Below are 57671 nucleotides of genomic sequence, written 5' to 3'. Positions count from 1 at the left end.
GCGATCATGGTGTTCGCTAACAAGCCAAAACCGGTATTAACTCCATAAACAGTCTGGTTTTTTTTAGTGATGCTTTTAATAAATTGCTCGGCTGCTGATACCCGCTCCCAACAAGAGGGATCCAGTGAGATTGATAAGGAACTTTCTAATAGTTGGCGGATTTGAGTTGAGACAAGCTTTCCGGACACAAAACTCAGAGCGTTCATATACTAATCCCTAGATAAAAAAGCGCGCCACGATAGATAAAGAAGTCATTATAATAATGAAAATTAAAATATAAATAAATTAATCAAGGTAACTGTTCCAAAATTCTATACCGATAATGAACCAATCACCCTGTTGCATCACTGAATAGGCAACCAAGAAAACTTAAAAAGTTACTTGAATTGAATAGCTAAAAAATTATATCATCCTCAGGCCTGTTAGGTAGCAAACTCACACCTTTTATATCTGATAGGAACAGCGAGCAGGGAACGCACTTGAAGTGAATTTTCGTAAGGAGACCGGATTGAAAAGAAAATATGCTCAGTTGCAAATAGCGTCGGAAGAATTAACATCCTCAAAACCAGACGCTTCAACATCCTCAAAACCAGACGCTTCAACATCCTCAAAACCAGAGAATTCAACATCCTCAAAACCAGAGAATTCAACATCCTCAAAATTGGCAGAATTAAAGCGACGATTCATAGAAGTGCATAAACTGAAAACAATCAATCTCCCCTGTGTAGAAAAGCATTTAGCTTTAGCTATAACTGAAGAAGCATTGGCAGAATACGGCACTCATTTTTTAGCCCGAATCGAAATAACAACCAAGAAAGAAAATAAGAGGCATAAGGCAACGATTATCGGTGTTGCAGAGTTTGGGGAAGAAAAAGAGTTATTTTTTATTCTTGATCATACATTGCAAATAAATTACTGCTCCCAGATACGCTCAAAAAAAACCTTTAAGTCAGTGGCAGAACGACCAAACCCTTTGGCGGTGGACGACTATGTTCATCCAGTATTAGAAGATTATGCAAGAAAACTAGACAGCCAGCAACAGGAAAAAGCAAACAAAGACCCATCAAAAATTAAAGCCTGGTTGAATCATTTTCTCCATAAACCATCCCGGTCAATGGCACAGGAAGAAAATAAGGATCTGATAACCTATAAGCAGCAGATGAATTAGGTTCAGGCATTACCCGAACGCCTGTCGGATCTCTAGGCTCTGTGCACTTATCGCTAGCTTGAGTCAAAAAGCCTTGATTGGCGAGCACCGAAGCGGAGCATACATAGAAGTATATGAGCATCGGAGTGTAGAAAATCAAGGCTTTTTGGCCAAGATAGTAGATAAGGGCACAGAACCCTACGCCTGACGAGCTATACCCAAGATACTTGTATCAGCCTATTCTTTAAGCTCTCGAGCATGCATAAAGCGCTGGTAAGTATATCTGACTGAAGGTCTTAACTGATGTAAAGTTCTGTAAGGGGACTGTATTGAAAGAGAAATACACCCCCCTGTCTGAGTCATTGGCCAAATTAAAAAGGCAGTCATACCCTGATACAGTTTTTATCTGATAAAGCGTTTCAACTCTTAACCCATGTAAACACTACCCTTTTTCACAATACAACATCGACTCCTTATGCCTTGATTCATCCCATATCTCATCTTCAGACAAATTTGTTTCTATAAACTCAATAACCGCCCCATGCTCTTCAATCATAGCGACCCTAAAATTTTTTAAGGGAAAATAAGGTTCTAAAATAACCTGTTTCCCTTTTATAGCCTCCTCAATACTATCCACTTTATAGGCGATATGTGGTTGAGTCTGGATCAATTGATGCAGCGGGCAGTTGGGACCAAACCGATGATATTGAATTCGTCCAGGCAATTCTCCTCCTGAAGTATACATATCCATAACAGCACTATACCGCTCACCCGAGCGGGGCTCCGTTACCGGTATTCCTACATGATGGTATTGAAACTTCATAATAATCCTGTCTGATGCGTTAGTTTTTTCAATTATAGAAAACAATTGTCAAAATATTAATCGATAGTAATTCATCATTAATGAACCATTAGTTTATAATTAGCAATAAATTTGACAAAAAAAAGTTAGCTATGCTTAATTTTTCAAAAATAATGTATTTTGTCACCGTTGCCGAACATTTAAGTTACAATCGTGCTGCAGAAGAACTTTGCATTACCGCAACCGCTGTGAGTAAACAAATCAAAAATCTGGAGCATCATTTTGGTGAAGAACTGTTTATTCGCGACACCCGCAAAGTTCAGCTCACCGCTTTTGGTTCCATCCTGCTGGAAAAATGTCAGAAATTACTTCACGAGGCTAATCTGATAGAACAATTTATTGAATCCAGGCAAACAAACCCTCAGGGTCAAATCACTGTTTTGGTTTCAACGATACTGGCTAAGGAATTAATTTTAAACAGGCTTCCTGAATTTATTGCAAAATACCCGTTAATTGAATGTGAATTTTTATTTTCCGAGCAGGATAATGACCTGACACGAAAGGATATCGATATAATGGTCGGCTTTCCTGAAATCCCACCTACCACAGATCAATTCAAATACAGAAGGATGAAGCCTGTTAATAATATCCTCTGTGCCGCACCAAACTTAATTGAAAAATATGGCATTCCCCTTCATGCTTCTGATTTGATGGGGTTCCCTTTTATTTCTCATAGCCTTAGGAAACCAGCTACGGAATTACCGCTAATGGATGGAACCTGTTTACCATGCCCAAAACCCATATTATTCATGAATAACTTTAATGCGCTTAATCAGGCTTGCCTGAATGGACTAGGCCTGTTTTTAACAGCAGACCGACTGGTTGAAAATGAGCTTAATAATAAGAAATTAATACAAATCCTTCCTGACATAAAATTCAGACAATATGAAATTTATACTTTCTATAAACCCTATACCGCTGAACTACCCAAAATAAAGGTTTTCCTCGATTTTTATGCACCGAATTAAACGCATCCAGAATAATATTGTTTCTTAAGATGTTCTTTTAACGTTTTTCCAGAAGAAACAGCAAAAAAATGAGGCTAAATGAAAACCCATTAACTGGACAAAATAAATACTTCTTGAATAAATTAAAATTTAAACGTACAATTCTCGAGCTTATTGATGCCTAATAAGCGATTTAGCTGAAATACTTAACTTGATGTTTAATTTTGTAAGGAGAGCATTTTGAAAACCCAATATAAGCAGTTATCAGTAAAATCAGAGAAGCCAACATTGATTGAAAAAGTAAAGCAAGCCATCGTAGACAAACTTCACCCGCAAGAAATCAAAGTCAAATTCAACGGGCATAATTTAACCCTGGATATAAGTGATGAAGCATTCAAACAATTTGATACTTATTTTCTACAAAGGGTCATATTAAAAGCCAAAAATGAAAAAGAAGAACGTAGTGCAACGGTTATAGGTGTGGGACAGATAAGAGGTAAAAATCGGTTATTTTTCATATTTGATCATTTACCTGAACCCACTTTTCATCGCGAAACAAACTCAGGAGAAGACTTTAGAAAAATGCAGTGGCATAGCTTCACTCCAAAAAATGATTTCGTTCATCCGATGTTGGCAGAACTAGCAGCGGAGGATAAACACCTTGACGACAGGATAAACGAGGCGTTGTCCCGACAACAGCCCGGCAGCCTCCCTTTAGACAGGTCGGAATCTGAAAGAAATAAGAAGTCAGTCAAGGTTTTCCTATCCCGGACGTTTGACTGTCTTTTTTCTACGCCAGAAGAGAGAGAGCCTCTTTTAGAGGAAACAGCATCACCGGCGCAACAACGGACAGTGATAAGTTATCAATAGCCCCTGATAAACAATAGCGTCGAGATAGTGGTCAGCATGAATAACAGACCACTATCATTGGCTAACAACAGTCATACTCTACAACCGCTTTCTCCGAAAAACAGAACGTGTGCCTATTACTTTTGAGGCAGGACCGCAGATGATTAATTAATAGCAATTAGCCGCCTTTGCAGCCAAAAAACTTGATTGAGGATACACCCTGATGTATTAATAGGTGTGGTAAGTCCAACAGGTTAACGCATTACCTTCTGGCGGCACTCAACTCTGGATACTCAAACCGATTGTGAAAACAAGCGGTGCTAGTTTAAAAATCATTCTACATCTGGACTTCAAGGAGACCAAGAGTGACAAAAGGAATTTTTGTTCATATTAAACATGATTTACAAGCTTCACTGGTTGTATTTCTGGTTGCTCTACCTTTATGCCTTGGCATCGCCCTGGCTTCGGAAGCTCCCATGTTTTCCGGAATTATTGCCGGTGTGGTCGGAGGGATTGTTGTTGGTATAGCAAGTGGGTCAGCATTAGGGGTTAGCGGGCCTGCAGCCGGTTTAGTGGCAATCGTCCTGGGAGCGAGAGAGTCGTTGGGCTCCTGGGAAGCATTTTTACTGGCGGGATTGATAGCCGGAATTTTGCAAGTCATTGCCGGCTTTCTGCGTGGCGGAATTATTGCCTATTATTTCCCATCTGCGGTAATCAAAGGTATGTTAAGCGGCATTGGCATCATTATCATTTTAAAACAAATCCCGCATTTGCTAGGTTATGACGTATCCCCGTTATTAACGGAATTGACGAATGGACGGCTGGATTTTTTCCATATTGAGGAAGCTTTTGACCATATCAACCCTGGGGTGGTAATAATCAGTGTAGTATCATTGACCATCATGATTTTTTGGGAGAGCATCATTGCCAAAAGACATCAAATCTTCGCAATCCTGCAAGCCCCTTTGGTTGTAGTACTGTTTGGACTTTTGCTTGCCTGGCTCTATGAGCGTCATTGGTTTCCTTTCTACCTCGAGCCGTCTGAGCTGGTACAAATACCGGAGTTCCACAGAATTGCTGATCTGGCAGGCGCCCTCACCCTGCCTGATTTCAGCATGCTTGGCAAGCTGGAAGTATATCGGGTAGCCATCGTTATTGCCCTGGTTGCAAGCCTGGAAACCTTGTTGTGTGTTGAAGCGACAGACAAACTCGACCCCCATAAAAGGGTTACCCCCACCAACCGTGAGTTAAAAGCTCAAGGCCTGGGAAATATCATGTCCTCCTTAATCGGTGGACTGCCAATCACTCAGGTAATTGTACGAAGCTCAGCGAATATTGCTTTTGGCGCCAAAAGCAAACTATCAACGATTTTACACGGCGTATTTCTCCTCATTTGCGTACTAACTATCCCAGGGCTGTTAAATAGAATACCCTTGTCCTCACTTGCCGCTATCCTTGTCATTATTGGTTATAAACTGGCTAATCCAGCTGTTTTTAAACAGATGTATAAAATGGGTTGGGAACAATTTATACCATTTGTTATCACTATTACAGGGATTGTAGTCAATGATTTACTCTTTGGTATCAGCATCGGCTTTGCTGTGGCAGTCTTTATTATCTTGCGTCACAGCTATTTAAATTCGCATGAAACCAAAGTCTTTGCCGAGGAAGGGATGATTTATCATATCGAACTCGCCGAAGAAGTATCTTTTTTGAATAAAGGCAGCATTATCCATGATCTTAAGAAAATCCCGCCTAAGGCTATCCTGATTATTGACGGCAGCCGCTCCAAATTTATTGATAATGATGTGCGGGAAGTTATTGACAATTTTCTTCATAGTGCTAAAACCAAAGAAATCTCCGTTGAATTAAGAGGAATACCACCATGTACACCCTGACAAAAGAACAACAACAACGCATTAGCCCCAAACAGGCGATTGAACTGCTGAAAGCCGGCAACCGCCGTTTTGTCAGCAATCTGAAGATTAATCGAAACTTATTGCAGCAGGTCAACGAAACCTCCCAGGGCCAGCATCCTTTTGCCGCTGTTTTAAGTTGCATGGATTCCCGCACCCCCGCAGAGCTGATTTTTGACCAAGGGCTAGGGGATATTTTTAGCCTGCGAATTGCCGGTAATATCCTGAATGATGACATTGTTGGCAGCCTGGAATTTGCTTGTGATGTTGTCGGCGCCAAACTTATCGCCGTGGTAGGACATAGTGGCTGTGGTGCAATCCAGGGAGCCTGTAACGGCGTAGAACTAGGTTACTTAAGCCAGCTACTGCATAAAATCGGTCCGGTAATTGAAAAAACCAAGACCTCTTGCCCTCATCTTCAACCGGATACCCCGGAATTTATGCAGCAGGTTACCAGGCTAAATATTAAACATACCGCAGAAGAAATAAGCAGCCGCAGCAATATCCTCAATAAACTATTGAGCCAACAGAAAATAGCCATCATTGGCGGCTTGTACAATATTGATAACGGGGAAGTTGAGTTTTTTGATAACCTGAGCTAATGCTTGCAACAGATAATGCAATTAGTGTGTAGCCTGGGTACAGGTTCAAAGAACCGTAACCCAGGATTCAGATGAACAGACATTTCACGATGAAAACCTGGGTTACAGCGCTTTGCGCTTTCACCAGGCTACGCAGGATAATTTAAAATAAAATAATTGCACCAATAAAGAGCGGCTAAACGCCATTATCAAATACATCGAACAACTGCAAAAATCAATTCCCGCCGAATCATATATTGCAAATGCTATGGCAAAACCGCATATGAAAGTATTGGTAGATAAAATCATCAGCAATATTCGGGCATTAGATCAGCATTTTGCAGAAACTTCCACCCAGTTTAAAGAATTTGTCCAACATACTATCGATCAGGTCGGGCTGCTCAAGGAAGAACAAAAAACCAACACTCCGAATAAAAAAAGCATTTTCCATTTCAGTGTAGAACAATGGCCGAAAGATAAAATAATGACCTTCTTTTTGGGAGATGAGGTAGGTTGCTGCCTGGCAACCACAAATCCTCAATTTCAAGCCATGGTGCAACGCCGTATGGACGATGCCTTGTTATTTCATGTCGCTGTTGATAAAGCGACCAATCGACCGGCGGCACTTATTTGGCTTTATCTGGCAGAAACCGAGGAGGGGAAAATAGTCTTGGTCGCCAATTTCTTTGAAGTGAACACCAAATATGCAGTCAATGAGACCGTACGATTGGCATTGCTTAACGGTTTACTTCAATTTACCTATCAATACCTCAAGAGTAATCCCAATATCAATGCATTTTACATGAACAGGCTTAGTTATGGCTGGAATACTCGCGATCTCGATTCTTATCCGATTACGGATGTTTCTCTTGTGGATAAACTGGGAGGTCCTTATATTCCTGGTTATAGCGAAGAAGACATTGATCTCGACAAGGAGAAGCGCTTAGCGATTACCGATCAGCAATATTACCTTGTCTCTTTAAACCAACGGCAATTCCATCAGTTTGATGCAAAAATACTGGAAAAAGACCGTTCTCCGACCCTGACAGAAAAAGATGCCATTCTCCAAAAAGCTATCCTTGCATCAGAAAAAGACAGGAAGAAAGAGAATATTATCGAGGTCATCGCTGCTCAGCATGCATTGGAACTGGCACCGTTTTATTCATCCCCAATGGAAGAAGACCCCCATTTCTGCAAAGATATAGATGCTGCCTTGGAGAAAGCCCTTTTAGGGGAAAACAAGACCAGCGACCTCAGTACACAGCCACAATCAAGTCTCCGGAGAAGCTCCCGACCATTTTTTAACAAATCCTCCAACGCCGTTCAGCAGCATGGTGACGAAGATATACATAGCAATCCACCCCCCCCATGATTTGATGCTTTCCCCTGCCTTGGTAATAATCAGGAGGATTTTGGAGGCACAGCAAGCATATCCATTGAACTAAGATGAAGAATTCGTTTGGCAACACTGCCCATAAGCAAGTAATGTAGTCCTGATTTTCCCTGGGTACCAAATGCCAACAAATCAGCATTCCATTTATTTGCCTGTTTAATGATAGCATCGGCAAAATAACCACCAATAATTTTTTTCTCAAATTTTCTTTTATCTACGTCACATTGACTGAGAAAATCATCGAGATTTTCAAAAATATCTTTTGTTTTAGCGTTTTTAGTGCCGTCAAGTTCTTCATCCAAATCAGTTAAGTTGAGGAACTGTCGATAATAAATATCAACAATATGAAGTAACTGAAACGTTGCCCCAGGAAAACAATTAAAAGTATATTCCACTGCCTCTTTACTTACTTTAGAAAGATCGGTGGCTATCAATATCCTGTCGTAATCAAAAACAGGTTCTTTTTTTATCAACATCACCGGCACATGACTTTGCCTGATAATGGAACTGGAGGTCGTACCTAACACATAATCATTGATATAATAGCTGCCATGGGCCCCAACGATAATCAGTTCGCAATCGCTCTCATCAGCATACCTTACAATCTCATCAGCCGCGCGGCCCAGTACTACAGAAACACTGGCAGATAATTGATGAATATTATCTTTTAACTTCTTTAACAGCTTCCCTTCAATTTTCTTTTTTTCAGACAAGTAACCTTGCTGTAATTCAGTCGCCGAAAACTGTGCGACACTACTTAGTAATGGTTGCACCAATACATGGAGAAAATGGAGGCGAGCCTGATTTAGCTTCGCTATACTGCTCGCCCGCTGAAAAGCCCAGTCAGCATGTTTTGAGAAATCGCTGGCAATCAATAAATTATTTAATGTCATAATGTTATCCCACAAAAAAGAATCATCCTTCCTTAAGCCTAACATACAATTAACAACATAGGATCGCCTGTTATTATCTGAGACTCTTGAACTCATTGCAGGGCTTCGCCATTAGAACATCATCATGGCGAACGATGTGCCTTCACTTCGCTAACGCTCGCAACGACCTTTTTTGACTTGTCGAAACGTATCAAGAATGCCAAAGTACTAACCATTTAGTTTTAATCGCACCCGCAATTGAGACAATACTTGATTATTGCCTTTAATTAATCTAAAGTGGCAATCTTTTAATCACCAATATAACTGATGACTACACCACCTTAACGCTAACCCTTCCTTTTCCCCATTCCTGAAACCAGACTGATCAATCAGCCTTTGAGGTATTTTTGCAAATTCAGTTCCTGACGGGCTGGGCGTTGGTATTCTATTCATAAGTAAACAGGATGAATTAAGTGTTATTTTCTTCGACACGCCAAGACTGGCTTGGCAATCTTCGAGGCGATTTGTTAGCAGGCATTGTCGTTGCTTTAGCTCTTATTCCTGAAGCCATTGCCTTCTCCATCATTGCCGGCGTTGATCCCAAAATCGGATTGTATGCCTCCTTCGCAATAGCTACCGTCAGCGCCCTTACAGGTGGAAGGACAGGAATGATTTCAGCAGCAACAGGAGCTATGGCGCTGCTGATGATAACGCTGGTGAAATCTCATGGCTTGCAATACTTGCTTGCAGCAACGGTACTCACAGGTATTCTGCAGATAATTTCCGGCTACCTGAAACTTGGCAGCCTGATGCGTTTTGTTTCCCGCTCGGTCGTGACAGGCTTTGTCAACGCATTAGCCATCCTTATCTTTTTAGCCCAGCTTCCTGAACTAATTCATGTAACCTGGCATGTATATGCAATGACTGCTGGTGGTCTCGCTATTATCTATTTGTTTCCCTACCTTAATAAAACCATCCCATCGCCATTGGTATCTATTATTGTATTGACCGCTATTTCGATAACCTTCAGCCTGCCTGTACGCACTGTAGGAGACATGGGGGCTCTGCCCGACACCTTGCCAATTTTTCTCTGGCCGGATGTCCCCTTGAATTTTGAAACCTTGCAAATTATCTTTCCTTACTCCTTAGCATTAGCTATTGTAGGATTATTAGAATCGATGATGACTGCTACCATAGTTGATGATTTAACCGATACTGCCAGCGATAAAAACAGAGAATGTAAAGGGCAAGGGATTTCTAATGTAATTGCAGGATTTCTTGGGGGCATGGCCGGCTGTGCTATGATTGGCCAATCTGTCATTAACATCAAGTCCGGAGGCCGTGGCCGTTTATCGACATTAACCGCTGGTGTTGCACTGCTGATTATGGTGGTCTTTTTAAGTGATTGGGTTTCACGTATCCCAATGGCAGCATTAGTGGCGGTGATGATTATGGTATCGATTGGTACCTTTTCCTGGGATTCCGTTCGTAATTTAAAAAAGCATCCTCTGTCATCCAATATAGTGATGCTTGCAACAGTAGTGGTTGTGGTGGCGACCCATAACCTGGCCTATGGCGTATTGGCTGGCGTGTTGTTTGCCTCACTATTTTTCGCCAATAAAGTGGGACGCTTCAGCACTGTTTTATCAGTGATGGATCAAGAAAAAAATTGCCGCACCTATACAGTACGCGGACAAATTTTCTTCGTGTCATCCGAGCAGTTTGTGCATGCCTTTAACTTTGAGGAAGCACTTGATAAAGTGGTAATCGATATCAGTGGCGCTCACTTCTGGGACATTACATCCGTCTCCTCCTTAGATAAAGTTGTTATCAAATTTAGACGTCAAGGCATTACCGTTGACATTAAAGGCACGAATGAAGCAACAGCTACCATTATTGATTTGTTCGGCGTTCATAACAAACCTGATGAAGCCCAAAAGTTATTAGATGGAGCCCACTAGAGAGTTATCTGGTGAAAATTTGTCCTTCAATCAGGTATAACCACCTCACTCGTTGACCCATTGGCGGTGGAGGACTGAGGTAGCAGGGATGTTTCCGACCAAACTGATATAGTTGTGTTGTTTTTAAAGGCTGTCATTTCCAGCCCCCTCATTTATCAGACATTGACAGCGACCAGAAAAGGGAAAGTCAATCGACTGGGTGCAACGAATTCAACTTTTCACAACTATCAATGATTATATCTAGTACCTGGAGTTGTTATATCTTCCACCGTTATTTTTTCAGCCTTATTTTGGGCAAGAGCGTTAATTTTTGTTTCATATACCAGAGCGCCTGTTCCTTTTTCCTTTGCAATCTGGCAATGGGAAGCAATTTTTTCCAGATCACTTTTGGTTAAAAAAACAGCCCCATTTTGAGGGGTTTTCATTTTATCCGCTCCGAAAGTATGGCTGTGAATCCCATGCTCCCTATATAGTTTTTCACAAAACGCCTGCGCTTCTGCCTGCGAATTGAATTTTACTTTCAGCGCATGAGCATCGTGTCCCTGAGTCCCTGCGCGGCTATTTTCAACAGCCTGGATAGCTACTTGGGAGTCAAGATTATTCATCACGCTCTTGACAGAATAGACCGCGATAATATCAGCAGCATCATTTCTATATTGCTCTTTTTCACTACGGATATAGCGCTCAACAACAGAACTTTTTTCAGATATCAGCGGAACAGTTCCTTTTTTAAGCTGACTTTCTATCTCTTGCCTCGACAACAGGCTTGTTGCTATTTCACCTGGCTCATATATGATAAAACCAGATTTTGATTGTTGCCTGTCTTTCTCCTGGAGCTGCTCCCATTTATGAGAAGTATTGGGTAAATCAGGTTGGAAAATTTTCTGCGGGATTACCCAATGCAAACTATCCGGCTCTAACCTCTGGGCTAATGTATTATGCGCTAAATCAACTGTATTTAATCGCTTATAAGCTTCTTTCGGGTCAGGGATAGCCGGAGTCCCTCCCTGCTTTTCAAGTAATTTATTCCCTTCCTCCAGCAGAATGAGGCCAAGCATGTTCTCTCCTTTACCCTCCGGACCAGAAGCCCAGTTATTATCATACTGGCTAACTTCTACAGGGATTATCCCTGATTTTGCACATTCGATTGCTTTTTCGCGTAACTCAGCATGCTGCTCCAACTTAAGCTGAATTACTTTTCTCATAAAAGTGAGCGTTTCTCGTTTCCCTGTAGGATTTTTGACTGCATGATAATCAGCATCACAAAGTGCATCAAAAGTTTTTTTATCTTCAACATTAAGCCCCTGACTGCGTAGAACAGGAAGATACCTGGCAACAAGGGGATCATAATCTTTTCTTGGCGAGAATTCTTTATTGGTTGATGCAATATTGGTTAACATTTCAGTTAATGTCTTTTGTGCTGGATGGCTTGGCTCCAGTTTGCCTTTCAAGTGAAGAATTTTTTGCGCATGGTAGGCATGCTCTGAGGAAGGCCAGTTAATCGCAACCTGCTTTCCGTCCATGTCAACTTTTTGCCTGATTGGGTATTTTCCTGGGGAAGTCGTATTGGCAAAGACACCATAGGGTTCAATATCCGGTCTTTTAAAGGGCGCAATTTTTATTCCGCCTTTCAGTATATAGGGTAAAGACATTACAATCCTCAGTTGAACTTTATTCTAATAATAGCAAAACCAATCGATATTCAGCGTAATTAGCATCATTAATATAATTGCTTACTATTATTATATTTCATGTTACCTTAACCTAACATTATGTTGCAGGGAGATTAACAATGAAATGTTATGCTTTAGCAGCCCGTTTCGGTGAACATCCATTTCAATGGGTAACTACCGATAACCTCTTACCTACCCATAATTTTTTTGCCCGCCAGGCAATAAACAGCTATAAGCAAGAAATTATTTCCTTTTGTGAGAAACTTATACCGGGTGAAATCCAGGGCACAAAAAAAAATGGCTATTTTTTTTATGCTGCACGCTTGGGTTCGGATTACTGTATTGCCGTTCTTGACACCCAACTAACTGAAACTCAGATGAATTTCTTAAGCTATTATCTCCTGAGATTAAAACTGGATCTGCAAACAGTTGCCAATGACCTTGAAAAATATACAAAGGATAATAAGCTGGAGGAAATCAACCTTCAATTAGCAGAAACCCGTGAATTGATGCTTGAAAACCTTGAGCAAATCCTCAAGCGTGGAGAAAGTATAGAAAGATTATTAGAGCGTAGTGAAGAACTGAAGAACTCATCCCTTAGCTTTAAACATGAAAGCAGAAAACTAACCACCTGCTGGCCGTGTAATTTGATTTGAGTCTATTATGGAGAAATTGTATTACCAATCATTACAACCGGTGGAATAGCCACCCGCAAGCAACAACGGGTTTGGTTATGCCCCCACTTTCTTTATAGACCCCTTGCACAGATGTTCTCTTAACTTTCATATTTATCGTTTGAGGTTCATTAATCATCGCTGAGATACATCGCCAATTACTGGATAATAGATTCCATCATCATAAAACTGACATGCCATCATTTTTACGATAAAAAAGAAAAAATATTTTTTTATACTATAATTCAAAAACCAATTAAAAATACAATTTATTTATCCATTAAATTGATGTTTTATTGGAGAATCACTCTTTTATTAGAGTCGTTTTCTGGAGTAGATATGATTACCATATTTAATATTTTCGTCATTAAAAAAATTCCGGTTGATTCAGTTAAGTCATGGTGGCTTTCACTATGGCAGTAAAATTTATCTAGTAAAACCTCCTCAAATGGTTTTGATTTTTCTTAATAAATTTACTAAGCCCTCGCTCGGAGTTTTAAGCAAGACTATTTAGTGGAGTATTTTTAAGGAATAAATATGAATGATTTGGCTACGGAATTACTTTTAGAAAAAATTTTCAAACATTCCGAATCAAATTCAGAAAAAATAGCGTTGAAGTTTTTAGAAGGTAATTATAAAAATAGCCAACAATTAACTTATAAAGAATTAAAGCAAAAAATACTTTACCTCCGCAATAAAATTCAGCAATTCAATATTGATAAATACGGTAAAATTAACCAGCAGAAACCGATTTTACTTCTTTTTGAATCCAGTCTTGAATATATTGTTGCATTCTTATCTGTCTTATACACAGGAAATATTGCCGTAACAGCCTATCCCCCTCGTCAGACCAGGCATTTACAACGCCTACTGAAAATCATTGAAGATTCTAAAGTAGAGATAATCTTAAGTACCAGCAAAGTCCGCTCTTATTGTGAAACCAATGATTTTCAATTTCCTGTGCAAGCAAATCTGGTTTGTATTGATGAACTGGATTCAGAGGATGATAGCGCCCTCATTCCCCACAACAACCAACCAGAAGACATTGCTTTTCTACAGTATACCTCCGGTTCAACAGGTGCACCGAAGGGGGTGATTGTTACTCATCAAAATATCGTTACCAACCTCAACTTATTAATCGAATACATGGGCATTGACTCGGTATCCACTTGCGTTTCCTGGTTACCTATTTTTCATGATATGGGTTTGATAGGCAATACATTATTGCCTTTGTATTCAGGAGGCACATGTGTCTTCATGGCCCCTCTTACCTTCCTTAAGAATCCTTTTTTTTGGCTTCAGAAATTAAGCGAAGAAAAAGGGACCTATACGATGGCACCTAATTTTTCCTACGATTTAGCAGCCCAGGCTTTGGAAAAGAAAGACCTTTCTTCATTCAATTTGGATTTTTCTACGGTTCATCATCTCATTAATGGTGCAGAACCAGTCAAACCTAAAACGATTAGGAGAATAGAAAATCTTTTGTCATCTTATGGCCTGAAGCAGGGAGCAATGAAAGCAGGTTATGGAATGGCTGAAACCACTTTAGTAATTTCCATCCATACTGACTCCTCTCGTTTCTTACCAGTCAGCAAGGACAAACTAAGCAGCGGATTTGGGTTATCTCATCATGATTTAACTGATATGACCGAAGTCGTGCGTTGTGGCCAGGTTTCTGAGCAATATCGTTTAAGAATTGTTGATCCTGACAGTAGACGATTGCTACCCAAACATGCAATCGGCGAGATCTGGCTTCATGGCAATTCAGTCACCGCTGGTTATTATCGTAATACTGAGAAAACGAATGAAATATTCAATGCCTTTACTATTGATACAGAAGAAGGCCCATTTCTCAGGACAGGTGATTTGGGATTTATTGACCCACAGGGCTATTTGGTGGTTTGTGGACGTGTTAAGGATCTGATTATTATCAATGGTCGAAACCTGTTTCCTCAGGATATCGAAGCGGCCTGCTATAACACTCACCCGGAACTGATAAAGGATGGAGCAGCCGCATTTTCAATAGTAGGGGAAGGTTCCGAAGAATGTGTCATTGTGGCGGAAGTGAATCATCGTCTAAAGAAAGATGATTACCAAGACGTGCTATCCAAGATAAAGAAATCCGTTTTTGATGCAAGTGACATTATCCCCTATGACATTCTTCTTATTCCGCCCAAAAAACTGCTCAAGACCAGTAGCGGGAAGGTTCAACGAAGTGCTTGTAAACAGACTTACCTGCATGGAGAATTCGATTATCTTGCAAGATTAAGAGAGCCGGAAAATTTTAATCCAGTCATTCAACACACTGAAGTTTCTCAACATGACGACCAGATTGCCAGCTGGCTAAAATGCTGGATAGCCGAGAATAGCGACGTTTCGTACGACAGTATCGATGAGCATCGAGCCTTCTCCGAGTATGGCTTCAACTCCGTTAAACTGGTTTCCATGATAAGCGGGCTGGAGCAGTTTACAAAACAACCTCTTGAACCTTGGCTTGCCTGGGAATTTCCCAGCATTTATGCCTTAAGCCAAAAACTGGCAAGTCATTTATCAACCCAGGCAACACAAACAATAAGAAACTATGAGCCTATTGCTGTTATTGGTATGGACTGTCGAATCCCAGGAGCCAAGCAAAAAAATCTTGTTGGTATTGAGGAGTTCTGGAATTTTTTACAGCAAGAAGAAGATAGTATTCAACCAATACCCCCCGATCGCTGGGATAATCGCCCCTATTTTGATCCAAATCCTGAAAAAAAAGGCACCATGTATTCTTCATCGGGTAGTTTTTTGACCGATATCAAGCGTTTTGATGCCAAATTTTTTAATATCTCGCCCCGAGAAGCAGAATATCTTGACCCTCAACAGCGTTTAGCTCTCATGGTCACCTGGAATGCCTTAGAGGATGCCGGCATTCCCCTGCAGGAAATTAAAGACAGCAAGACCGGCATCTATCTTGGCATTAGTACCCATGACTATGACACCTTAATTCAAAAGCAAGTACCAATTGAAGAATTAACAACCTATCAGGCAACAGGTACCAGCTTTTCAACTGCCGCAGGCAGAATCGCCTATTTTCTAGGTACCCAGGGTCCTTGCATGGCCATTGATACAGCATGCTCTTCCTCTTTAGTGAGCATTCATCAAGCCAGTCGTGCATTACAAGATGGTGAGTGCAGTTTAGCCATTGCAGGAGGAGTCAATCTCATCCTCTCCCCTGAAGGTAATATTATTTTTTGCAAGAGCGGCATGTTATCACCTAAAAATCGTTGCAGCACCTTTGACATTGAAGCGGATGGCTATGTCAGAGGTGAAGGATGTGGCATCGTAATTCTAAAAAAACTTACTGATGCACTGCGTGACGGAAATAAAGTTTATGCGGTGATTCATGGTAGTGTTGTGAATCAAGATGGTGCCAGTAATGGCTTAACTGCACCTAATTTATCCGCTCAAGCTGATGTAATGAAATCTGCCATTCATCTAGCAGAATTAAAACCTGAGCAAATCACGCATGTAGAAGCACATGGTACAGGTACCGCACTAGGCGATCCCATTGAATGGGAGAGTATCCGCCGTGCCTATGCACTTGAAAGAACAACCCCCCTTTATATTACCTCCTTGAAAACCCGCATCGGCCACCTGGAGGCTGCTGCAGGTGTTGCCAGTTTCATAAAAACCGTATTGGCCATCAAGCAAGGTCAGATTCCCAGCCACTTGCACCTAAAACAATTTAATCCCAACATCAAAAAACAGGACAACATGGTAGTCCCAAACCAACCAGTACAATGGTCTGATAAAGCACGTTATGCCGGGGTTAGTTCCTTTGGGTTTAGTGGTACCAATGCACATCTTATTGTAGGCCAAAGCCCCAGAAAAGAATCGAAAACACATGAAAAAATGACGCGCAGTCACCATCTTTGGGTGATTAGTGCCCGAGATCCTGAAACACTTAACAACTATTTGAAAATTTATCGGCAATTTAGCTATAAGCAATCAGATAGTAACTTTGCAGCAATTTGCCATCAAGCGCTTACAAAGCGAACACACTTCCCATATCGTAGTTTTATCGTAGCAAAAGACGGTAATGAATGGGCAACCGCATTAGACCAGCAAGATTGGCAACAAGGGAAAATCGAAGATCAAAATAAATTAGCCTGGTTATTTACTGGTCAAGGTTGTTTACAGCCTAATTTAGCAGCCGAACTTTATAATACCCTACCGGAATTTGCCTTCATTGTGGAGCAATGCTGCAAAATCACAGAAGGATTACTGGATTATGATTTACGTGAAGTTTTGCTTAACACACCGAAAGAAATCAACATCAATCATACCCTATATGCTCAGCCTGCCCTCTTTGTATATGAATATGCCTTGGCTCGCTGGTTTCTCTCCTTAGGATTGCGCCCCACATTACTGTTAGGGCATAGCCTGGGTGAATATGTGGCCGCCTGCATAGCTGAAATCATGACGTTGGAGGAATGTTTGCGATTAGTTTGTATTCGCGCCAAGCTAATTGCTTCTTTACCTGAAAACGGTGCCATGTTAGCGATCACTTTAGAATCAGAAAAGGTCACTGAACTAATCCGCCCGTTCGACAGTTTAGTGATTGCAGCAAACAATGGCCCACAACAAACCGTCGTTTCAGGCTCCTATGACGCCATCGATGCTTGTCAGAGTTATTGCCAAGAACATGGTTTACATTGTAAGAAACTTGCCACCTCTCATGCCTTTCACTCGCCGTTGATGACCCCCATGATTGATGCCTTTTATCAAGAAGCAATGAAAATCAGCTACAGCGCCCCCAAGATGGCAGTCATATCCAACATTACTGGTGAAGAACTGGGGGCAAAGCAAGTCAATGCCAAATACTGGTGTGAACACCTCATGCATACAGTAGAGTTTCATCAAGGTCTGAAAAAACTGGCTGAGCAAGGCATTGTCATCTGTCAGGAAATTGGTCCAAAACCCGTCTTAATCCCTCAAGCGCAAGCAACACACGATTTTGTCACAATCCCTTCGATTCATAATCCAAATGAACCTTGGCCAACCCTGCTGGAAGCTCTAGGTAATTTTTATTTAAGGGGCTTTTTTATCAAGTGGGAAATTTTTTCAACGCATCAAACAGACACGGAGATATCCCTCCCTAAATATCCTTTTAAGGGCAAAGAATATTGGCTTCCTACAATTGCTGATAATCAACAATCCCCTGATAATACCTGGAAAAAATATTTGTATCGCATCGGCTGGAAGCAGTTAGATTGGCTACCCGTTCAATCCGCTCATCGGAAGGAAATTACAGTTATCACTCATAACCAAAGCAAGTCATTCAACCGCTTACTTGCTTTATTAAAACTTCATTATGACAAGGTCGATGTTCTTCCAATCAATTATGAGAATACCAACAAAATCCCAAGCCAGCTAACAACCGCCAGAAAATGGGTTTATTTATGTGAGGCAAATGAGGATGAATTTCTTCAAGAGGCCAATTTTCTTTATTCCCTCACACAATTTTTGATCAAAAATGCAGTAGAAAAACCCTTTGTATTCCTTAATCATCAAAACCCTAGCGGCAGCGCATTGTTAGCCATGATGAAGTCTATCAAAAAGGAATACCCCCAATGGCCCATACGCTACATTGAGGGTGATTTGTTTGCTGAGGCTTCCCCTGCCTGGGTACATGCACTTGAGGATGCGAAGCTAATTAATTGGGCTTTTCATTATGAATCCAGCCAATTGTTCAGCCAGTATATTCTGCCGCTTGAACCGGATTTGCTGAGCGGTTACCACAAAATTTATCCAGAGAATACTTATCTTGTGACTGGAGCATGTGGTGATATCGGGCAACAGTTAATCGAAGTACTGTTGGACTCTGGTGTAAAACATGTTGTCGCCGTGGGTCGTCAAGCAAAAAATAAGGATTGGTCTTCAACCATACAAGCCTATTTAAACAAGGGAGCCCAAATAGATTATCACCGTTGTGATATCAGCAAGATGGACGAACTTCAGCAGCTGATTCTTACAATTAACCAACATTTTCCCCCTTTGGGGTCTGTCATTCATGCAGCAGGCATTACAATAGACAAACCCTGGATAGAAACCAAACCATCAGAATTCAATGAGGTGATTGCTGCAAAAGCATTAGGTGCCCTAAATTTACATCGCGCAACTGCCAATATTCCACTGAAGGAATTCATTTGCATTTCCTCTATTGCCGGCGTTCTTGGCAATCAAGGACAAGCTGCCTATGCTACAGCCAATGCATTTTTAGATGCATTGAGTGACCTGCGCAAACAAGAAAACAAACCCACTTTGAATCTGATATTAGGCCCTGTCAGAAATATGGGGTTATTCAAGAAAAATGAACAACAGCTTACTGAATACTTAGAATCAATTGGCATTGCACCTATAACCATTAAAGAGGTTAAAAACCTTTTTAAAATGCAAGCAGAGGAAAATAAAATCCTCCTATCCAATTTCCTTGTAGCACCCGTTGGCCCTGTGGAGAATAGAGACATCACGACTATTTCAAATTCAATAAATGATGAAGATAAGTTATCAGACGAGAAAACCTGCTCAGCCGATGATATTTTGACTCTGGTGCAAAAAATATTAAGAATCTCCGCCGAGGAATTATCAATCCATGACAACTGGTTTGAAGTAGGTATGGACTCAATCATGGCCACCCAGCTTGCCCATAAAATTAACCTGCGCTGTAAAGCGAAAGTAGTGAGCTCTAAAGATATATTTAACTATGCTTCAGCAGAAGAGCTCGCAAGAAAAATTCATCATGAGTCGGAGTCGAATAACCACAACTCAACAAACGAAACCATCCCTCAACTTGCAACGAATATTCCCCTCTCCCTGCAACAACAAGAGATTTGGAATTTTATTAAAAAATCGACGAGCGAAACGGCTTATCTAATCCCAATGGTCATTAAAATACAAGGGCCATTGGTCATTGACAAATTTCAACAAGCGATCATTCAAGTAAGTGAGCGTCATGATATCTTTGCTTATAGCTTTCATGAAATTTTAAACCAGGTTAACCAACATATTCATCCTGGATGCAAGGTAGAGCCGGAGTTTAGTGAGTCTATTGACGAGCGAGAAGAGGCACAATTCTTAACAGCTCCCTTTGATCTGGCACATCCCCCGCTTATGCGAAGCAAACTGGTCAAGCTAAACCAAGAAGAATACAAATGGCTGCTCGTTTTTCACCATCTGATTTGCGATGGCCACACAGTCAGTGCGTTTATTCGTGACATTTTCACTATTTATGAAGGGAAGGAATTAGAAAACCAACCGAAACAGTATCGAGAATACGTTGCCTGGCAGTGGGAACATATTCTTTATCGGCTGAGTAGTAGCTTGCAGGACTATTGGATTAACCGATTACAACATGTTCCATTAGATGTCCCCCTGGAAAGCCTAACCCATAAAACGATGGAGGCAGGAGTCATCTCTACAACGCTTCCGTTGACAACGCTTAGACAAACCCTCTCTATTCTTGAGAAAAATAAACTATCGCTCAGTAATTATTTGTTAGCCAATTTATTTCAAACGTTATTTAACGCTTTTAATCGCCAACAGCAGGGTGTTGTAGTCTTCTTTTCTGGACGTGAAGAGGGTGATTTTTCTGCCGTTTATGGCGATACCTCCAATGATGTAATTGTCATTTCAAATAAGGAAGACAATTGGCTGCAACATACCAAAAATCTACAGGAGCAAATTCTCTCCCTTAGTGATAAACAATATTTACGCATGCCTATGTTTAAAGAAAATGGGCTTGACATGCCAACGATTTCTTTTGATTTTCAAAGAAGCTTTGAGCTCAATACGGTGGATACGCCGTTAAAATTAACGACGATGAAAAGCGGTAATGTACAAAATAGCTTATGGGGAGATGAGCCTCGCCTGCTTTCTTTTAAAGTATTATTAACTGCTGATGAGCTTATAATATCCCTAAAATATCGCAGGGATAAAATTAGCGACATTTTAGCCCAAAATCTACTAGACCATTGGCTAGTGCATATGACGTATCAAAACTCAGAAGAAAAGAGGGTGGTGTCAGAAGGCACTGATGATTTGAACAGCCAGGATGCCTCCATCTTACAGCAAAACCTATGGAAATTATTCAAGAATCACCCTACTGGCATGCCCTATTATATCCCCATCCTGAAAACCGTCCCAGCTAATCTCAATGTAGAACAATTAAATAAAGCCATCAATGTCTGCATCAGGAAAATTCCTGCACTACGCACTTGTTTTATTGAACAGGGTAAGACACTTAAGCTCGTTCTTGGAAAACCAGCAACATTCTCCTTGCAAAGGATTAATACTTCCAATTTATACAACACAATAGGGGAATTATTTTTAGAATCGATCAGTATCCAGGAGGCTCCCTTATTGAAAGGGTATTTAATATATCAAGAAGAAGAAAATCCTATTCTCTTTATAAAAATTCATCATTTGATCTGCGATGGCATTTCTGCAGAATTACTTTTCCACGAGATTGAAAGTCATTATTTAAACAATAAGCTAACCCCATACGAGCAAAAGCAGGATGACGATTATTTAAGGATTTATTCTCTAAGCCATGCCAACTATCAAACACAGATGGAAAATTACCAAAACTACTTATCAGGATTACATTTCACTCATTCAGAAAATCATTTGATTAAACAGCAAGAACAGTATTTCGGTGGATTGATTTATAAAAAACTGACTGCTGAGCATTCGAAAAAAATTACCACTTTCTGTCAACAGCAAAAAATTTCACCCTATGCACTTTATCTACATTTATTTTGTAAGATCTTATCCGATGTTCTTAACAAGGATAAAATTTATATCAGCGTGGTAAAATCAAACCGAGCCCAGCTCAATTACCCGGACATGATCGGTTATTATGCTGACAATATTCCCTTACTTGTTTCTATTAATCCTGAAATTGACTTCATCAGACAGTTACAAGCAATCCAAACCCAGATTCTTGACGTAATACAACGCTTTCAAAATCCTCTCTTTGATGAGGATCTTAAAAAAATTAATTACCTGCAACCAGAATTCATTTTTAACCAATATTCACTTGGCAAAGAAAGTAAACTGTTTCGCTCCGCAGACTACATTTTAGAAAATCTTCTAAAGAAAGAAAATCAAGTAGCACTGTGGAATTATTCTTGTCCAGAGCGAATTAACTTTATTGTGCGAAGCAGTCCGCAGGGGGATGCACTGGGCCTAATTTATAATCAGGGGCTAATCAGTCCCAATGAAATAAACTCTATTTTACAACAAATTATTAAGGAGCTTTGTCAAAGTCTAAGCATTTAAGTGGAGCGTTCAGGTTGATTAATCATAAGATTAGGCATGCCCTAAGTTAATCTTTTATAATAAGAATAAGTCGCATAATTTAAAAGTTCTGTATCGCCTCCACTGTCCCCATAAGCATACACAACGTCAGGTGCTCCAATCAACTCCTGAACACGCCTTAATTTTTCTTTACCATTGCAACTTTTCCCATCCAATCGACCAGTAGCCCGCCCTTGCTGATTAAATTCAATTTTCGTGGATACAAACCCATCAAATCCATTTTGCTCTGCCCAGTAATCCACATAGAGATTATAAGCAGAAGTTGCCAAAATACAGGTATGGCCTTGTTTTTTGTGCCACTCCACACGTAATTTCGCTTCATCTTTTATTAAGTCAGGGAGTATTTGATTTGCAAAATCCTGACCGTTTTCATAAAGAAAATCACGTGGTAAATCTTTAAAAAAAGTACTGGCAATCGCCGCATTTAGTTGATCAATCGTTACTAATTGCAAGTGATAAGCAATGACTATTGGTATTTTTCTTATTAACTTAAAGCCCAAATAACGACCCGATATAAACTTCAAAAAAGGAAGCGTGGTGCTTTTAGAGGTAATTGTGCCATCAAAATCAAACACAGCCACTATTTCAGGTTTTTCTTTCTGTCTATCCATTATAGTTACCAAAGTTTAGGGGCGACTAAAACGGCGGTTTTTCCTTGAAAGTGGCAGCCTGGATGGAACGCCAGCAAAATCCGGGCTACCATTGATAACCGCCAACCGTAATTTTAATTACACCCCTAGGTTCTGTGCACTTATCGCTAGCTTGAGTCAAAAAGCCTTGATTGGCGAGCACCGAAGCGGAGCATACATATAAGTATGTAAGCATCGGAGCGCAGAAAATCAAGGCTTTTTGGCCAAGATAGTAGATAAGTGCGCAGAACCTAAAGTTTACAGGATTTGCGATTACTATTAATCTTAGCTAATTTTAATCGTTTTAGAATCTCAACCTATTCCTTGTCTCCTCAAGGATACCGTCATTTGATTTGGGTACATTATGAAAGAAATTGTATTAGCTACTGCCAATGCAGGGAAAATTGCCGAGTTAACAGCAATCCTTTCCCCTTCACGCTGCATACCACAGGCAACCTTTAACATAGATTCTCCTGAAGAAACAGGCTTGAGCTTTATTGAAAATGCCATCATTAAAGCCAGGCACGCCAGCCAGATAAGCAATAAAGCCTCCCTGGCTGATGATTCGGGGTTGGTGGTAGAGGCACTTCAGGGTGAACCTGGTATTTATTCTGCACGTTATGCCGGACCGCAAGCAACCGACGAAGAAAATATTAAATTATTACTGGGAAAACTTGTCAACGTACCAGAAGAGCAACGCCAGGCTTATTTTTACTGCGCCATTGCCTTAGTGCAGTATACTAACGATCCAACGCCAATCATTGCAACCGGTAAATTTAGCGGTAGAATAGCCACCAGCAAGCATGGCGATAACGGGTTTGGTTATGATCCTATTTTCTTTATAGACTCCTTGCAATGCACAGCAGCCCAATTACCTGCTAAGATTAAAAATAAGATTAGTCACCGGGCACAAGCATTGAACCAATTACGCAGGCAATTGCAATTCTCCAGTGATTAAGCCTTAACGCTATAACCAAAGCGATGTATAAGAAAATTCTTGTTTTTAACGTTAACCTTGATGAAATTCCATGATTAACATAACAATTCAACCATTTAACCAGCTAGACAATACCACCTTATACGCCCTTCTGGCCTTGCGTAGTGAAGTTTTCATTGTCGAACAACAATGTGTTTTTCAGGATTTGGATTATAAGGACCAGCAAGCAGAGCATCTGCTTGTTCATGAGGATAATAAGCTAGTCGCTTATGCCCGTATTTTGCCTTATGATACTCAAGCCATGAGCTTTGGCCGGCTGGCTACAGCACCATCCCACCGTAACCGTGGGCTGGGAAAGCAAATCATGGCCCATTTATTAAGTCATCTGCAAACCCATTATCCTCAACAGGTTATTTGCATTACTGCTCAAACTTATTTGCAAGATTTTTATCGCAGTTATGGTTTTACAATAAAAGGGGAACCCTTTGAGCTGGATGGTATTCCCCATATCTTGATGACAAAGACGCCATGAACCCAAAGTCAGATTTATTTACCAAAGCCTATTCGCTACAGCAACAAAATCAACTCCCACAAGCCATCAAGCTCTATGAGACATTATTAGCTCAGGAGCCCAACCATAGCCAGGCATTACATTTTCTTGGTCTTGCGCAGGCGCAACAGGGCAACCTGGATAAAGCGATTTGTCTATTGCAGAAAGCATTAAACCTAAAACCCAATGATGAAAGTTTACATAATAATCTTGCCAATGCTTTTAAGAAAAATCACCAGATTGATAAAGCGATCGAACATTATCAACGAGCGATAGAGCTTTCTCCAGAGTACGCACAAGCTCACCATAATTTAGCAGTCGTTTATGCTTTTCAAGATGATTATAATAAAGCCTTAGGCCATTATCGGGCAGCGGTTCATGCAGCACCCGATTTCGCAGCCGCCCATTTTAATCTGGGATTGTTATTATTAAAACACCAAAACCTGGCTGCTGCCAAAACGCAATTTAAAAACGTGGTGACCCTGTGCCCTAATCATCTGGATGCTAACTTCTATATTGGCGTCTTAAGTCTGGAGGAGAATGCACTGGAAGAGGCAAAGCAGGCTTTTGAACAAGTATTGCAAGAAAACAGTGAACATGTGGAAGCATTGACCAACCTGGGTGTTATCGCCTTAAAGCGTCAACAAGGACAAATTGCCATTGATTATTTTACCCGGGCATTAGCTTTTGATAATAATCATCTGGAGGCTCGCAACAATCTGGCCGCGACCTTTATGCATCATGACCGCTTTGAAAATGCCTTAATGCATTATGATGTTCTCTTAAAACAAGATCCGCATAACATTGAATACCTCTATAATTCAGGTGTTGCACAAATGGCGTTAGGCCATTTAAGTGAAGCAATTATTCATTTTGAAGACATATTAAAACAAAACAGTAAACATTTTGCGGCCTTGAATAATTTAGCAGCAATTTATATCCGCCTTGAGGATAAAGAGCAGGCTCGGCAACTACTTGAACGTTCAGTTGCAGCAAATCCGAAAGATAAAGCCAGCCAGCATATGTTGCACGCATTAAGTAAGGATGAATTAAATCCCAAAGCTTGTCCGGAATATGCCAGCAATCTATTTAATAATTATGCATTATATTATGACCGACATATGACTGAGCTGTTAGAATATACCCTACCGCAACAAATTGGCCAAAAGCTTCATCAATTGGCTATTCATGAGGTGGGGCATGCACTGGATTTAGGCTGCGGTACTGGCCTATCTGGCGTGGTGTTACGAGAAATAAGCCAGCAACTGACTGGTGTCGATATTTCAGCAAAAATGCTGGCTCAGGCCAAAACAAAAGGAATTTACGATCACTTAATCGAATCGGAATTACTTCACTTCCTAAAGAAGGGGAAAAAAGGCTACGGACTTATTTTAGCAGCCGACGTTCTTCCTTATTTTGGAGAGCTTGACAGTTTATTTACTCAAATTACCCAAAATCTGACCCCAAATGGCTATTTTATTTTCACAACAGAAATCAGTCATGATAAGTCCTGGCAGTTACAATCAACGGCACGCTTTAGCCATCAACCTGATTATATAAGGACTCTATGCAGAAAACATGAATTGAAGCTGATTGCTCAGGAGAAGGTTATTGCAAGACAGCAAAACCGACAGGCTTTAGCCGAAATGTTATTTGTGGTTCAAAAATAATAGTCACTCTCTCGCAAGGTCACTGCCATTAAGTTTAGGACTTTTACTGCCTCGAATTACCGTGGCTTGACCACGGTACCCATGCGCTTTACTAAAAAAAAGTCGTCAGATTTTTATCGATGTTTAATAATTGCAATTTAAATAAGGCTTGAATTTGCTCAAGACTCGCTTTGTCTTTCGCTTCAAACCGAGCAACCAAACAAGGTGTCGTATTCGATGCCCGCAAAAGCCCCCAACCATAAGGAAATTCAACCCTTAAGCCATCAATGGTTATAACCTGGGCATCAGGAAATTTAGCCTCTGCACTGAAACGCTGCATGAAAGCAAACTTATCTTCTTCAGCAATAGGGATTTTGATTTCAGGTGTATTGATACTATTAGGAATCGCATCAAATTGTTCGCTTACTGACAAGACATCATGGCTAACAATTTCCAGCAAGCGGCATGCACTGTAAAGCGCATCATCAAATCCATACCAACGATCCTTGAAAAAAAGATGACCACTCATTTCCCCGGCAAGGATTGCCTGTTCATTCTTCATCACCGCTTTAACAATGGAATGCCCTGTAGGACACATCCTGGCTACCCCACCGGACGCCTCAATGACTTGAGTCAGATGACTTGAGCATTTCACATCATAAACAATGGTTGCTCCTTTGTTAGTCTTTAGCAGGTTGCGAGCATAAAGCATCAATAAACGATCAGGCCAAATCATCTCTCCTTTGTCGGTTATGACCCCTAGTCTGTCTGCATCCCCATCAAAAGCAATCCCTAGATCAGCTCGATGCTGAAGGACGGCTTCCCTTAAATCAACCAGGTTGGCTTCAACAGTAGGGTCAGGATGATGATTCGGAAAACGGCCATCCACTTCACAATAAAGAGGAATCACCTCACAACCAAGTGCTGCAATTACCTTAGGAATCACTGGCCCGGCAATTCCATTACCACAATCAACAACCACCTTTAAAGGGCGCTGAAGGTTGATCTCACCCACAATACGATTAACATAATCTTCTACAATATTGGAGTCAAAGGCTGCTCCTTGCCCGTAATGGCGAGTCCCTGCGCTAACCAACTGATATAATTCATCGATGTCGGCTTGTACCAACGTCTTTCCTGCCAGAACTATTTTAATCCCATTATAATCAGCAGGATTATGGCTTCCCGTTACCATGAGACCGCTATCAATCTCCTGCGTATCGGCAGCATAATACATCACTGGCGTTGCCACCGCACCTAAATCAATAACGGTGATACCACTATCTAGCAAACCTTGTTTCAATGCATTGGCTAAATCTTGACTACTTAGACGTCCATCACGAGCGATAAAAATCTTGCTACGATTTAATTTATTGAGTTGACAACTAATAGCCAAACCGATGGTATAAAATGCATCTTCATCCAATTGACTGCCAATAATGCCGCGAATGTCATAGGCTCTAAAAACACAGCGTTCAATCTGTACTTGTCTGTACATCATCCTCTCCCGGAACTGCCAAAGCCCCCATGACCACGGCTGCTTTCTTCAAAGGAGTCCACTATTTCAAACATCGTCCTGACAACAGGCAAAAAAACCAGCTGCGCAATGCGATCGCCTGGATTGATAGTGAAGTGCTCCTGATTACGATTCCAGCATGAAATTTTTAGTTCGCCCTGATAGTCAGAATCAATTAAACCGACCAGATTACCCAGCACAATCCCATGTTTATGGCCAAGACCTGAGCGTGGCAAAATAACGGCTGCCAAATCAGGATTAGCAATATGGATGGCCAATCCTGTGGGTAACAAGACTGTCTCCTGAGGTGCGACCTGTAATGGCGCGTCGATACAAACACGCAAGTCAAGTCCTGCAGAACCAGCCGTTGCATAGCTGGGCAAATCAATGGATTGGCCTACTCGTGGATCTAAAATTTTTAACTGAATCGCTTGGTTCATAGCCCCTCTCTAAATCAATAAGGTTATTGACGATGGGCGCCATTTTGAATAGTTGTAGCAAGAATTGCAATAATTTGTCCTGCAAGTCTCACTTTATGGGTTAAAGGAAGCTCGTATTGCTTGTCTTTTGTTAATATCGAAACCTGATTAAAGTCCGAGTTAAAACCCACATTGTCTCCCACTTGATTGGCGATGATCATATCCAGTTTCTTCTTCTCCAATTTTTCTCTTGCATGTTTGATAAGATCATTGGTTTCCGCAGCAAAGCCAACGACAAAAGAGGCTTTTCCACTGGTTGCAACACTGGCCAATATATCAGGATTAGGACATAATTTCAGTATTAATGCCTCATCCCTCTTCTTTTTAATCTTCTCAAGTGCAGGTGATTCAATACCATAATCAGCCACCGCTGCAGTGGAGATAAAAATCATCTCTTGGTGCAAATTGGCCATGACGGCCTCATACATGGCCTTTGCAGATTCGACATACTGCACATTTATGCCCACAGGGGGATCTAATGCAGTAGGACCACTAATCAAAGTCACTTGAGCACCCGCCATATGCGCCGCTTCGGCCAAAGCATAGCCCATTTTTCCAGAACTATGATTACTAATATAACGGACAGGATCAATAGCTTCACGGGTTGGCCCTGCCGTAATCAGGAGTTTGTATCCATCAAGCAACTGATTCACTTCTTGAAGTCTTAGAGCATTCAGGATATTGCCAACCTCACTCATCCGGCCAAATCCCTGTTCCCCGCAAGCTTGCTCACCCTCTTCAGGCCCAACCAATACTACCCCCTGTTTTTTTAATTGCCGGCAATTGGTCTGAGTAGCAGGATGCTGCCACATCGCCCGATTCATTGCCGGACAAACAATCACAGGAATCTCTGCTGCCAGATAAAGTGTCGATAACAAATCATCTGCAAATCCATTTGCCATTTTAGCAAGCATATTAGCTGAAGCTGGGGCGATTAATAAGTAATCAGCCCATCGAGCAAGCTCAATATGCCCCATGGCCCGCTCTGCCTGTTCATCAAACAATTCGAGACGGACATCATGAGCACTTAAGGCTTGCAAGGTTAGAGGGGAAATGAATCGCTGAGCTGAAGCTGTCATCACCACACGAACCTGTGCTCCCAAGCGGGTTAATTCACGAACAAGGTAAGGCGATTTATAAGCCGCGATCCCCCCGCAGACGCCCAAAAGAATTTTTTTATTGACAAAATCTTGCATGACTTTTCATTTTTCATAAAATATTTGTCGATCAAACCACAATCCTCGCAATAAAGGAATAACAATGATAAATTTGCAACCAGCACAGCCGTTGCGCGTGCGGGAAAAGTTATTATCTCAAGGAGCCCAAAGCCTTTCTGATGCCGAATTATTGGCCGTTTTTATCAGCTCGGGCAATCGCAAAAAATCCTGTATGCAATTGGCATTTGATTTAATCAGGCATCTAGGTGATTTACGCGCGATAGTTAACGCCGACCCTCAAACCTTTAAACAGGTACCTGGCCTTGGAATAGTGCGCTATGTTCAGCTGCAAGCCATGTTGGAAATTTATCGCCGAAGCGATTTTATCAGCTTACAAAAGACCATCCAATTGACTAACTCTCAGCAAACGCATGCCTACCTTAAACGGCAATTACGCGATAAAAAAAATGAAACCTTTGTTGCTCTGTTTCTGGATAACCAACATCGGGTGCTGGCTTATGAAGAACTTTTTACAGGCACAATTAATGCTGCAACCGTTCATCCGCGACCTATTATTGAACGCATACTTAAGCTGAATGCTGCAGCATTAATCCTCGCTCATAATCACCCATCAGGCGTAGCGGATGCAAGCCAGCAGGATATTGCTGTAACTGAACGCCTAAGGGAGGCTCTTGAACTGGTTGACGTGCGTTTACTGGATCATTTAATTATCGGGGATAACGAAGTCTATTCGATACTCAGTGAGAGTAAATGGATTTGTAATTGAAAGCGCAGGATACCTTGAAGACAACCCCAATTTAATAATTGAGCTTGATCAGAAAAAGTATTTTGTTGTATTTTGATTATCTATCTACTGGTTGTAGTTATCTATTTATCACAAGGATTTGGTGTGAATGATACTTGCTGGAACCTTAACTTGCCAGTTTCTTCAATAAACTTCGTCCATGGCAACGTTACCATAACAGATGAGCAAACTCAGATTTTTAATTTCCGGATTTTGATATTCACGGCTATTGGTTTATCAGCCTTCGAACAATAACCTTGGCGCGATAGAAGTACAGGCTAATTTGTAGAATCCACATGATGTTGATTAAGTATCATAATAACCCCCCGAAGGTATTCCTTGGGGCTTAGACAGGAGTCGAGGTGAATTATGCCACAACCTAAACAACAAATCTCCGATAAAACCACCTTTATTATCGTCGGCGCAGGTCCTGCAGGATTGTTCAGTGCACGGGCACTTAATAAACTGGGCGTGCCTGGTAAAAATATTAAGATTCTGGAGAAAGAATCCTGGGCAGGGGGTAAATGCCATACTTATGTTGATCCTGAAAATGAAAGCCTGGTCACAGAATTTGGCGCAGCATTGGTAGCCACTAACTATGGAGTAGTTCTTGATGCCATCCATGAGAAAAAAATCAAGTATGAAGAGGTTCTGCCTACCAAACCGGATTCTATGGACTTCATGAAACAATTTCATCAAGAAAATACCCTGGGTAAAATAAAATTTTCAGCTGAATTCCTAAAAGAACTGGTTGTTTATGAAACCTTTATTCGTGAATATGAACACGCACGGGACCATCAACTCCCGCTTCCCAAAGACTATCTCCTGCCCTTTGCCGAATTTGCCCAACGCAAAGGCTTAATGGAGTTAAACGACCTGTTGCGCCCATTGGTCACCGGGTTTGGTTACGGCGCAATGCAAGTTTGCCCCACTTATGCAGTGCTTGAGTACATGGGGCATACGACTGTTCCTGGTATGGGATTAATTCCCGGTTTACTCAATCAGGGACCCTTCTATGCCATAAAGGGGGGCTTTCAACGTCTAATGGAGGCCATTGCCGAAGACTATGGGGTACTGACCGAGGTCAATATTCATTCTATTGATCGCAGCAACGGCGTTGAAGTATCCTTTTCCCAGCATGGTAAAGAACAGCAACTTAAAGCCGACTATTTAATCCTGGCGTTATCCCCCCTGCACTGGCCAAAGTTAGGGTTAAAACTGAGTGAAACTGAAAAATTATGTACAGGACAGTTAACCCACTACCGTTACCCGGTTGCAGTATGCAAATTAAAAGGCTACCCTGCACATCAAGAATTTTTTGAACCCGCCCTGCAGCCTGAAGGCTTTGGAAAATTAGCGCTCATTACCACCCGCGATAACCGCAGCAATCCTGAAGACGGACGGCTATGTACCAGTTATGTCAACCTTCCGCAAGGGAATAATAGCTACAACCTTTCTCCAGGCACTTGCGAATATGAAGCGCTGAAAAGCGAGTTAGAGAGCCTGCCTGCAGTGACTGAAGTCAAACTTTTTGAAACCAAGATTTGGGAAGATTATATGTCCATGCTTCCCTGGGATTTAAGATGCCACTTGCAATCACAACAGTTTTCGGACAGTACCCGCACAGGTTATACCAACTCCTGTCTCTCTTTTGAAGATGTTGCCTGTGTTGCAAACGAGGCCACCAGGTTAATAGCAAACTCTTTCTCACTGCAACCGGTAAAAATTTTTGATAACTCCCTGTGGACAGAATCATATCGCATCTATGGCCTGTTGAAAGCTCCAAAAATCAAACCAGTCAGTACCAGTAAGGAAGAGCAGAAGCCAGAACAAATACTCCATTGAACTAAATCACAAAACCAAAGGATATAGGAGGAAAGCGATGATAGCGTTAGTATAGAACTATAGTCGCTAAACCCGAATCAGGGAGATTGATCATGGTCGAAAACTTGTTGGACGTATTAGTGGTAGGCGCCGGTCCTGTCGGTTTGTTTTGTGCTAATGAATTAATTCGTCACGGTCTGAATTGCCGCATTATTGATAAGAAAACCACCTTAAGTGATAAATCCAAAGCGTTGGGAATCCATATTCGGACATTGGATGTTATGGCTGACTGTGGTTTCATCGATCAGGTATTGACTCAAGGCCATCAAGTCGATGGTGCCTTATTTAAAGTAGAAGATAAGCAACTGGCTGATATCAGCTTTGCAGCGCTTAAGGCCAATTACCCGTTCCTTATTGACTTACCTCAAGATCAGACTGAACAAATATTAAACCAAGGGTTGCTTAACAAAGGCTTGACCGTAGAATGGCAAACAGAATTAACCAGCATTGAACAAACAACCAATAATATTACTGCGCTAATAAAGCATAATAATGGTAATGTAGAAAAGGTAACTGCTTCCTGGATTATTGCCTGCGATGGCTCTCACAGTACATTGAGAGAATTGGTGGGCGCAAAGTTTATCGGCGATAATTATAAGCAAACCTGGTGGCTTGCTGACCTGTTTATTGACTGGCATTTGCCGCAAAATAAAATGATTATCTATGTCAGCAAGGAAGGGCCTGTTGCCTGCTTCCCTATCGGCGAAAAGCGCTATCGCCTTGTGATGACAGCGCCTGAAGAACTATCCGGCAAAACACCTGCCCTTACGGAGATTGAACAAGTATTTAGAAAACGCTGTGGCGATGAAAAGGCAACACTTTCCAATCCCCTGTGGATCAGTCAATTTGGCATTAATCATCGGCAAATCGACAACTATCGGCATAACCAGGTATTTTTTGCAGGTGATGCTGCTCACGTCCATAGTCCTATGGGTGGTCAAGGACTCAATACAGGAATTCAGGATATTTATAATCTTGTCTGGAAGTTAGCACTGGTTAAAAAAGGTATTGCAAAAAATAACCTGCTGGATAGCTACCAGCTTGAGCGCCATCCTGTCGGGAAAGAAGTCCTGAAAAAAACCGGTATTATGACCCATATGATTCTCCTTAAGAATCCCTTGCTCATTCGTCTGCGTAACCATCTTGTAAAATGGCTAACTTCTTTTGCTACGTTGAGGGAATTAATCGCCGGGGACTTGGCTGAGCTGAGAATTTCCTATGATAAAAGCCCTATTGTAAAAAGCCTGGGGAAAAAAATAAAACTAACCGCAGGCACGTTTCCACCTGATTTTTTCCTGATGGAAGCTCAAACTAAAGAAGTAAAATCACTTCAGGCCATTATCCGTGGTACAAAACACCATTTGTTTTTATTTGCCGGTGATGATCAAAAACAATTCCCTGCCTTGCTCAAGACTGCCTCTTTTGCCAGTCAGCATCTTGGCAGTTGGGTGAATGTCCATTTAATTATCAGCCATGAAAACATGATTCCAGACTCATTTTCTGTGTTTATTGATGATGGCGAGATCCACCAGCGTTTTGCATTGACCCAAACCGCCGCCATATGGATTCGTCCCGATAAATACATTGGCTTAACCCAATCACCGATAAATCAGGAGGAGCTGGGCAATTATTTGCAAACTTACAGCAATACATTACCCTTGTAATTTGGAGTGCTAAACCTGTTTGGGAAAATTAACTATGATGACTCTCTTATATATTTTTTATTTTATCGTCGGCTTGCAGATCGTGTTTAAACCCAATCGGTTTATAAAACTGCAATTTTTACTCTGCCTGTTCCTGACCATGCTCCTGTTTAACTTTCACAGCCATTTGGTGAGGCTATGATGACACACAATAAACTTCATCGTTTCGGCAATGTTATCGGGTTGGTGATTGTTTGCATTATATTAATAATAGCCTTTTACCAGCAATTAACTGACCATGATCTTCCTTGTCCTTTATGCCTATTGCAGCGAATTTGCTTCATTGGGGTAGGTTTGTGCCTTTGTATGAATCTAATGACGGGAATTCGCATCAGTTATTATGGCTTGATAGTTCTCTCCTCGCTATTAGGTCTTGGCATCGCTTTGCGGCAGATTTTCTTACATGTTTCCCCGGGTGACATAGGCTATGGCTCCCCCTTACTTGGTTTGTACCTTTATACCTGGTCGGCCATTGGTTTTATAATTATTATCGGCCTTTCAGCCATTGCTCTTTTATTTGAGCGGGGTTTTTATGAACCTGGCCAGCAACCAGGACGCTGGAGCTATTTTTGGGCAAGTTTATTTCTTCTCTTGATCCTTGCCAATGGAATCAGTACATTGCTCGAGTGTGGTCCGTTAATATGCAAGGACAATCCAGTTCATTATTATTTTATGGATAATAGAGCTTAACCAACAGTATGCGGGAAAATAATTATGCGCGTTTTAACCTTACTATGTTCTCTGTTGATTTTTACCAATAGTCAAGCGGATACAATGGAACATTATATGAATATCTCTAACAATATCCCGCAAATGGAAATAAAAGCCGATCCGCAGGCACAAGCTTGGGCAAGATCGGCCCGCAGCGTATTGATAATAACCGACGAAAGCATTGCCGAAACCTTGCTACAGGCCAATGAATTGGCAAAAGCACAAGGAAAAGCCTTGTTTTGCCTCCCACCTGGAACCGCTTTAAATGCAATTACCTTAAATGGCATTATCCTGCAAACCTATCGAGAAATTTCAAGCCAGCAAAGTGATAAAGATAAGATGACAGTATCACAGGTGGCCTGGCTTGGTGTTACCAAGAAATACCCATGCCAGACAGATACTCATGCAAACCAGATGGAACATATGGCATCCCTGCTTACGCATTAGGCCAGCCTCCAGCAGGTTCCGACAGTCAATCCCATAAAAATCAAGGAGAATGTAAGCCGCAGACTTTCTCCAACACTTAACTCCTGTTAAGCACTAAACTCTTCAAAAGCTTCCAGCGCTTCGGCAGCATACATGAGCGAAGGTCCGCCTCCCATATAAACAGCCATAGCCAGCGTTTCCATTAACTCTTCACGGCTTGTCTGCAATTTAACCAGAGCCTGTGAATGGAAGCCAATGCATCCCGGACAATGATTGGCCACCGCCAAAGCCATAGCAATTAACTCTTTGGTCTTTTTATCTAAAGCACCATCCTTTGTGGCCGCTTGTGAGAGTGCAGAGAAACCAGCCATGACTTCCGGCATTTCTTTACGCATCTTGGCCAATTGGGTACCGATGCTTTTAGTGATCTCATTGAATTTCTGTGACATCATATACTCCCTTCTTAGTGAATAGTATTGCAAGAACTTTATATCATGTTTTAATAATCGGTAACAATCGATTAACCCACTTCATTTACAGCCTGCTTTAACCGGAATAATATCCCCTGCCTCTGGATTTTTGGCGATAATACCAAGGTTCGTCGTCAAATGAAGCTCGGCGGGAAAAGGCAGGCTAGACAAGCATTTATAAAATCCTTCGTCTTTCCTTCCAAGAGCATTTGATCAGCCGACTTAGCCAACTGCCTCTCGGATAATCCAGACCCGTTGCACGGCATTTGCCAATACTGCTGCATCCATCCATAACACCAGGGGTTTGTTACCCACACCGGCAATCAGCGATTTTGCAGACAAAGCCACCGCGAAAGGGTATTGTTTCCTTAACGCTTGCAAAGAAGCCAATACCTTACTCGCATCCGCTTGATGATCCTGTAAGATTAATTCATGCGCTCGATAGATAACCGCCACCTGCTGTCCCTTAAGCGCATTTTTTACAGCCGTCTCTAATCGCCGCCACCTGGCCTGCCTGCCTCGTTGTATTTCAGCCTGAGTAGGATTTTGCTGAAACTTAAGCCTTGCATGAGGTGAGAATACTTTCGCCCAGTTACCATTACCCGGTTTTTGTTGCAGAAAATAAGTACAAAGCGCATCCACCAGGTAGCGATAACGTCCAGAGATAGAAGGCTTCGTGCCAGGAACGTTATTAATATAGATGGCAAAAGCCAAGGTATGTGCGTTGGCAGTGTAAAGATAGCCGGAAAGGCTGACAATACCTCTCATTGTTCCTGTTTTAGCACGCACCATATCCTGTTGCATCGGTTTTTTAAAACGTCGCTCCAAGGTTCCATCACGCCCGGAAACAGGCAGGGCGGCAATATATTCATAAGATAAAGGAAACCGGTTATATAAAAAACGCAAAAGTCCTATCGTCTGACCAGGGGTTAATAAATCGTAACGCGACAAGCCGGAACCATCAGTCAGCACCGCATCACTTAACTCGATTCCTGTTTGTTGCTGGATGAATTTTTTTAATATCGGTTGCGCCTCTCCCCAGTTTACCGGCGAACCATGAAGCTTCTCTGCGGCATGCAGAAACAAACTATCGGCGTAAAGATTGTCTGAGGGTTTTAATGTATCAGCCATCAACTGAGCAATTGGCTTGGACGACTCCGCAGCAATTAACAAGGAACCGGAGGGTGTTTTTCCTAATAGGACATTGCCATCCAGGGTAATGTTAGCCAATTTTAATTGACGCTTGATTACCCCTTGCGCATAGAGGAAAGGGTTACGGATAGCCATTTGTTGTTGAACGGCCCATTGACCAACCGCAACACAACCTCGTACCGTTAAATAATTTTCCTTGTCCATTGAAAAATCAACCCCGCAACGGCTACCGGCTGCCCTGGTTTTTACCTGGTTATTGATAACCACAGTGCCGCTGGCATCATTGGTTTCAATCACACCCGCTTCATCTGCTTTAGCCGCAGGGTTCACCGTGATCGTCAAGCGATTGGTATCCATCATCAAGGGAGCAAGGGGAGCCCCGTAACTGTAAACCAAATCCTCCACCATCCATCCTGGCGGATAAGGGTTAACTGAAGCATGACTACTATCTATGTACACATTTCCCTGAATACGCTGGATGTGCCAATCTTTTAACCTGACTAACAGTTTGGTGAGGCGCTCATGATCAAAAGAAGGATCCCCCGAAAGGCGTAAATACAAAGACCCTTTCAAAACACCTTGTTGTAACTGAGAAGCATTAGTGCTTAATTGATTTTTAAAGCGATAGTCTGGACCCAAAATCATCAACGCAGCCGCATCAGAAAATAATTTCATATTACTGGCCGGGATAAAATAGCGCTCCTGATTTCGACTGTAAAGGGTAACTCCTGTGGTCAAATCAACTACTTCAATGCCAATATTAAGGGAGGGAGAAACCCCATTGATTAGCTTGTCCGCACCAGCTTGAAAGCTGGCATGGGAGGGAACTGCAAGCAAAGTCAGCAAGGCACCCGACAATATCCTTTTCATCGATAGTTGTTCCTTCATGTATGAATAAGTTGGAATAGGAAAGAGAAGTGCTAATCATATCCTAAGCCCATGCGCTCCAGAAGCCCTGCCAAGGTATCATTATCAAAAAATTTTATTTGCAACCACCCCCCGCTACCATTTGTGGAGACAATTTGTACGGGTGCCCCTACCTGCTCTGAAATTTTTCGCTGTAATCGTTCAATATCACGATCGGCCTGAGGATTTAGTAACTGCTGCTCACTTACTTTAATTTCCCTTATTTTCTTCTCGACATACCGTACTGACCAGTCATTTTTCTCAATTTCATCTGCCAGCAGCAATTGTTGGCGGGCAGGAAGCCCTACCAGCAACCTGGCATGTCCCAGCGACAATTGGCCGATCCTTAACCGCTCCTGCAGCGGCTCGCATAAGGTTAACAATCGTAAGATATTGGCAATGTGACTACGCGACTTCCCTACCAAAATCGCTATCTCATCCTGTTGGAAATGGAACTCATCACATAACCGCCGATAACCCGTTGCTTCTTCAATTAAGTTCAAATCCTGACGTTGAATATTTTCAATCAAGGTCACTGCAGCAGCCTGCTCATCAGTGTAATCACCGATCAAGCAAGGCACTTCAGCCAAACCTGTCATTGCAGCAGCCCGCCATCGTCGTTCACCGGCGATGATCTCATACCTTTCCTGAGCCGTTTTCCTGACAACCAACGGTTCAATCAACCCTTGCGATGCAATAGAATCCGCTAACTCTTGCAACGCACTCTGTTCAAAATATTTTCTTGGCTGGTAGCGCCCGGGTTTTAGCCACTCGATAGGAAGTAATTTAAATAAGGTTTTCATTTATCAATTCTAAACATGTGGTTTTCTAATACCGTTTCCATTTAGTTTTGACAGGTTGTTTGTCATTCCCGCAAAGGCGGGAATCCATTTTTAAGGCGCTCCGTGCTATATCCTGCATGGATCCCCGCCTTCGCGGGGATGACAAGAAGCAGAACAATTTGCACAAGACAACCTGTCAAAACTAAATGGAAACGGTTTTAATTTAGAGCTGTTCTCACTGGCTCTCAACAGCCTGCGGCCAGGAACCACCCTTCGACCTCCAGTATAAGCCTTTCGATGAAATTTAAAACCCGCAGTAGATCTGATTTTGTTTATTATTCGTTAAAAATGATTACTCGACACTCATTGTTAACACATATGCTGCGCTACCCGATCTAATAACTGACTCAGGTCAAATTGACTTAATTTGCAATGACTCTTGTACGAATGGCTGTTGTTTAGCCTCTGCAGTTGTGGCTTTGGCAGCAAAGAAAGTAATTGAAGAATCCGCCGCAAATTTTGTCATTTGGCGAGACACCTCCGTGGCCAGAAGCCGATTACCGGCAAGAAACGCTCTCGCTTCCGTTTTTATGAAGCTGTCATCCGAGCATAAAACACGCACCAAATAGTTAACTGCCTGCTGTAAATTGCCAGTGCCTCCCTTTTCTGCCAATGCCAAAGCCCAGGCCAACATGGCATTAGTGCAGCCTTGCTCAGCAGCAGCCTCCATCCACTCCTTATAGTGCCGGGAGTTTTTAGGGTGAAAACTGGCCAGCTTATATTGCGCCATTGCATTACCATTCTGAGCCAATGCTTTGATTTGCTTTACTCTGCCGACCGTATCAATTCTCATACGATAAGCCTCGGCAGTCTGTTTGACAGCCTCAGTTGGGCGAAACAAGCTGTTAAATTTGAAAATTGAACTCATGATTACTAATCAATCCCTAAGGAAATTCTTAGCTCAAGAATAAATGATCAAAATTAAAACAAAATTAAGTAATTTTGCATTTACTCTAAATTTACGCTTTATCGTAGATAGACCATCCCAAATGAAATAACATGTGGGCGACAATGGCTGCCAGTAAACCGTATTGCCAGAATAGCCAACCAAATAATGCAGCCTGCCATCCATTGAGCAATAACATGCTGTAGATAAAACGCCGACTGGATTGGCAACCTGCCGCAATATAGGCAGGGAGTTGTCCAAGGCTGATAAATAATCCGCTCAACAGGATAGCAGTCCAAATGACGTAAGCATTGTTCCGCCCTGAAAATAGAATGGCAAAAAACGCAATCACATTCATTAACCCCCAACGGGTAATAATTTCTTCGACCACCCCGCCATAAAGAATGCAGCCATCAAGCCCTAATGCCGCCCTTACCTTATGCATGTTCTGAAGGGTCTGCTCGTCGAGAATGCTGGCAGCCAGACCATAATAAAGGATGAAAAATCCGAGCAACCCAACAATGGTATACAATAAAACGGGCAACAGACTCTCTTGCGCCTGGATCAAAAAAGGGGCAGCTTGCAGCATGGACTCCAGAAGCGGTGCGTTAAGACCGGTCTTTGGCGAAAGAACCGTACCGGCAAAACTCATTAATAAAACCATCAACAAGGTCTGTCCAATGGCAAAACGCCCGACCCGCTTTTTTAAGTGCTCACTGTTTTCCTTTAACAGCATGTTAATAAGCCTCGGAATCGCAATGAGTACCCCGGGTAAGGCTAGAGAAAATAATACTATCACTAATGGCCAATTAACTTGCATGATCATTGCTTCCTTAATACCGTATAGAAAAAACCGTCTCCTTCATTTTCCTTGGGCAATATCTGCCAGCCATGCCCAGTACTCTTGCCCCAGGGCTTATCGTCCGCTGCAAACTGGCAGTCCGTCTGATGAGCAATGAATCGCATAATCTGCTGTTCATTTTCCTCCCGCATGATTGAGCAGGTAGCATACACGAACACCCCACCCGGAGCTAACAGCGGCCACAGCTTTTGCAATAACTTGTATTGTAAATTCACAATAGCTTGAATGTCAGCTTCTGTCCGCAATAATTTAATATCTGGATGACGCCTGATAACACCTGTAGCAGAACAGGGGGCGTCTAACAAAATCCGGTCAAACAATTCACCATCCCACCAATCGGGTTTTAAGGCATCGCCCTGAATCAAGATTGCCTGCAAATTCAGACGCTGGAGATTTTCTCTCACCCGCTGCAGGCGTCTTTCATCAATATCAAGTCCGATACACGCTGCCAGATGGGATTCTGCTTCCAGAATATGACACAGTTTACCTCCCGGCGCACAACAGGCATCCAGGAGCCTTAAGCCAGGCCGAAGTTCTAAAAGGGATACTGCGAGCTGGGCAGATTCATCCTGTACTGATACGTCTCCACACTCAAAACCGGGTAAATCCTTCACATCAACTGCGGTTTCAAGCCTTACCCCCTCTGGGGAGTAAACATGGGGATGAGAGTTCATGCCGTTTTGCTGCAACCGCTCCCTATAAGCCTGACGCGTCATATGACGCTGGTTAACGCGTAAACTCATCGGCGGATGGCAATCATTTGCCTGAAGGATCGCTTGCCAATCCTGCGGCCAATCTTTTCTCAAGCGCTGAATCAACCATTGAGGATGGTTATAAACAAAATAGTCGTTACTCTCCCACGGCCCCGGAGGTGTTTGCTGTTCGCGGCAGAACCTTCTTAACACAGCATTCACCAAACCTTTAGCCCAGTTTTTCTTGATTAAATCCAACAAAGCCACGGTTTCTTTTACTACCGCATAGTCTGGCTTTTGCATAAAATGCAATTGATAAAGACCAATGAGCAAAACCAGCCAAACCTCAAGTGATTTGGGCCGTTTGGAAACAAGGCAATCGGCCATAACCTCCAGACGGATATATTGGCGACAAACACCAAAACAAATTTCCTTGCTCAGCGGTGTTAAATCGCTTGTAGCTTGCATTAAGTGAGAAAGAGGAACTTTTTCCTGCACCAGTTTTACCAGTACCTTTAACGCCTGCAGGCGCTCATTCTTTTTCATTGTAAAACCAGACCAGAGTGTAACTGCGAACGGGAGGCATTCAGCCAATCAGCGACTGTCATTATCCTGCCACCAGGGAATTGTATTAGATCAATCATTAGCGCCTGCTCCCCAGTGGCCACCAGCATGCCATTTTTATCAAGAGAAAGGATGGTACCCGGCGCTGCAGGGGAAGACATTTCAACGGGATGTGCCGCATGGATGCGTACTGTTTCATCATTAGCCCTGGTATAGGCAACAGGCCAGGGGTTAAATGCTCTTATTTGATTGTTGATTTCTCTGGCCGTTTTGCACCAGTTAATCGCAGCATCTTCCTTATTAATTTTAGCGGCATAAGTAGCCTGAGCATCATCCTGAGGGATTGGTTTAGCCTGCCCTGCCGCTAATTCATCCAGCGTAGTGAGTAAGGGCGTTACCGCCAACTGCGCAAGCCGGTCGTGTAAACTGCTCGCCGTCTCATCAGGTGCAATAGGACAAATGGCAGTTGCCAGCATATCGCCAGTATCCATACCAACATCCATTTGCATGATGGTAACACCGGTTTGCCTATCCCCATGAAGCAAGGCATGCTGAATAGGAGAAGCCCCTCGCCAACGAGGCAGCAAGGAAGCATGCACATTAATACAACCTAACCTGGGAATAGACAGTACCTTTCGCGGCAAGATAAGCCCATAAGCAATGACGACCATCACATCCGGTTCTAAGGCAGCAAGCTGAGCAACTGCCTCTTCATTTTTAAATCCCAGTGGCTGGTAAATAGCTAATTCTTTAGCCAATGACCATCTTTTTACTGCAGAAGGTTGCAGTTTACGCCCACGGCCAGCCGGCCTGTCTGGTTGAGTATAAACCGCTAGCAGCTGATGCGCTGAATCCAGCGCAATCAGAGAGGGCAAAGCAAATTCCGGTGTGCCGGCAAATACAATTTTCACGAATGGTTCCTTAAAAATCAGGGGCGCGATTACCGTTCAAATGCGGGAATTCACTCCACCTAAGCTCAGATGAATTCTGATTGGGCTGAAGTTATTTACAGCTGCGATAACGTGCATTTTTTCTACTTCACTCATGTTCCGCACGTGCGTAACATGAGTAACTCAGGGCTTTCTCAGTAATTCTTAACGTCCCGCATTAGTCAGGAAAACCAGGCTTTAATCGCATCCCTTATTTACGTACTTTTTGACGTTTGAATTTATCCAGCTTTCTTCTTGCCATCGCGCGCTTGAGGGGGGAGAGCAAATCGACAAATAATTTACCGTTCAAGTGATCTATTTCATGCTGGAAGCATTCCCCTAACAGGCCCTCGGCACTCATCTCGAAGGGCTTTCCCAAGCGATCCTGAGCGCGGATAGTCACGCGTTGGGCACGCACCACCGTGTCATAAGCCCCAGGCACAGACAAACAACCCTCCTGGTATTCCTGCTGCCCTTCCGCCGCAATGATTTCAGGGTTTATCAGCACTAATTGCCCAGTTTTATCGCCAATAATATCAACCACAGATAAACGTAAGCTCACACCTATTTGGGGGGCAGCCAGACCAACGCCATTGGCGTTATACATTGTGTCAAACATGTCATCAATAAGCGTTTGCAAAGATTCATCAAACTGTTCAACTGGTTTTGCAATTTGCCGTAATCGTTCATCAGGCAAGTAGAGTATTTTGCGAATGGCCATATCTGTCTATTTTAAACGTCTTAAAACATGCTATTATCGCCCAATACCTCGCTTTGCTGCAAGATGCCAGCCGTTAAGATCCAAAGATCAACGGCATCTCCACCTTGGATTATGGTCGGTAATTAACGCACTTGTCAGTAAATAACAATGGATTAGTCTCTTGTCATGAAAAACAAACCCTACCTGATTGCCCTGAATAAAATCCCCTCCATCGGCCCACGTACTACCACAAAATTACTGCACCACTGGCCCAATCTGGAAGTAATGTTCCAATTATCAGTCCCTGAACTGCAGCAAGCCGGCCTGTCATTAAAAATGGCCCAGGCAATTAAGCAGTTTAATCTTGCCAGTATTGAAGCAGACTTAAGCTGGCAGGAGGCAAGCCATCATCACCTGCTGACATGGGAGGATCCCGACTATCCTCTACTGCTCAAAGAAATTTATGACCCTCCTCCAGTTCTTTATGCCATCGGTGATATCGCCTGCCTGCAACAGCCTACTGTCGCAATTGTCGGCAGCCGAAAGCCGTCTGTTTCCGGCAGCGAAACAGCCTGGCGCTTTGCTTCAGAATTAGCCCTTAATCAGATTAGCATCATCAGCGGGTTGGCATTGGGAATTGATGCCCAGGCACATGGGGGCTGTCTGAATGCACAGGGGAAAACAGTTGCGGTGATGGGTACAGGCATCGACTGCATCTATCCTCGTCAGCATCGGGTTTTAGCAGAAAAAATTGCTCAAAGCGGCCTGCTAATTAGTGAGTTTCCTTTAAAAACACCGCCAACCGCTGGACATTTCCCCCGAAGAAACCGTATAATAAGCGGTTTATCATTGGCCATATTGGTTATTGAGGCGGCAATTAAGAGTGGTTCATTGATTACTGCCCGACTGGCGCTGGAGCAAAATCGAGACGTCCTGGCCATACCCGGTTCTATCCTGAATCCACAAGCCAGAGGCTGCCACCACCTTTTGCAACAGGGGGCCAAGCTGGTTACTTCGGTTCAGGATGTGCTCGATGAGTTAGGTCTGGATAGGAAGCAAGCTATTAAAAATAACAATGATAACGCAACGCTATCCCTTGCCAGCGATGATAAAAACCTAGTAAAGTGCATTGGTTTTGAGATAACAACCATAGATCAAATCCTCGTACGAAGCAGGTTAACTATTGGGGAAGTGGTCAGTTCTCTGGCTACATTAGAACTACAGGGTATTGTTAAAGCAGTCCCCGGTGGCTACATGAGGTGTGCGTAATGAAAGATAGCTTATTTGAAATGTTAATGAGTTTTTTTGAGAAAAGTTTAGCGCAGTTAAAGGAAAACACCGCTAATGCAAGCGATAGCCAGGAATCTGCTGATTCAAGCATGGAAAGCCGTACTCTTTACATCCGTGATGCTCAAAGCACTGCTCTTCGTGTATTTACTGCTGATGAACAGAGAAAACTAAGCAAGGCAAGTTATCAATTCCTTACCCGGCTTATGCTTTGGGGAATTATCGCCCAGGACACCATGGAATCAATTATTAATCAACTGCTGTTCTCTGAGTCACGTTTTGTCAGTTTGCAGGAAACAAAATGGACTATCCGCAATATACTTGCTGATACTCTTGATGCAAATCAACTGGCTTTTCTTGATCTTGTGCTATATCAAAAAGAAGACAAGCTACCATTGCATTAAACAATGCCACAAGGAAGGTCAACAGTATATGAGTAAACATTTGGTTATCGTGGAATCACCTGCGAAAGCTAAAACCATCCAAAAATATTTGGGTAAAGATTATGATGTCTTAGCCTCCTATGGGCATGTCAGGGATCTGCCTGCACGCAAAGGTTCTGTGGAGCCTGAGCATCATTTTGCAATGACTTATCAGCCTATTGAAAAAAATATCAGACACATCGAATCAATTGCCAAGGCATTGAAAAAGTCTGATTCACTCCTGCTCGCCACCGACCCTGACCGGGAAGGAGAAGCAATTTCCTGGCATGTCTATGAGCTAATGAAAGAGCGGAACCTGTTGAAAGACAAGGAAGTCCACCGAATCTTTTTTAATGAGATTACCAAATCTGCAATCCAGGATGCCGTCAATAACCCCCGTTCTATCTCCATGGATTTGGTAAACGCCCAACAGGCAAGGCGGGCATTGGATTACCTTGTCGGATTTAACCTATCCCCCCTCTTATGGAAGAAAATTCGCCGCGGTCTTTCCGCTGGCCGTGTCCAAAGCCCGGCATTACGGCTCATTGTCGAAAGAGAAGAAGAGATAGAACGTTTTGTTTCGCAGGAATATTGGCGAATTACTGCTCAATGCAATGATGGTAATACCTCCTTTGAAGCAAGATTAACTCATTTTGAGCAAGAAAAATTACAACAGTTTAGCCTAACCACAGCAGAGCATTCTCATCGCGTTCGCGAACAGTTGCTTAAAGAAGCACAGGGGACTCTGTTAGTTGATAATATTGAGAAAAAACAGCGCAAGCGAAAACCCGCTTCGCCGTTTATTACTTCTACTCTGCAACAGGAAGCTGCTCGAAAATTAGGGTTTACCGCCCGCAAAACAATGATGGTGGCACAACAATTATATGAAGGGATTGACATTGGTACTGGCACAGTAGGGCTAATTACCTATATGCGTACAGATTCAGTCAATCTGGCCACTGAAGCGATAGAGGAAATCAGAAGCTTTATCAAACAGCGCTACGGTGAAGCAAATTGTCCTAAAGAGCCACGCATTTTTAAAACCAAATCAAAAAATGCCCAGGAAGCCCATGAGGCTATTCGCCCAACATCCATCAAGCGCACGCCGGAGCTTGTACAACAGGCGCTGACGGCCGATCAGTCTAAGCTGTATAACCTGATCTGGAAACGAACGGTGGCATGCCAGATGACAGATGCCTTAATTGATACCGTAGCAGTGGATTTAAGTTGTGGCAAAGGGAATCGCTTTCGAGCCAATGGTTCAACAGTTGTCTTTCCCGGGTTTCTCTCCGTTTACGAAGAGGGGCATGATGATAGCCAGGAAGATGAACAAGGGGCGGTTCTGTTACCCACCCTTCGGGTCGGACAAAAAGTCAATTTACAGGATATTCTCGCTAATCAACATTTCACTGAGCCACCGCCGCGCTATTCCGAGGCGTCGCTGGTGAAAGCCCTGGAAGAGTATGATATAGGACGGCCGTCGACCTATGCCGCAATCATTCATACCCTCCAGCAACGAGATTATGTAATAGTGGACAAGAAGCGTTTTATTCCCACCGATGTTGGCCGTATTGTTAACCGTTTTCTTACCAGCCATTTTACCCGCTATGTAGACTATCAATTTACCGCCCAACTTGAGGATACCCTGGATGCGGTATCCCGCGGAGAACGAGAGTGGGTGCCTGTGTTGGAAGAATTCTGGAAGCCTTTTATTCATCAGATCCATGAAACAGATAGTCAGGTACAACGCAAAGACGTAACCACTGAAACACTTGAAGAAAGCTGTCCTAAATGTGGTAAGCCGCTGGCTATCCGCTTGGGAAAACGAGGCCGTTTCATCGGCTGCACTGCTTATCCGGATTGCGATTACACTCAGGATTTAAACCAGACGAGCGAAAAAACGGGTCCAGAGATAGTGGAAGGTCGCACTTGTCCGGAATGCGCTGGTCCCTTACATATTAAAACCGGCCGTTACGGTCGTTTTATTGGTTGCAGCAACTACCCACAATGCAAGTATATGGAACCCTTGGAAAAGCCTGCTGATACCGGCGTTGAGTGCCCTAAATGTCATGAGGCAACAATCCTTAAGCGTAAATCACGCAAGGGAAAAATATTTTATTCCTGCGGTAATTATCCAAAATGCGACTACGCTCTTTGGAACGAGCCTATTGACAAACCCTGCCCGCAATGTGCCTGGCCTTTGTTAACTGTCAAAGAAACCAAGCGCGCAGGACGTCAAATCATTTGCCCTCATGAAGGGTGTGGTTATACAGCCAGCGAAGACTCTTAGTAAATAAGAGAGGTACAGCATTGATATAATTGGGCTCTACCCAGAAAACAGGGGCACTTTAATCAAAGTTAGAGCAGTCTAACTTCTTGATTTGACGATCAAAAAGGAGACTAAAGTGCCGAGGAAAGATGTTATTCTAAATTTACCTGGTTTTGCTATAGGTCTGCTTAATACTTATCCTATTATTTTATATGGTATTTTATTTAAGAACCACGGACTATTTGCGTAGATTTTCATTCTACCTTACTTGTATTACTCTATCAGCCATATTAATCGACTCCTCACGATGAGCAATAATCACCTGCGTTATATTTAGATTTTTCAAAACTTCATTAATTTTAATTTCAGTTTCAATATCTAAATGACTGGTAGCCTCATCAAGAAACAAAATTTTTGGATTTTTATAGAGTGCTCTTGCTATTAATACTCGTTGCTTTTGGCCACCGGATAATGTGCTGCCTAAATCGCCAATCAGAGTTTCATACCCCATTGGCATTTTTAAAATGTCGTCATGTATTTGTGCCATTTTTGAAACTTGATACACTTTATCAATATCAATATTAGTATCCATAAAAGTAATGTTATCTAAAATTGAACCACTTATTAAAGAATCATCCTGCATGACAGTAGCACATATATTGCGATATTTATTTAACCCTATGGTTGATAAAGCAATATCATCAATTAATATTTCACCTGTTGATGGTGTAATCAAACCCAGCATAATTTTTAACAATGTCGTTTTTCCAACACCCGAAGGCCCTGTAATAGCTACTTTTTCACCTTGTTCAATATGAAAAGAAAGATCCTTTAATATCCAATTTTGATTTTCCCCATAACGGTAATTCAAATTATTCACTTTTATATCACCACGTATGTCTTTCTTTAAACACTTAACATCACCTTCAATTTCAATAGGTTGTAGTAATATGTCAGCGACCCTGTTTAACTGAATAGATATTAATTTATAGTCGAAAATTTTTTGAATAAGAGAAGAGGATTTATTTACCAGGCTTTGACGATAGGCTAAAAAAGCCATCAACATACCAACAGAAAATTGATTTCTCATCACCAATAAAGCACCAAGTGCAATTACCATAATATGTTCAACATTAAAAACAAAAATATTACCCACATTATAAAGAATATTTACCCGAGAAATTTTAATATCTGCGTTCATGGCCTGAATAAAATGATTTTGCCAACCTTGAAACATCGATTTCTCTTTCGAATACAGCTTGATTGACATAATGCTTCGAATAATTTCCAGGAACTTTGAGTTCACTTGAGCATGTTCATTAATTGAGAGTTCAGTTTGCCCTTTATGGTGACGATAAGCGCCTATTCTAATCGCGGTATACACGGCCAACGCGAACAACACAATTAATGTTAGTTTTAGGCTGTAAATTACCATAATAACCAACGCTAAAATAATAACAAATCCGTCCAATAACGTATTAATTGAGTCAGTTGTAATTTTGCTCTGAATTTCATTAATTGAATGAAACCTCGACAAAATATCACCCTTGTGTCGACGCTCAAAGTAGCTATAGGGTAGTTTTAATAAATGATGCATAACCCCAGATGAAAAATACTCCGACATCCGATTTGTCAGATAAACAACAAAATGACTTCTCATATACTCCACAAAGGTATGGCAACACGTTAAAATTAAAAAACCAGCAACAATAACATATAGGTTATTGATATTATTTGAGCTTGTTACGCCATCAGTCACATATTGAATAAACAAAGGGTTTATTAAAATAAAAACTTCAATGGCAAACGATAAGAATAATAAAATGAGAAAGCTATTTTTTAATCCCTTAATATTCTTAAATAAATCAAATAAAGATAATTTATTTTGCGCTTTAACAGGGGAAAAATGTTCATTCTTATCCACTTCCAGCACAATCCCGGTGAATGCATTGGAAACCTCTTCAAATGAGACTTTCCTTTCGCCTGCGGCGGGATCGTGGATAATAATGTAATTTTTATGAACCGCTTTTAAAACAACAAAGTGATTTAAATTCCAATGCAATATTGCTGGGCATTGAACTTGCTTCAAATCATCTATCTCGACTCTGATTGCTCTTGTTGTGAAATCTAACTTGTCAAACATGCGGATTAAATCAAGCATGGATGAACCATTCATTGAAGGTTCTTCAATCATTCTTAATGAAAATAAATCCACTTGATGCCCATGGAAATTACAAATCATTGCCACACAAACATGTCCACATTCTGAAAATTGGTCTTGTTTAAATACAGGTAGCTTTTTTTTGCTGATGTTCAATAAGCTTTTTGATGAGGCGGTCATATGACTTGCTCTCCATAGTAGCTGTAGAGTGGATCAAGAACCCATTGCCATATGCTCTTTTTTTCGCCAGTGATAATGGCAGAAAGTGTCATCCCATGATTTAATTTAACTTTTTTACCGTATGCCAAAACATAAGGTTCTTTTAATTCGGCTTTTATTTTGTAATAAGGCTCGCCTATGTGTATGGGCTTATCTTCTTTTTCATCTGTTAAAATTGTTTGATTGATTTCTTTAATCGCTGCTTCATAAAAGCCAAAGCGCTGTGAAGGGTAAGCATCATACTTCAGGTTAATTTTTTGGTTTTTCTTTAAAAACCCAATTTCTCGGGAAGGAATATAAAGTCTGACAATCAAATTAACCTGTGAAGGAATAATCTGCAGCAATGGTTTCGATGACTGCACCTTTTGTCCCCTACGATAAAATATATTAGTAACCGTTCCATCTGATGAAGCCGTAATTTGTTGAGTTTGATTCTCTTTAAATTGAAGTAGCTCATACTCCGCCATTTTAACTTTATTTTGAAATTCTAAACGCTCCGATTCTGCTTCTTTCAAACTTGAAAATGAGACATATTTCTTTTCATATAATTTTGTTAATGCTTGATAGTGCTCATCTTTAATTTGATATTCCCTTTTTAAGTTTAAAATACGCTGCTTATGGTTGTTTAATTGTATTTCATTGTTAGATGACACAGGATTGGAGATAATAAATAAAACATCCCCTTTTTTTACCTCACTTCCTTCCTCTACAAATATCTTCTCAACTAATCCTGAAGCATTCGACTCCACAGAAATAATTCCATTTTCAGTGTCTAGAAATCCCCTGACTAAAGTTCGTTCTGAAATTTGAGCAAAAGAAAAAAATAGTAACAAAACAAAAACAAGTGCTACGGCAATATATCCTGCAACGCTGTAATTCAATGGAATGTTAATTCTAACCACACCCAAACTTCTATGAATACGATTGTTAATAACATTTTGGCGAAAAAGAGGATATTTATTTTCCATAAGACAGCGCCTGTAAAAATGGGTTTCCTTAGTCTTTGCTATTTTGCTCTTCATCTATCCATTGAGACCAGCTTTGATAATCGTATTCGCCATAATTTTTATGGCTTATTTCTTTTAAGATTTCATAGGCAAAATCATGGTTGTTTGGTTGCCTAAGCTTTAATAAATCAACCAAAGTATATCCTGCCTGTTTAATCACTTGCGCATGACTGGCTGAATCAGATTTTATAAGGCCTAATAAGACATAAGCCGCTTTATTTCTATCGGTTACATAAGGATAATTAAGTGCCTGAATTATCCTGTTAACATCAAGTTGAGGTATTTTTTGTTTAGCAACGATGGCACCTAAAACTCGCATAACATTATTGCGCACCAAATCACTTGCATCATCCGTATAATTGATTAAGAAATTTGCGAGCGACTGATAATTTGTATCATTGGCAAGGATAAAAATGGCATCTGCACGTGCCTGATCGTTTTTACTGTTTTTAATTATATTAAATAACGCTTGTTTATGTTTAACCACGCCTTCCCGCAACTTCGGCAACGTATTTTTTATATCATCTTGGTCAAAGCCCCAGGTACAATGCATGACTGGGCATGATGTTTTACTGAAATCATATTTATTTGCTTTGGCCATTTGCATTTTTTGAGTGTTATAGTCATCCCAGACCTGAAAAAGAGCTTTTATATCTTTGCTCAGTATAACTCTTTGCCCATGCTTTACGCTGTTATGAGCTGGAATTCTATAGGTTTCACTTTGTTTCACAATGTCCAGGGTAGCAAATGATCGTTGCTCAATTGGGTAATAAACAGTCAAAAGTTTAACTTCAGCAAAATCATCAACCTGCTTTATTTTTGCGACCATCTTTTCTTCTAATTTTAAGACATGAAGCACGTCCTTCTCTTGGGGTGCAGTTGATGAGGAACTCAGCTTTTGTGATTCACTCTGATATTGCTCAACAATTTCAGAACAACAGGCATAAATTTTCTGCTTTATATTGTCATCAACCCCGAAGATGTCGAATCGATCTGGGTGAGCACATAATCGACTGGACAATACCAATAATCCTAAAGTAAAAATCCCTAATCTTCTCATCATTAAGCCACTCTTTTAACTTCATTTAAATAGACATGCTTTTGTATGTTTTCAGCACAAATTTTTTGCGCCTTGTCATCAAAATCCTTTGTTGATAATGTACAACTCGACAGACTCCATGCAAAATCAAAGCGTTTTTGCATCAGAAACTCAGCAAACATATCCATATAACATAATTCAGGGAGCCTATCTTCTACCCATAAAAATTGGCCTTGCTCATTTAACTCTAAAAAAATAATCTCATTATCTGGAGTGACTATGAAATCAAAGCAACCAAATACCACGCCCATTTTCTTCATGTATTGGATAATTTTAGCTTTTATGGGCCGCTCCAAATCATAAGGTGAGAGTGCAAGTTCAACCCCTGGAATTTTACGCCCATCGGTTTGTCCCTGAACATGTTGCTGAGAATGAATTTTGACAGCACTTATATGTGAACCAAAGCAGGTCACTCGTAACTCAAATTGCTTCTCAACATATTTTTGATAGATACCTGGAACAACTTGTAACATTTGATCAGACGGCAAATCATTTAAAGTTACTTTATCTGTATATAACAGCTTCATTCCATCGTCATCCGCCCAATGATGAGGCGCGAACGGTTTATATATCACTGCCTCTTTGTTTGAGTTATTAATGAAATTTTTAATGTCTTCGGGAGAGTTTGATATCAGTGTTTCCGGTAGCTTAAAACCACATTTTTGTGCCAATTTCAGCTGTGTTATCTTGGATCGGGTTTTATAGGTTGATTCTATTGGGTTTACCCACCATGAGTCACTATTTAACATATAGGGAATTGAATCGTGATAAATTGAATTCTCTTTATGAACAAAGCTTTTATCATCTTCATGGATATATTTTGGAAGATGTGGTCTTCGGGGTCTTCGCCACCATATCGATTCAATATTCTTGGTATTCCACTCTATATTAGGATTTTCATCAATAATCGTAGTCCAGGAATTATATTCATTGGAGAAATAGAGATTGTTTTTTTGAATACTTGGCATATCCGCGCTGAAAAATAACCTGCTTTCATACCCTTTTTTTTCCAGAGCAAGATGAACTAAGACAGCGTGAATATCATCAGGCTCTGTAATAATTAAAACAGTCATATATATCCTTATGTTTTAAATAAGGGCCTTTCCTTGAAAAGACCCAAAATGCACTCACATGTTATTGATTACCAATCCACGACCTGATCCACGACACCATCAACATTGCCAGGATAGCTTCCGGTTGCCCGTTGAGTTGTTCGGGTAGTCATTTTTGCTGAGCCGCCTGATACTTCAGTCAATTCTTCATTGGTTAATTCTTTAGAGGCACAATAACCAAGGACTCTTTCTTTATTTTCCATATTTATCTCCTATTTAAAATTAATCAAAAACCACATCTTCTACTTCATCATATCCGGGTGGAGCGTTTGGTTCGTCTCCTAACTTTTTGCGTCGTAAGTTTATTTGATCCACCTGAAATTTCACTTAGCGCTTCGGTTGGGAGCCTTTGAGCTTTGATATACGCTAAAGGTCTTTCTTTATTATTAATTCCATTTAGACCCCTTTAAGTTTTCTAATTTACAAACTATCTAAGAAGCGGTGATTAGCCAACTTATTAATAGATTCTTACTTCCTTTCAGAATACAAGAATTCTTTTATTGATAATTGACAGGAATTAATGTATCAGCTCCACCAATAAATCTTTTATAAAGGCATCATTTTCGATTCCATTGCACTCGTGATAGGCAGACCATCCAGGCGAAGGGTTTGCTTCTAAAACAACATACTCATTGTCCGACTTGATAAAATCGATACCCATTAATGTGTTTCCTTCATACTCTGTTACTGCCAAACAAAACAACTTGAGTTCGTCCGTTAAATCATCAAAATCAACGAGTGAAAAAAAATTTTCGTCATAGCGGTAATCAACACCCATTTTTTTGAGTGATAATTTGCCGTAAGTTTTTCCATTGACAACATGGATTCTTAGATCATTCCCGTCTACTTTTTCCTGAAATAAGGTCGGCATATTAGATAAACTTTCTTGATTCCAGGAAGTAAAGTCCTTATCATCAACGACTATTGAACGAATGCCAGACAGTGATTTGACAATGTAATGTTTGTTATCAGATAGTTTTGCCAATCCATTTTGCCCTTTGATAACATAGCTTTTTCCTATGGAAATATTATTGTATGGTTTACTGGCATTTTTTAATGAAGTATTTAGTTGATATAATTTTGATTCATTGTTATGTTGTTTTTGGGGAGCGCAAATCACTCTGCCTTCCCAAGTATCAACAAAATTGTAAAATTCACCCAGTATAATCCAATTAGGATCATCTCTATCTATCTGACAGCCACGAATATACAAATTTTGGGGATATATTTTTAATTGCTCAGCATCATTTTTACGATAGACAAAATAACTTTCTGAGTTGTTTTGAACAAAGGTCCATTTTTTATGGAGGTCTTCATAATAAAAGATTAGAATTTTATCATTCTCTTCAATAGCATGCTCAAGGCTAAGCAGCACTTTATCCTGCTTTGGACCAAAAACAATCGTATTTACTATCACATCAGACATATCACTTGTATATAAATAATCTATTTCAAAAAGAGGTTGATGTGATTTATCAAGTCTGCCGCCATTAATTTCAGGCCTATGACTTGAGCTAATAAAAGTTGCTAATTGAGACATTTAGAACTCTCCTCTACTAAATGCTTCTGCATAAAACTATTGAAACCAGGATTTTTTGCAGATTGGATGATATCTATATTGATACAACCGAATGTTATTTTTTCTTCATTAACAAACAATAAAAGCTCAAAAATAAAATACTCAAATAATTTACGAATTTGTTGGGTGATAACTTTTATTCTTGTTCGTTGTTCTATACTTGATTTTTCATCAAATGTTATTAAATCTTTTTCACCAATAGATAAGACAAATAAAGGCTTACCATCAGGTTTAATAAAACGAAAACCGCTCTCTTGTTCACTGTAAATCTGATTTGTAGACCAATTTAAACAATCAAATATACTTGAATGAACAATATTTTTTTCATCAGACAAAAACGGATGTCCAGGGCTTCCCCAGTAATATCTTGGAATAGAAATCCCTTCGATATTTTTGACCATTTGCCACTGTTGAGGTAAAGTCTTAAAGCGTTCACAGATACCGTTTATAGCTTGAATTTGTGGGCTGACAAATGCATTTAAAGCAAATCCTAAATAGGCCTCAAACTCTCTTTGAGCATAATTCCTATCTTCATGCCGAAATTGATTAAATAAACACTCTTCAACGTTAATCACTCGGTTTAATAAATAATGAGTTTTATTGGAATATTTATTGCCAACAGTGTCGAACCACTGAATGCTGGGTCCGTTCTTATCTAATTCGTCTCTAATCTCAAAATTGTCTAGCAATTCTTCAATGAAAATAACATCTATCGACTGCTTTACCGATTCACTTTCAAGAATCCATTTTGTAATTGCCTCACTCCTATGAGATGAGGCAACGAGTAGTTTTTTCTCAAACATATCAAAATCTATACTCAATTTTTTTATTATTGATACCATTCATCATGGCTAATCCTTCACAACTATCTTTAGATGAATCCTTTCCGCCTTCCTTGCCTTCGCTACCACCCTCCTTACCATCACTATACACGCCAAAAAAGACTTCAATTACATTTTCCATTTTGTTTTGGTCTTGCATTTTACTTCTCCTTTTATTTATTAATGATTTCACCACCAATAACATTTCCACCAATTTTTGAACCACCTCGGACATACACTTTTCCATGACCATCATCAAAAACAATATCGCCACTTACTTCAGAGTTATTCTCAAGAAACACTTCCTGAGTTTTATTATCTGTATGATGAACTTGTAAGTTTTCGTTTATTTTTGAGTTTATCAAGCGAATTGAACTTGAAAAAACATCCAATGACTTTTCAAATTTTGATGAAGATGCTTTTAGTGTTCCTTTTATTTCTGCACCTTGATTAACAATACATTGAATTAAAACAACACTGCCATTCACATTTAACGAAGCAAAGTTGGCATCATCGGCATTCAACATACCATTAATTTCCGTAGCACCTTCTACTGTTGTGCCATTTACCGTCACCATTCCATTTCCGGATAAATTGCCTACAGTTCCTTTCCCACACGTCACACTGCCAGGCGCATGTTTACAAACATCTGCATTTGCAGCTGTTACAGCCCCCGTTAGCATGAGTGCGGAGATTATTTTTTTAAACTTCATTTTTTCTCCCTTTATTAACTATTCATTAAATTTGCGAGGTCAAACACATGTTTACAAACTTGTGAGCTTATAAATCTACTTTCCATTAATTGCGAAGTCGCTTGCTTTTTCTCTTCCTCCAGGTGGGATTTTTCGAATGTTCCATCTATTCTTAAAATCCCTGTTCCTGTTATATGTTGGACTTGTTCCATTCCATTTAAGTTTCTTGCTATATTTAGAAGTGCTATACATATAGGTAATCCTGCACTTCTCGTATCCATGACACGAAATTGGTTTTCCATTGATATGAGGTTGTATTTAAACTTCCTTAATATTCTCCAAGAGCTATCTATGTTGGACAAAATGGTGATAGCTCGACCTAAATTTTTCTTTAAACTAGTTGCTACACTTCCATTAGCCTCTACAGTTAAAGAATCATTAGGGTTAACGTCCATAACAAGGTTGAACACGATTCCATTTTTGTTTTTGTCATAAGCAGGAATGATCACATTTGTGGTTAAAGGTTGAAAGCTTTCCTTGATGCATAAAACAAAACTTCTGTTATCCATTCTTTAAAACCTTTTCACTGCATTCAAAAAGTTGATTTAATTTCAAGAAACCGAATCAACAACATGGATCAGATTATAATTACACTTTTTATCAACATCAATAGTGCATTTACACTTTTTTACAACATTATTTTGCAATTGCTTTTTTTTGCCGGCTCTTGGTGTATAATTGCTTTAAATTAAGTTGATTATCAATTTGTGAGATTATTGTGCTAACTTACATAAAGCCTAAAATTATATTATTAGATGATGATCAGTCCCTTTTAGATGTTATTCATTATTATTTTACGGAACAGTTTAAAGATTCAGTTATCGTAAAAACATTCTCAAAAAGTAAAGACTGTCTTACTTATCTAGAAAAATATTGTTATTTACCCGATTCACCAATGGAAATCCTTTATTCATTTTATGAAAGTGATATGAATAAAGCGCTAATTACAAAAACACTTAAAGATTTATCTGAGCTATCAGCAATCATTGTATTAGATCAGGAGTTAAGGGGTGAGAGCATAACAGGAATCGATATCAGTGCCACAATACGAGAATACTTCCCGGCGTCATATATCAGTATGCTTACCAGCAATGTTTCCAATAGTCGAGCGATTCAATTACATAATAATCATAATATTGATTTATTTATTGACAAAAAAGATACGGATGCCATTCACAATCTTTATACCTATCTAGCTGAGCATATTGACACAAATAATAATCAGTATGCATTAGACTCTATTGATATATTTCCCAATAGTACAATTATAGAGAGCAATCCATATGTTTTATGTAAAAAAGCACTTTTAAAACAACAGAACCCCTTGGCTTTCTTAACTTTAAATGCGAATGGAGATATAGCAATTTCACAAGATAATGAACAAGTATCTTTTTGGCAATATAACTCTAAAGAAAACAATTTTATAGCCTATGAATATTAATGAAATTTCAAATGAATTAGTAAAGCTATCGCCCGCTAAAAGAGTAAAATTCATAAGACAGAAATTGCTGAAACAAAATCAACAGTCCTTTTGCGAAGATGGTATCGTACGTTCTGGAACATTAAAATCAATTGAAAGTGGACGAATGAAAATTGGCTCCAAAATTGCAGAACGCCTAGTTCATAAATTTAATTTAGAAGGTGTTATATGTGATTCTCAAATTTTTCTTGAGAAAGATGCTCCCTGTGATATAAAAATAGACTTTTCAAAGAAAGAACTCACCGGTGACTCAATGAGTTACCTCGAAGAAATGAGACAAAAAATAACGCAGCTTACCCCGATTATCATTAGCACAGATGATTATGAGCCAATCTTTCCCAAAGAAACTACGTTATTAACGCATGAAGCAACGAAAGAAAATTTAAAGCAATTTAAAAATACATTATGTTATATTAAAGGTGATAAGTCTTCACTGTACTATTTAACTTACATGAACGCTGAAGAACTTCAGGCAAATTTTAATAATAAAACAATTACCATATCCACCAATATGCTTGATTTTTGTTCAGTTTATGTTGTTAAAATAATCTATTTCGGGAATAAAACTCGACTCTAAACCAGCCTACTAATAACACCGGTCCTTTAGCCAAACCAAAAGCAACTCATCAAAAATATTGTTTCACAGACTTTCATTTTATGCTTAAATGCGTTTTTCAAGGTGATCTCCTCCCTATAAATAGATCCACTTTAAACTAGAGAATCTGGCAAAATATGAATTAATGAAAAACGGGGTATTTGCCATGAAACGCAGTAAA

Annotated in this window: 48 protein-coding genes (1 of these 48 running past the window's edge); 22 read left to right on the top strand and 26 right to left on the bottom strand. The window is 40.8% G+C overall.

Annotated elements, in window-relative coordinates; all coding sequences use genetic code 11:
* Window positions 1-206, bottom strand: the 5' portion of a protein-coding gene (gene hutH / locus E1O65_RS04805) for a histidine ammonia-lyase (protein WP_133132461.1). 1357 nt of this gene lie to the left of the window's left edge; the window shows 206 of its 1563 coding nt (coding positions 1-206); it begins with the start codon at window positions 204-206; its stop codon lies off the left edge, out of view.
* A gap of 302 nt (window positions 207-508) precedes the next feature.
* Here hutH and E1O65_RS04800 point away from each other — a divergent pair, with 302 nt between their 5' ends.
* Window positions 509-1168, top strand: a complete 660-nt coding sequence (locus E1O65_RS04800) for a hypothetical protein (RefSeq protein WP_133132460.1) — start codon at window positions 509-511, stop codon at window positions 1166-1168.
* 421 nt (window positions 1169-1589) lie between these two features.
* Here E1O65_RS04800 and E1O65_RS04795 read toward each other — a convergent pair whose 3' ends face one another.
* Entirely contained in the window at window positions 1590-1970 is a 381-nt protein-coding gene (locus E1O65_RS04795; protein ID WP_133132459.1) for a helicase, read from the bottom strand.
* Between the two features lie 131 nt (window positions 1971-2101).
* Here E1O65_RS04795 and E1O65_RS04790 point away from each other — a divergent pair, with 131 nt between their 5' ends.
* From E1O65_RS04790 to E1O65_RS04770, 5 genes are all read left to right on the top strand, one after another.
* Window positions 2102-2977 carry a LysR family transcriptional regulator gene (locus tag E1O65_RS04790; protein WP_133132458.1) on the top strand — a complete coding sequence of 292 codons (876 nt, stop codon included), beginning with the start codon at window positions 2102-2104 and terminating at the stop codon, window positions 2975-2977.
* Window positions 2978-3196: 219 nt separating this feature from the next.
* On the top strand, window positions 3197-3826 hold the full coding sequence (locus E1O65_RS04785) for a hypothetical protein (RefSeq protein WP_133132457.1): 630 nt from the start codon (window positions 3197-3199) through the stop codon (window positions 3824-3826).
* Window positions 3827-4170: 344 nt separating this feature from the next.
* Window positions 4171-5703, top strand: a complete 1533-nt coding sequence (locus E1O65_RS04780) for a SulP family inorganic anion transporter (protein WP_133132456.1) — start codon at window positions 4171-4173, stop codon at window positions 5701-5703.
* Window positions 5691-6323 (top strand): carbonic anhydrase family protein, encoded by a 633-nt coding sequence (locus E1O65_RS04775; RefSeq protein ID WP_133132455.1) that lies wholly within the window; start codon window positions 5691-5693, stop codon window positions 6321-6323. Before E1O65_RS04780 ends, E1O65_RS04775 begins: the two co-directional genes overlap by 13 nt.
* Before the next feature lie 247 nt (window positions 6324-6570).
* Window positions 6571-7674: a hypothetical protein gene (locus E1O65_RS04770; RefSeq protein ID WP_133132454.1), complete on the top strand. Its 1104-nt coding sequence runs from the start codon at window positions 6571-6573 to the stop codon at window positions 7672-7674.
* Between the two features lie 29 nt (window positions 7675-7703).
* Here E1O65_RS04770 and E1O65_RS04765 read toward each other — a convergent pair whose 3' ends face one another.
* Window positions 7704-8588, bottom strand: a complete 885-nt coding sequence (locus E1O65_RS04765) for a universal stress protein (protein ID WP_133132453.1) — start codon at window positions 8586-8588, stop codon at window positions 7704-7706.
* Window positions 8589-9040: 452 nt separating this feature from the next.
* Here E1O65_RS04765 and E1O65_RS04760 point away from each other — a divergent pair, with 452 nt between their 5' ends.
* A complete protein-coding gene (locus E1O65_RS04760; protein ID WP_133132452.1) occupies window positions 9041-10528 on the top strand; it encodes a SulP family inorganic anion transporter in 1488 nt (495 codons plus the stop codon).
* A 227-nt stretch (window positions 10529-10755) separates the two neighbouring features.
* Here the strand turns inward: E1O65_RS04760 and E1O65_RS04755 are convergent, their stop codons facing one another.
* Entirely contained in the window at window positions 10756-12180 is a 1425-nt protein-coding gene (locus E1O65_RS04755) for an NADAR family protein (RefSeq protein ID WP_133132451.1), read from the bottom strand.
* A gap of 140 nt (window positions 12181-12320) precedes the next feature.
* Here E1O65_RS04755 and E1O65_RS04750 point away from each other — a divergent pair, with 140 nt between their 5' ends.
* The gene (locus tag E1O65_RS04750) at window positions 12321-12857 is read left to right on the top strand and encodes a hypothetical protein (RefSeq protein WP_133132450.1); all 537 of its coding nucleotides are present in this window, start codon (window positions 12321-12323) and stop codon (window positions 12855-12857) included.
* A 555-nt stretch (window positions 12858-13412) separates the two neighbouring features.
* The gene (locus E1O65_RS04745; RefSeq protein ID WP_242601537.1) at window positions 13413-22199 is read left to right on the top strand and encodes a type I polyketide synthase; all 8787 of its coding nucleotides are present in this window, start codon (window positions 13413-13415) and stop codon (window positions 22197-22199) included.
* Between the two features lie 41 nt (window positions 22200-22240).
* Here E1O65_RS04745 and E1O65_RS04740 read toward each other — a convergent pair whose 3' ends face one another.
* Complete coding sequence (locus E1O65_RS04740; RefSeq protein ID WP_133132449.1) at window positions 22241-22849, bottom strand: HAD-IB family hydrolase; 609 nt, start codon at window positions 22847-22849, stop codon at window positions 22241-22243.
* A 382-nt stretch (window positions 22850-23231) separates the two neighbouring features.
* On the opposite strand from E1O65_RS04740, the gene rdgB reads away from it, so the two are divergent.
* From rdgB to E1O65_RS04725, 3 genes are all read left to right on the top strand, one after another.
* Window positions 23232-23825 carry an RdgB/HAM1 family non-canonical purine NTP pyrophosphatase gene (gene rdgB / locus E1O65_RS04735; protein ID WP_133132448.1) on the top strand — a complete coding sequence of 198 codons (594 nt, stop codon included), beginning with the start codon at window positions 23232-23234 and terminating at the stop codon, window positions 23823-23825.
* 70 nt (window positions 23826-23895) lie between these two features.
* The gene (locus E1O65_RS04730) at window positions 23896-24336 is read left to right on the top strand and encodes a GNAT family N-acetyltransferase (protein WP_133132447.1); all 441 of its coding nucleotides are present in this window, start codon (window positions 23896-23898) and stop codon (window positions 24334-24336) included.
* Window positions 24333-26024 carry a tetratricopeptide repeat protein gene (locus E1O65_RS04725; RefSeq protein ID WP_133132446.1) on the top strand — a complete coding sequence of 564 codons (1692 nt, stop codon included), beginning with the start codon at window positions 24333-24335 and terminating at the stop codon, window positions 26022-26024. The genes E1O65_RS04730 and E1O65_RS04725 overlap by 4 nt, the downstream gene beginning before the upstream one ends.
* 91 nt (window positions 26025-26115) lie before the next feature.
* Here the strand turns inward: E1O65_RS04725 and E1O65_RS04720 are convergent, their stop codons facing one another.
* From E1O65_RS04720 to coaBC, 3 genes are read right to left on the bottom strand one after another with little or no spacing between them, the layout of a single operon-like run.
* Complete coding sequence (locus E1O65_RS04720) at window positions 26116-27504, bottom strand: phosphomannomutase/phosphoglucomutase (RefSeq protein WP_133132445.1); 1389 nt, start codon at window positions 27502-27504, stop codon at window positions 26116-26118.
* Window positions 27501-27959 (bottom strand): dUTP diphosphatase, encoded by a 459-nt coding sequence (gene dut / locus E1O65_RS04715; protein WP_133132444.1) that lies wholly within the window; start codon window positions 27957-27959, stop codon window positions 27501-27503. Before dut ends, E1O65_RS04720 begins: the two co-directional genes overlap by 4 nt.
* A 23-nt stretch (window positions 27960-27982) precedes the next feature.
* On the bottom strand, window positions 27983-29194 hold the full coding sequence (gene coaBC, locus E1O65_RS04710) for a bifunctional phosphopantothenoylcysteine decarboxylase/phosphopantothenate--cysteine ligase CoaBC (RefSeq protein WP_133132443.1): 1212 nt from the start codon (window positions 29192-29194) through the stop codon (window positions 27983-27985).
* A gap of 64 nt (window positions 29195-29258) precedes the next feature.
* Here coaBC and radC point away from each other — a divergent pair, with 64 nt between their 5' ends.
* From radC to E1O65_RS04685, 5 genes are all read left to right on the top strand, one after another.
* On the top strand, window positions 29259-29942 hold the full coding sequence (radC, locus tag E1O65_RS04705; RefSeq protein WP_133132442.1) for a DNA repair protein RadC: 684 nt from the start codon (window positions 29259-29261) through the stop codon (window positions 29940-29942).
* 387 nt (window positions 29943-30329) lie between these two features.
* Window positions 30330-31805, top strand: a complete 1476-nt coding sequence (locus tag E1O65_RS04700) for an FAD-dependent oxidoreductase (protein ID WP_133132441.1) — start codon at window positions 30330-30332, stop codon at window positions 31803-31805.
* Window positions 31806-31897: 92 nt separating this feature from the next.
* Window positions 31898-33508, top strand: a complete 1611-nt coding sequence (locus E1O65_RS04695) for an FAD-dependent monooxygenase (protein ID WP_133132440.1) — start codon at window positions 31898-31900, stop codon at window positions 33506-33508.
* Window positions 33509-33685: 177 nt separating this feature from the next.
* Window positions 33686-34237, top strand: coding sequence for a disulfide bond formation protein B (locus tag E1O65_RS04690; protein WP_133132439.1), 552 nt, complete (start codon window positions 33686-33688; stop codon window positions 34235-34237).
* A 24-nt stretch (window positions 34238-34261) separates the two neighbouring features.
* Entirely contained in the window at window positions 34262-34705 is a 444-nt protein-coding gene (locus tag E1O65_RS04685) for a phosphatase (protein WP_165474904.1), read from the top strand.
* Between the two features lie 86 nt (window positions 34706-34791).
* Here the strand turns inward: E1O65_RS04685 and E1O65_RS04680 are convergent, their stop codons facing one another.
* From E1O65_RS04680 to def, 8 genes are all read right to left on the bottom strand, one after another.
* A complete protein-coding gene (locus tag E1O65_RS04680) occupies window positions 34792-35133 on the bottom strand; it encodes a carboxymuconolactone decarboxylase family protein (protein ID WP_133132512.1) in 342 nt (113 codons plus the stop codon).
* A gap of 243 nt (window positions 35134-35376) precedes the next feature.
* Window positions 35377-37176, bottom strand: coding sequence for a D-alanyl-D-alanine carboxypeptidase/D-alanyl-D-alanine-endopeptidase (gene dacB, locus E1O65_RS04675; protein ID WP_133132438.1), 1800 nt, complete (start codon window positions 37174-37176; stop codon window positions 35377-35379).
* 50 nt (window positions 37177-37226) lie between these two features.
* The gene (locus tag E1O65_RS04670) at window positions 37227-38015 is read right to left on the bottom strand and encodes a ParB/RepB/Spo0J family partition protein (RefSeq protein ID WP_133132437.1); all 789 of its coding nucleotides are present in this window, start codon (window positions 38013-38015) and stop codon (window positions 37227-37229) included.
* A 391-nt stretch (window positions 38016-38406) separates the two neighbouring features.
* Window positions 38407-38922: a hypothetical protein gene (locus tag E1O65_RS04665; protein ID WP_133132436.1), complete on the bottom strand. Its 516-nt coding sequence runs from the start codon at window positions 38920-38922 to the stop codon at window positions 38407-38409.
* A gap of 91 nt (window positions 38923-39013) precedes the next feature.
* Window positions 39014-39760, bottom strand: coding sequence for a CPBP family intramembrane metalloprotease (locus E1O65_RS04660; RefSeq protein WP_133132435.1), 747 nt, complete (start codon window positions 39758-39760; stop codon window positions 39014-39016).
* A gap of 2 nt (window positions 39761-39762) precedes the next feature.
* Window positions 39763-41040 (bottom strand): 16S rRNA (cytosine(967)-C(5))-methyltransferase RsmB, encoded by a 1278-nt coding sequence (rsmB, locus tag E1O65_RS04655; protein WP_133132434.1) that lies wholly within the window; start codon window positions 41038-41040, stop codon window positions 39763-39765.
* The gene (fmt, locus tag E1O65_RS04650; RefSeq protein WP_133132433.1) at window positions 41037-41969 is read right to left on the bottom strand and encodes a methionyl-tRNA formyltransferase; all 933 of its coding nucleotides are present in this window, start codon (window positions 41967-41969) and stop codon (window positions 41037-41039) included. The genes rsmB and fmt overlap by 4 nt, the downstream gene beginning before the upstream one ends.
* 229 nt (window positions 41970-42198) lie before the next feature.
* Entirely contained in the window at window positions 42199-42708 is a 510-nt protein-coding gene (gene def / locus E1O65_RS04645; RefSeq protein WP_133132432.1) for a peptide deformylase, read from the bottom strand.
* A gap of 165 nt (window positions 42709-42873) precedes the next feature.
* Here def and dprA point away from each other — a divergent pair, with 165 nt between their 5' ends.
* Genes dprA through topA form a run of 3 tightly spaced genes read left to right on the top strand, consistent with a single transcriptional unit; the run spans window position 42874 to window position 46686 of the window.
* Window positions 42874-43956, top strand: a complete 1083-nt coding sequence (gene dprA / locus E1O65_RS04640; protein WP_133132431.1) for a DNA-processing protein DprA — start codon at window positions 42874-42876, stop codon at window positions 43954-43956.
* Window positions 43956-44378: a DUF494 family protein gene (locus tag E1O65_RS04635; RefSeq protein ID WP_133132430.1), complete on the top strand. Its 423-nt coding sequence runs from the start codon at window positions 43956-43958 to the stop codon at window positions 44376-44378. The genes dprA and E1O65_RS04635 overlap by 1 nt, the downstream gene beginning before the upstream one ends.
* 28 nt (window positions 44379-44406) lie before the next feature.
* The gene (gene topA, locus E1O65_RS04630; protein ID WP_133132429.1) at window positions 44407-46686 is read left to right on the top strand and encodes a type I DNA topoisomerase; all 2280 of its coding nucleotides are present in this window, start codon (window positions 44407-44409) and stop codon (window positions 46684-46686) included.
* 238 nt (window positions 46687-46924) lie between these two features.
* Here topA and E1O65_RS04625 read toward each other — a convergent pair whose 3' ends face one another.
* The 10 genes from E1O65_RS04625 to E1O65_RS04585 form a co-directional block, all read right to left on the bottom strand.
* On the bottom strand, window positions 46925-49006 hold the full coding sequence (locus E1O65_RS04625; protein WP_133132428.1) for a peptidase domain-containing ABC transporter: 2082 nt from the start codon (window positions 49004-49006) through the stop codon (window positions 46925-46927).
* Complete coding sequence (locus E1O65_RS04620) at window positions 49003-50013, bottom strand: HlyD family efflux transporter periplasmic adaptor subunit (protein WP_165474903.1); 1011 nt, start codon at window positions 50011-50013, stop codon at window positions 49003-49005. The genes E1O65_RS04625 and E1O65_RS04620 overlap by 4 nt, the downstream gene beginning before the upstream one ends.
* 28 nt (window positions 50014-50041) lie before the next feature.
* Window positions 50042-51115 carry a HEAT repeat domain-containing protein gene (locus E1O65_RS04615; RefSeq protein WP_133132426.1) on the bottom strand — a complete coding sequence of 358 codons (1074 nt, stop codon included), beginning with the start codon at window positions 51113-51115 and terminating at the stop codon, window positions 50042-50044.
* Window positions 51115-52224, bottom strand: coding sequence for a hypothetical protein (locus E1O65_RS04610; RefSeq protein ID WP_133132425.1), 1110 nt, complete (start codon window positions 52222-52224; stop codon window positions 51115-51117). Before E1O65_RS04610 ends, E1O65_RS04615 begins: the two co-directional genes overlap by 1 nt.
* A 68-nt stretch (window positions 52225-52292) precedes the next feature.
* Window positions 52293-52466 carry a bacteriocin gene (locus E1O65_RS04605; RefSeq protein WP_133132424.1) on the bottom strand — a complete coding sequence of 58 codons (174 nt, stop codon included), beginning with the start codon at window positions 52464-52466 and terminating at the stop codon, window positions 52293-52295.
* 314 nt (window positions 52467-52780) lie between these two features.
* The gene (locus E1O65_RS04600; protein ID WP_133132423.1) at window positions 52781-53803 is read right to left on the bottom strand and encodes an ATP-grasp domain-containing protein; all 1023 of its coding nucleotides are present in this window, start codon (window positions 53801-53803) and stop codon (window positions 52781-52783) included.
* Window positions 53791-54645, bottom strand: a complete 855-nt coding sequence (locus E1O65_RS04595; protein ID WP_133132422.1) for a hypothetical protein — start codon at window positions 54643-54645, stop codon at window positions 53791-53793. Before E1O65_RS04595 ends, E1O65_RS04600 begins: the two co-directional genes overlap by 13 nt.
* 1 nt (window position 54646) lies before the next feature.
* Window positions 54647-54823 (bottom strand): hypothetical protein, encoded by a 177-nt coding sequence (locus E1O65_RS12545; protein WP_165474902.1) that lies wholly within the window; start codon window positions 54821-54823, stop codon window positions 54647-54649.
* Window positions 54824-54836: 13 nt separating this feature from the next.
* Window positions 54837-55376, bottom strand: coding sequence for a hypothetical protein (locus tag E1O65_RS04590; protein ID WP_133132421.1), 540 nt, complete (start codon window positions 55374-55376; stop codon window positions 54837-54839).
* 14 nt (window positions 55377-55390) lie between these two features.
* Window positions 55391-55924 carry a hypothetical protein gene (locus E1O65_RS04585; RefSeq protein WP_133132420.1) on the bottom strand — a complete coding sequence of 178 codons (534 nt, stop codon included), beginning with the start codon at window positions 55922-55924 and terminating at the stop codon, window positions 55391-55393.
* Between the two features lie 209 nt (window positions 55925-56133).
* On the opposite strand from E1O65_RS04585, the gene E1O65_RS04580 reads away from it, so the two are divergent.
* Window positions 56134-56856, top strand: coding sequence for a hypothetical protein (locus E1O65_RS04580; protein WP_133132419.1), 723 nt, complete (start codon window positions 56134-56136; stop codon window positions 56854-56856).
* On the top strand, window positions 56846-57472 hold the full coding sequence (locus E1O65_RS04575; RefSeq protein WP_133132418.1) for a hypothetical protein: 627 nt from the start codon (window positions 56846-56848) through the stop codon (window positions 57470-57472). The genes E1O65_RS04580 and E1O65_RS04575 overlap by 11 nt, the downstream gene beginning before the upstream one ends.
* The last annotated feature ends 199 nt before the right edge of the window (window positions 57473-57671 follow it).

The organism is Legionella sp. W10-070 (assembly GCF_900640175.1).
Lineage (GTDB): Bacteria > Pseudomonadota > Gammaproteobacteria > Legionellales > Legionellaceae > Tatlockia.
This window is presented reverse-complemented; position numbering and strand designations above follow the sequence as displayed.

Bases quoted from the DNA above. Each gene is read 5' to 3' on its own strand.
- E1O65_RS04665 (WP_133132436.1), bottom strand. From the start codon at position 38,922: ATGAGTTCAATTTTCAAATTTAACAGCTTGTTTCGCCCAACTGAGGCT.
- E1O65_RS04685 (WP_165474904.1), top strand. From the start codon at position 34,262: ATGCGCGTTTTAACCTTACTATGTTCTCTGTTGATTTTTACCAATAGT.
- E1O65_RS04660 (WP_133132435.1), bottom strand. From the start codon at position 39,760: ATGCAAGTTAATTGGCCATTAGTGATAGTATTATTTTCTCTAGCCTTA.
- E1O65_RS04635 (WP_133132430.1), top strand. From the start codon at position 43,956: ATGAAAGATAGCTTATTTGAAATGTTAATGAGTTTTTTTGAGAAAAGT.
- E1O65_RS04625 (WP_133132428.1), bottom strand. From the start codon at position 49,006: ATGACCGCCTCATCAAAAAGCTTATTGAACATCAGCAAAAAAAAGCTA.
- E1O65_RS04585 (WP_133132420.1), bottom strand. From the start codon at position 55,924: ATGGATAACAGAAGTTTTGTTTTATGCATCAAGGAAAGCTTTCAACCT.
- E1O65_RS04670 (WP_133132437.1), bottom strand. From the start codon at position 38,015: ATGAAAACCTTATTTAAATTACTTCCTATCGAGTGGCTAAAACCCGGG.
- E1O65_RS04790 (WP_133132458.1), top strand. From the start codon at position 2,102: ATGCTTAATTTTTCAAAAATAATGTATTTTGTCACCGTTGCCGAACAT.
- dacB (WP_133132438.1), bottom strand. From the start codon at position 37,176: ATGAAAAGGATATTGTCGGGTGCCTTGCTGACTTTGCTTGCAGTTCCC.
- radC (WP_133132442.1), top strand. From the start codon at position 29,259: ATGATAAATTTGCAACCAGCACAGCCGTTGCGCGTGCGGGAAAAGTTA.
- topA (WP_133132429.1), top strand. From the start codon at position 44,407: ATGAGTAAACATTTGGTTATCGTGGAATCACCTGCGAAAGCTAAAACC.
- E1O65_RS04680 (WP_133132512.1), bottom strand. From the start codon at position 35,133: ATGTCACAGAAATTCAATGAGATCACTAAAAGCATCGGTACCCAATTG.
- dprA (WP_133132431.1), top strand. From the start codon at position 42,874: ATGAAAAACAAACCCTACCTGATTGCCCTGAATAAAATCCCCTCCATC.
- E1O65_RS04765 (WP_133132453.1), bottom strand. From the start codon at position 8,588: ATGACATTAAATAATTTATTGATTGCCAGCGATTTCTCAAAACATGCT.
- E1O65_RS04745 (WP_242601537.1), top strand. From the start codon at position 13,413: ATGAATGATTTGGCTACGGAATTACTTTTAGAAAAAATTTTCAAACAT.
- E1O65_RS04750 (WP_133132450.1), top strand. From the start codon at position 12,321: ATGAAATGTTATGCTTTAGCAGCCCGTTTCGGTGAACATCCATTTCAA.
- E1O65_RS04615 (WP_133132426.1), bottom strand. From the start codon at position 51,115: ATGATGAGAAGATTAGGGATTTTTACTTTAGGATTATTGGTATTGTCC.
- E1O65_RS04795 (WP_133132459.1), bottom strand. From the start codon at position 1,970: ATGAAGTTTCAATACCATCATGTAGGAATACCGGTAACGGAGCCCCGC.
- E1O65_RS04605 (WP_133132424.1), bottom strand. From the start codon at position 52,466: ATGGAAAATAAAGAAAGAGTCCTTGGTTATTGTGCCTCTAAAGAATTA.
- def (WP_133132432.1), bottom strand. From the start codon at position 42,708: ATGGCCATTCGCAAAATACTCTACTTGCCTGATGAACGATTACGGCAA.
- E1O65_RS04755 (WP_133132451.1), bottom strand. From the start codon at position 12,180: ATGTCTTTACCCTATATACTGAAAGGCGGAATAAAAATTGCGCCCTTT.
- E1O65_RS04720 (WP_133132445.1), bottom strand. From the start codon at position 27,504: ATGATGTACAGACAAGTACAGATTGAACGCTGTGTTTTTAGAGCCTAT.
- rsmB (WP_133132434.1), bottom strand. From the start codon at position 41,040: ATGAAAAAGAATGAGCGCCTGCAGGCGTTAAAGGTACTGGTAAAACTG.
- dut (WP_133132444.1), bottom strand. From the start codon at position 27,959: ATGAACCAAGCGATTCAGTTAAAAATTTTAGATCCACGAGTAGGCCAA.
- E1O65_RS04770 (WP_133132454.1), top strand. From the start codon at position 6,571: ATGGCAAAACCGCATATGAAAGTATTGGTAGATAAAATCATCAGCAAT.
- E1O65_RS04575 (WP_133132418.1), top strand. From the start codon at position 56,846: ATGAATATTAATGAAATTTCAAATGAATTAGTAAAGCTATCGCCCGCT.
- coaBC (WP_133132443.1), bottom strand. From the start codon at position 29,194: ATGCAAGATTTTGTCAATAAAAAAATTCTTTTGGGCGTCTGCGGGGGG.
- E1O65_RS04695 (WP_133132440.1), top strand. From the start codon at position 31,898: ATGGTCGAAAACTTGTTGGACGTATTAGTGGTAGGCGCCGGTCCTGTC.
- E1O65_RS04700 (WP_133132441.1), top strand. From the start codon at position 30,330: ATGCCACAACCTAAACAACAAATCTCCGATAAAACCACCTTTATTATC.
- E1O65_RS04600 (WP_133132423.1), bottom strand. From the start codon at position 53,803: ATGTCTCAATTAGCAACTTTTATTAGCTCAAGTCATAGGCCTGAAATT.
- E1O65_RS04725 (WP_133132446.1), top strand. From the start codon at position 24,333: ATGAACCCAAAGTCAGATTTATTTACCAAAGCCTATTCGCTACAGCAA.
- E1O65_RS04730 (WP_133132447.1), top strand. From the start codon at position 23,896: ATGATTAACATAACAATTCAACCATTTAACCAGCTAGACAATACCACC.
- E1O65_RS04595 (WP_133132422.1), bottom strand. From the start codon at position 54,645: ATGTTTGAGAAAAAACTACTCGTTGCCTCATCTCATAGGAGTGAGGCA.
- E1O65_RS04775 (WP_133132455.1), top strand. From the start codon at position 5,691: ATGTACACCCTGACAAAAGAACAACAACAACGCATTAGCCCCAAACAG.
- E1O65_RS04620 (WP_165474903.1), bottom strand. From the start codon at position 50,013: ATGGAAAATAAATATCCTCTTTTTCGCCAAAATGTTATTAACAATCGT.
- E1O65_RS04690 (WP_133132439.1), top strand. From the start codon at position 33,686: ATGATGACACACAATAAACTTCATCGTTTCGGCAATGTTATCGGGTTG.
- E1O65_RS04590 (WP_133132421.1), bottom strand. From the start codon at position 55,376: ATGAAGTTTAAAAAAATAATCTCCGCACTCATGCTAACGGGGGCTGTA.
- E1O65_RS04740 (WP_133132449.1), bottom strand. From the start codon at position 22,849: ATGGATAGACAGAAAGAAAAACCTGAAATAGTGGCTGTGTTTGATTTT.
- E1O65_RS04610 (WP_133132425.1), bottom strand. From the start codon at position 52,224: ATGACTGTTTTAATTATTACAGAGCCTGATGATATTCACGCTGTCTTA.
- rdgB (WP_133132448.1), top strand. From the start codon at position 23,232: ATGAAAGAAATTGTATTAGCTACTGCCAATGCAGGGAAAATTGCCGAG.
- E1O65_RS12545 (WP_165474902.1), bottom strand. From the start codon at position 54,823: ATGCAAGACCAAAACAAAATGGAAAATGTAATTGAAGTCTTTTTTGGC.